Origin of the sequence: Catenulispora pinisilvae (genome assembly GCF_015356865.1) — a bacterium.
Lineage (GTDB): Bacteria > Actinomycetota > Actinomycetes > Streptomycetales > Catenulisporaceae > Catenulispora > Catenulispora pinisilvae.
In genome coordinates, this window is sequence record NZ_JAAFZA010000004.1 from 57,480 (window position 1) to 115,150 (window position 57,671).

The 57,671-nt window shown below is 70.9% G+C and carries 45 protein-coding genes (1 of these 45 only partly in view); 17 read left to right on the plus strand and 28 right to left on the minus strand.

Annotated features, from left to right (window positions below; genetic code table 11):
• Window positions 1-204: 204 nt before the first annotated feature.
• From IZR01_RS02230 to IZR01_RS49955, 4 genes are all read right to left on the minus strand, one after another.
• Entirely contained in the window at window positions 205-2,229 is a 2,025-nt protein-coding gene (locus IZR01_RS02230) for a S53 family peptidase (RefSeq protein ID WP_194922687.1), read from the minus strand.
• Between the two features lie 483 nt (window positions 2,230-2,712).
• Complete coding sequence (locus tag IZR01_RS02235) at window positions 2,713-3,633, minus strand: RNA polymerase sigma-70 factor (RefSeq protein ID WP_194922688.1); 921 nt, start codon at window positions 3,631-3,633, stop codon at window positions 2,713-2,715.
• Window positions 3,634-3,738: 105 nt separating this feature from the next.
• Window positions 3,739-4,224, minus strand: a complete 486-nt coding sequence (locus IZR01_RS49950) for a zinc-binding dehydrogenase (RefSeq protein ID WP_228558812.1) — start codon at window positions 4,222-4,224, stop codon at window positions 3,739-3,741.
• On the minus strand, window positions 4,112-4,768 hold the full coding sequence (locus tag IZR01_RS49955) for a zinc-dependent alcohol dehydrogenase family protein (RefSeq protein WP_228558813.1): 657 nt from the start codon (window positions 4,766-4,768) through the stop codon (window positions 4,112-4,114). The genes IZR01_RS49950 and IZR01_RS49955 overlap by 113 nt, the downstream gene beginning before the upstream one ends.
• A 66-nt stretch (window positions 4,769-4,834) precedes the next feature.
• Between IZR01_RS49955 and IZR01_RS02245 the strand changes: the two genes are divergently transcribed.
• Together IZR01_RS02245 and IZR01_RS02250 are read left to right on the plus strand one after the other, a co-directional pair.
• Window positions 4,835-5,686: a helix-turn-helix domain-containing protein gene (locus IZR01_RS02245; RefSeq protein WP_194922689.1), complete on the plus strand. Its 852-nt coding sequence runs from the start codon at window positions 4,835-4,837 to the stop codon at window positions 5,684-5,686.
• Between the two features lie 178 nt (window positions 5,687-5,864).
• The gene (locus tag IZR01_RS02250) at window positions 5,865-7,388 is read left to right on the plus strand and encodes a sugar porter family MFS transporter (RefSeq protein WP_194922690.1); all 1,524 of its coding nucleotides are present in this window, start codon (window positions 5,865-5,867) and stop codon (window positions 7,386-7,388) included.
• Here IZR01_RS02250 and IZR01_RS02255 read toward each other — a convergent pair.
• The 4 genes from IZR01_RS02255 to IZR01_RS02270 all read right to left on the minus strand — a co-directional run bounded on the left by IZR01_RS02255 (window position 7,354) and on the right by IZR01_RS02270 (window position 12,125).
• Window positions 7,354-8,487, minus strand: a complete 1,134-nt coding sequence (locus tag IZR01_RS02255) for a potassium channel family protein (protein WP_323746880.1) — start codon at window positions 8,485-8,487, stop codon at window positions 7,354-7,356. The two genes, IZR01_RS02250 and IZR01_RS02255, sit on opposite strands and share 35 nt — an antisense overlap.
• A gap of 81 nt (window positions 8,488-8,568) precedes the next feature.
• The gene (zwf, locus tag IZR01_RS02260) at window positions 8,569-10,131 is read right to left on the minus strand and encodes a glucose-6-phosphate dehydrogenase (RefSeq protein WP_228558814.1); all 1,563 of its coding nucleotides are present in this window, start codon (window positions 10,129-10,131) and stop codon (window positions 8,569-8,571) included.
• A gap of 143 nt (window positions 10,132-10,274) precedes the next feature.
• Complete coding sequence (locus IZR01_RS02265; RefSeq protein WP_194922691.1) at window positions 10,275-11,186, minus strand: aldose 1-epimerase family protein; 912 nt, start codon at window positions 11,184-11,186, stop codon at window positions 10,275-10,277.
• A gap of 108 nt (window positions 11,187-11,294) precedes the next feature.
• A complete protein-coding gene (locus IZR01_RS02270) occupies window positions 11,295-12,125 on the minus strand; it encodes an NmrA family NAD(P)-binding protein (RefSeq protein ID WP_194922692.1) in 831 nt (276 codons plus the stop codon).
• A gap of 81 nt (window positions 12,126-12,206) precedes the next feature.
• On the opposite strand from IZR01_RS02270, the gene IZR01_RS02275 reads away from it, so the two are divergent.
• On the plus strand, window positions 12,207-13,184 hold the full coding sequence (locus IZR01_RS02275; RefSeq protein ID WP_194922693.1) for an AraC family transcriptional regulator: 978 nt from the start codon (window positions 12,207-12,209) through the stop codon (window positions 13,182-13,184).
• 35 nt (window positions 13,185-13,219) lie between these two features.
• On the opposite strand, the gene IZR01_RS02280 is transcribed toward IZR01_RS02275, so the two are convergent.
• Both IZR01_RS02280 and IZR01_RS02285 read right to left on the minus strand, forming a co-directional pair.
• On the minus strand, window positions 13,220-14,080 hold the full coding sequence (locus tag IZR01_RS02280) for a hypothetical protein (protein WP_194890980.1): 861 nt from the start codon (window positions 14,078-14,080) through the stop codon (window positions 13,220-13,222).
• Window positions 14,081-14,171: 91 nt separating this feature from the next.
• Window positions 14,172-15,011 (minus strand): TetR/AcrR family transcriptional regulator, encoded by an 840-nt coding sequence (locus tag IZR01_RS02285; RefSeq protein ID WP_194922694.1) that lies wholly within the window; start codon window positions 15,009-15,011, stop codon window positions 14,172-14,174.
• A gap of 131 nt (window positions 15,012-15,142) precedes the next feature.
• On the opposite strand from IZR01_RS02285, the gene IZR01_RS02290 reads away from it, so the two are divergent.
• Entirely contained in the window at window positions 15,143-16,615 is a 1,473-nt protein-coding gene (locus tag IZR01_RS02290; protein ID WP_194922695.1) for a CocE/NonD family hydrolase, read from the plus strand.
• A 12-nt stretch (window positions 16,616-16,627) separates the two neighbouring features.
• Here the strand turns inward: IZR01_RS02290 and IZR01_RS02295 are convergent, their stop codons facing one another.
• Both IZR01_RS02295 and IZR01_RS02300 read right to left on the minus strand, forming a co-directional pair.
• A complete protein-coding gene (locus IZR01_RS02295) occupies window positions 16,628-17,161 on the minus strand; it encodes a P-loop nucleotide/nucleoside kinase family protein (RefSeq protein ID WP_194922696.1) in 534 nt (177 codons plus the stop codon).
• Window positions 17,158-17,766 (minus strand): helix-turn-helix domain-containing protein, encoded by a 609-nt coding sequence (locus tag IZR01_RS02300; RefSeq protein WP_194922697.1) that lies wholly within the window; start codon window positions 17,764-17,766, stop codon window positions 17,158-17,160. The genes IZR01_RS02295 and IZR01_RS02300 overlap by 4 nt, the downstream gene beginning before the upstream one ends.
• A gap of 152 nt (window positions 17,767-17,918) precedes the next feature.
• On the opposite strand from IZR01_RS02300, the gene IZR01_RS02305 reads away from it, so the two are divergent.
• Entirely contained in the window at window positions 17,919-18,611 is a 693-nt protein-coding gene (locus IZR01_RS02305; protein ID WP_194922698.1) for a DUF4097 family beta strand repeat-containing protein, read from the plus strand.
• A gap of 150 nt (window positions 18,612-18,761) precedes the next feature.
• Here the strand turns inward: IZR01_RS02305 and IZR01_RS02310 are convergent, their stop codons facing one another.
• On the minus strand, window positions 18,762-19,292 hold the full coding sequence (locus tag IZR01_RS02310; protein ID WP_323746020.1) for a TetR/AcrR family transcriptional regulator: 531 nt from the start codon (window positions 19,290-19,292) through the stop codon (window positions 18,762-18,764).
• A 99-nt stretch (window positions 19,293-19,391) separates the two neighbouring features.
• On the opposite strand from IZR01_RS02310, the gene IZR01_RS02315 reads away from it, so the two are divergent.
• Window positions 19,392-19,805 (plus strand): organic hydroperoxide resistance protein, encoded by a 414-nt coding sequence (locus IZR01_RS02315; RefSeq protein ID WP_194890974.1) that lies wholly within the window; start codon window positions 19,392-19,394, stop codon window positions 19,803-19,805.
• 86 nt (window positions 19,806-19,891) lie between these two features.
• Here IZR01_RS02315 and IZR01_RS02320 read toward each other — a convergent pair whose 3' ends face one another.
• The gene (locus tag IZR01_RS02320; protein WP_194890973.1) at window positions 19,892-20,296 is read right to left on the minus strand and encodes a hypothetical protein; all 405 of its coding nucleotides are present in this window, start codon (window positions 20,294-20,296) and stop codon (window positions 19,892-19,894) included.
• 280 nt (window positions 20,297-20,576) lie between these two features.
• The gene (locus IZR01_RS02325; protein WP_194890972.1) at window positions 20,577-22,097 is read right to left on the minus strand and encodes an MFS transporter; all 1,521 of its coding nucleotides are present in this window, start codon (window positions 22,095-22,097) and stop codon (window positions 20,577-20,579) included.
• Window positions 22,098-22,214: 117 nt separating this feature from the next.
• On the opposite strand from IZR01_RS02325, the gene IZR01_RS02330 reads away from it, so the two are divergent.
• Together IZR01_RS02330 and IZR01_RS02335 are read left to right on the plus strand one after the other, a co-directional pair.
• Window positions 22,215-22,700 carry a MarR family winged helix-turn-helix transcriptional regulator gene (locus IZR01_RS02330; RefSeq protein WP_194922699.1) on the plus strand — a complete coding sequence of 162 codons (486 nt, stop codon included), beginning with the start codon at window positions 22,215-22,217 and terminating at the stop codon, window positions 22,698-22,700.
• 180 nt (window positions 22,701-22,880) lie between these two features.
• The gene (locus IZR01_RS02335; protein ID WP_194890970.1) at window positions 22,881-23,423 is read left to right on the plus strand and encodes a YbaK/EbsC family protein; all 543 of its coding nucleotides are present in this window, start codon (window positions 22,881-22,883) and stop codon (window positions 23,421-23,423) included.
• Between the two features lie 289 nt (window positions 23,424-23,712).
• Here the strand turns inward: IZR01_RS02335 and IZR01_RS02340 are convergent, their stop codons facing one another.
• Window positions 23,713-23,853 (minus strand): hypothetical protein, encoded by a 141-nt coding sequence (locus IZR01_RS02340; protein ID WP_194891025.1) that lies wholly within the window; start codon window positions 23,851-23,853, stop codon window positions 23,713-23,715.
• Between IZR01_RS02340 and IZR01_RS52935 the strand changes: the two genes are divergently transcribed.
• Window positions 23,847-24,038, plus strand: coding sequence for a TetR family transcriptional regulator C-terminal domain-containing protein (locus IZR01_RS52935; protein WP_323746881.1), 192 nt, complete (start codon window positions 23,847-23,849; stop codon window positions 24,036-24,038). The genes IZR01_RS02340 and IZR01_RS52935 overlap by 7 nt on opposite strands.
• Window positions 24,039-24,051: 13 nt before the next feature.
• Here the strand turns inward: IZR01_RS52935 and IZR01_RS02350 are convergent, their stop codons facing one another.
• The gene (locus IZR01_RS02350; RefSeq protein WP_194922700.1) at window positions 24,052-24,891 is read right to left on the minus strand and encodes a hypothetical protein; all 840 of its coding nucleotides are present in this window, start codon (window positions 24,889-24,891) and stop codon (window positions 24,052-24,054) included.
• 140 nt (window positions 24,892-25,031) lie between these two features.
• Window positions 25,032-25,316, minus strand: coding sequence for a hypothetical protein (locus tag IZR01_RS02355; RefSeq protein WP_194890968.1), 285 nt, complete (start codon window positions 25,314-25,316; stop codon window positions 25,032-25,034).
• A gap of 168 nt (window positions 25,317-25,484) precedes the next feature.
• Between IZR01_RS02355 and IZR01_RS02360 the strand changes: the two genes are divergently transcribed.
• Both IZR01_RS02360 and IZR01_RS02365 read left to right on the plus strand, forming a co-directional pair.
• The gene (locus IZR01_RS02360; protein ID WP_194890967.1) at window positions 25,485-25,940 is read left to right on the plus strand and encodes a DUF6542 domain-containing protein; all 456 of its coding nucleotides are present in this window, start codon (window positions 25,485-25,487) and stop codon (window positions 25,938-25,940) included.
• Window positions 25,933-27,759 (plus strand): LCP family protein, encoded by a 1,827-nt coding sequence (locus tag IZR01_RS02365; protein WP_194922701.1) that lies wholly within the window; start codon window positions 25,933-25,935, stop codon window positions 27,757-27,759. Before IZR01_RS02360 ends, IZR01_RS02365 begins: the two co-directional genes overlap by 8 nt.
• 95 nt (window positions 27,760-27,854) lie before the next feature.
• Here the strand turns inward: IZR01_RS02365 and IZR01_RS02370 are convergent, their stop codons facing one another.
• Complete coding sequence (locus tag IZR01_RS02370; RefSeq protein ID WP_194922702.1) at window positions 27,855-28,571, minus strand: class I SAM-dependent methyltransferase; 717 nt, start codon at window positions 28,569-28,571, stop codon at window positions 27,855-27,857.
• Between the two features lie 99 nt (window positions 28,572-28,670).
• Between IZR01_RS02370 and IZR01_RS02375 the strand changes: the two genes are divergently transcribed.
• The 3 genes from IZR01_RS02375 to IZR01_RS02385 all read left to right on the plus strand — a co-directional run bounded on the left by IZR01_RS02375 (window position 28,671) and on the right by IZR01_RS02385 (window position 31,093).
• Window positions 28,671-29,243 carry a helix-turn-helix domain-containing protein gene (locus tag IZR01_RS02375; protein ID WP_194890964.1) on the plus strand — a complete coding sequence of 191 codons (573 nt, stop codon included), beginning with the start codon at window positions 28,671-28,673 and terminating at the stop codon, window positions 29,241-29,243.
• 112 nt (window positions 29,244-29,355) lie between these two features.
• On the plus strand, window positions 29,356-30,636 hold the full coding sequence (locus IZR01_RS02380) for a serine hydrolase domain-containing protein (RefSeq protein WP_194922703.1): 1,281 nt from the start codon (window positions 29,356-29,358) through the stop codon (window positions 30,634-30,636).
• Between the two features lie 46 nt (window positions 30,637-30,682).
• The gene (locus tag IZR01_RS02385; protein WP_194922704.1) at window positions 30,683-31,093 is read left to right on the plus strand and encodes a cytidine deaminase family protein; all 411 of its coding nucleotides are present in this window, start codon (window positions 30,683-30,685) and stop codon (window positions 31,091-31,093) included.
• 98 nt (window positions 31,094-31,191) lie between these two features.
• On the opposite strand, the gene sigJ is transcribed toward IZR01_RS02385, so the two are convergent.
• Entirely contained in the window at window positions 31,192-32,073 is an 882-nt protein-coding gene (gene sigJ / locus IZR01_RS02390; protein WP_228558815.1) for an RNA polymerase sigma factor SigJ, read from the minus strand.
• A gap of 201 nt (window positions 32,074-32,274) precedes the next feature.
• On the opposite strand from sigJ, the gene IZR01_RS02395 reads away from it, so the two are divergent.
• Window positions 32,275-32,892, plus strand: coding sequence for an LUD domain-containing protein (locus tag IZR01_RS02395; RefSeq protein WP_194922706.1), 618 nt, complete (start codon window positions 32,275-32,277; stop codon window positions 32,890-32,892).
• Between the two features lie 85 nt (window positions 32,893-32,977).
• Here the strand turns inward: IZR01_RS02395 and IZR01_RS02400 are convergent, their stop codons facing one another.
• The 3 genes from IZR01_RS02400 to IZR01_RS02410 are packed head-to-tail and all read right to left on the minus strand — an operon-like array spanning window position 32,978 to window position 34,789.
• Complete coding sequence (locus tag IZR01_RS02400) at window positions 32,978-33,520, minus strand: NUDIX hydrolase (RefSeq protein WP_194922707.1); 543 nt, start codon at window positions 33,518-33,520, stop codon at window positions 32,978-32,980.
• Window positions 33,521-33,523: 3 nt separating this feature from the next.
• Entirely contained in the window at window positions 33,524-34,108 is a 585-nt protein-coding gene (locus IZR01_RS02405) for an NsdA family TPR-like regulatory protein (protein WP_499698299.1), read from the minus strand.
• A 3-nt stretch (window positions 34,109-34,111) separates the two neighbouring features.
• Entirely contained in the window at window positions 34,112-34,789 is a 678-nt protein-coding gene (locus tag IZR01_RS02410; protein WP_194922709.1) for a hypothetical protein, read from the minus strand.
• Between the two features lie 553 nt (window positions 34,790-35,342).
• On the opposite strand from IZR01_RS02410, the gene IZR01_RS02415 reads away from it, so the two are divergent.
• Window positions 35,343-36,146, plus strand: a complete 804-nt coding sequence (locus IZR01_RS02415; protein WP_194922710.1) for an SAM-dependent methyltransferase — start codon at window positions 35,343-35,345, stop codon at window positions 36,144-36,146.
• A gap of 35 nt (window positions 36,147-36,181) precedes the next feature.
• Here the strand turns inward: IZR01_RS02415 and IZR01_RS02420 are convergent, their stop codons facing one another.
• Window positions 36,182-36,835 (minus strand): helix-turn-helix domain-containing protein, encoded by a 654-nt coding sequence (locus IZR01_RS02420; protein ID WP_194922711.1) that lies wholly within the window; start codon window positions 36,833-36,835, stop codon window positions 36,182-36,184.
• Window positions 36,836-36,915: 80 nt separating this feature from the next.
• On the opposite strand from IZR01_RS02420, the gene IZR01_RS02425 reads away from it, so the two are divergent.
• Window positions 36,916-38,496, plus strand: coding sequence for an MFS transporter (locus IZR01_RS02425; RefSeq protein WP_228558817.1), 1,581 nt, complete (start codon window positions 36,916-36,918; stop codon window positions 38,494-38,496).
• A gap of 85 nt (window positions 38,497-38,581) precedes the next feature.
• Here the strand turns inward: IZR01_RS02425 and IZR01_RS02430 are convergent, their stop codons facing one another.
• From IZR01_RS02430 to IZR01_RS02445, 4 genes are all read right to left on the minus strand, one after another.
• Window positions 38,582-38,803 (minus strand): MbtH family protein, encoded by a 222-nt coding sequence (locus tag IZR01_RS02430; protein WP_194922712.1) that lies wholly within the window; start codon window positions 38,801-38,803, stop codon window positions 38,582-38,584.
• Window positions 38,800-53,673, minus strand: coding sequence for a non-ribosomal peptide synthetase (locus tag IZR01_RS02435; RefSeq protein ID WP_194922713.1), 14,874 nt, complete (start codon window positions 53,671-53,673; stop codon window positions 38,800-38,802). The genes IZR01_RS02430 and IZR01_RS02435 overlap by 4 nt, the downstream gene beginning before the upstream one ends.
• A 9-nt stretch (window positions 53,674-53,682) precedes the next feature.
• Window positions 53,683-56,856: a non-ribosomal peptide synthetase gene (locus IZR01_RS02440; RefSeq protein ID WP_194922714.1), complete on the minus strand. Its 3,174-nt coding sequence runs from the start codon at window positions 56,854-56,856 to the stop codon at window positions 53,683-53,685.
• A gap of 72 nt (window positions 56,857-56,928) precedes the next feature.
• On the minus strand, window positions 56,929-57,671 hold the 3' portion of the coding sequence (locus IZR01_RS02445; protein ID WP_194890953.1) for a nucleotide disphospho-sugar-binding domain-containing protein. It continues 424 nt past the right edge of the window; 743 of the gene's 1,167 nt are visible here — the last part of the coding sequence; its start codon lies beyond the right edge, outside the window; the stop codon is at window positions 56,929-56,931.

Genomic DNA, 57,671 nt, shown 5'->3' on the forward strand with positions numbered 1-57,671 from the left:
GCCTCCATTCTCTGCATCAGCATTCTTCGTTGGTGGTCATCGGGGACGATGGACACCGAAATCATGCACCCCGGCCCGTCGGCCGCGCAACCATAACCCCGCCCAGCTGCGGAAACGGACCGGCCGCCCCGCCCCGAAGGGCGACGCGGCCGATCCGTTCTAGAGCGCGGGCTCCAACACCGTCAGGTGATCAGCGCCCGGTGATCAGTGGCCGAACCCGAACGACCGCAGGAACCAGGCGTTCGGCGAACCCACGCCGGTGGCCTCGTCGTACCCGCGAGCGGCCGGCAGGCCCTCGTCGACGCCGTACTGGATCAGCCGGTACTGGCCGGCGATGCCGGGTCCGCTGCTGGCCGGGTACTGGAACACCACCGAGTGGGTCGGGGAGCCCGAGATCTGCTTCGGGCTCTGGACCACGTCGTTGGTCAGGAACGAGCGGGCGTAGATCGCCGGGTTGGCGAAGCCGACCGGGACGCCGTACTGCGCCTGCTGCGCGTCGGCCAGGATGCCCGCCCAGGACGGCGCCGACACCGAGGTGCCGCCGTAGCCGGCCTCGCCGTAGGCACCGTTGGTGGTCTGGCCGACCAGGGTGCTGCTGAAGTACAGGTCGCCGTTCAGCGAGATGTCCGGGATGGTGCGCATCGGCTGGGAGGCCTTGGCGCCGCTCATCAGCGTGGTGGACTCGCTGTTCGGAACCGTCCAGCTCTGGTACCAGGGCTGAGCGATGCTCTCGCTGACGCCGCCGCCACCGCCGAAGGTCTCACCGGCCGGCACCCACGAGGTGGCGCCCGGAGCCGTACGGCCGCTGCGGTTGTCGCCCATCGGGGCCTCGAAGCCGTAGCCGCCCTGCTTGTTCAGCGCCAGCGCGGTGCCGCCGACCGAGGTCACCCACGACGAGCTGGTCGGCCATTCGACCTGCGCGCGCGAGGACGTCGGGTCGCAGTTCAGGCCCTTGGAGATGGAGTAGGCGTCGTTGTTCATGCAGTCGCCGGAGGAGAAGTCGAAGGCGATGCCCTCGGCCGCGCCCTCCATGAAGACCTGGTCGTAGGCCTGCATCTGGGCCTGGGTCATGTCTCCGCCGGTGGAGTACATGATCTCGCCCCAGCTGTTCGACACGATGTCGGCCAGGTGGTTGTCGACGATCTTCGCCTCGGCCGCGATCAGGTCGCTGTCGAAGCAGGAGTTCGCGGCGACCGTGATGACCTTGGCGTCCGGCGCCAGGCCGTGCGCCATGTCGACGTCCAGAGATTCCTCTCCGTAGTCGCCGAAGCCGCAGGCGGCCTGGTTCGTGTACTGCGACGGGTCGTTGACCTCGGAGTACTGCCCCGGGGCGAACGGCTTGTCACCGTGGTTGACCGCGTACTGGTTGGCGTCGGCCTGCATGGTCGGCGAGCCGTACCAGTTCACGATCGCGATCGTGGCGCCCTTGCCGGTCAGGCCGGTGCTGCTGACGCCGTAGGCCTGGCGGAGCTCGGAGGGGACCAGCGAGCACTGCGCCAGGGTGGCCGGGGTGGTGTAGCCGGACGGCACGGCCGGGGTCGTGGACGGCGCCTTCTTCTGGGCGTAGTAGTCCGAGCAGGACGGGTCGTTGTTGGAGACCGGCCCCTTCTTCGCCGTCAGCGGGTCCGTCTGGTGGTTGGTGACCGCGTGCGTCGAGGTCTGCGACAGACCGGTGACGCCCAGGATCACGCTGGACAGCGCGGAGGGGATCTTCGCGTCGCTCTGCGGGGCCCGCAGCGTGCCGTCAGAGGTGCGGTAGTTGTGCAGCTGTGTGCCGAACGCCTTCTGCGCGGCGGCCACGGTACCGGTGACGTCGATCCAGTGGGTGTTGCTGCCGGCGACCGTCAGGCCCGCACCCTTCAACCAGGTGCTGACCTGGTCGATCTGCTTCTGCGAGGCCCCGAAGCGCTGCTGCACCTGAGCGGCGCTCAGGTAGTGCTTGTAGGTCGGGCTGGACGGGTCGCTCACGGCGCGGGCGAAAGCCGCCAGCCCGGCCTGGTCCTGGCCCGTGAGGTACACCCGCACGCTCAGGGTCGCGGCGGTGCCGGTCTGCCCGAGGTCGGCCGAGGCGGTCGCGTAGGCCGGGGTGCTGCCGGCGAGCGTCGCCGAGCCGGAGTCCGCGTTGGACGGGGCCGCGAGCGCGACCCCCGCGGTCACGAACGCCGCGACGGCCGTCATGGTCGTGGCCGTGGCTATTCGTCGGCGGTGCCGTGGTACGGCATTGGTCATGGTGCGTGTTCCCTTCCCGAAAAGAGGGATGAATGTTCCCAATGCCCGAATCAACGCTTCGTGGGCAGTGGGATACGAGCCCGCGTCGGTCATTTCTATAGACGGCCCACGGAGAAACACAAGGGTAAGAAGCACATGAGTTTGATCGGCCCATGCCGAGTTGATCAGAAGTTTACGAAGCGGTCACCGTGGGTTGCCGGACGGGCCCTACGAAACAGCCATGAACTGGGCAATAGACGCAGTTAGCGAGGCCACGCTTCGTAACGGCGCAATCGGAAGACGGCCTTTTCTCGGTGGCCGGTCGGCGCCGATTGAGCGAGGATCCGCAGATGTCCGAAAGTGTTCCGCCGCGTTCGGTTCTGCGGCTCTATCCGAAGATGGCGTCGAAGGGGAAAAGCAACACCCCCGCCTCCGCCGGGAACTGCTCGGCGACCAACCCCAACACCAACAGGTGACACCAACACCGACCGGCGCCAGAGCCGTCTACTCCCCCGGAATCATCTCCTCCGCCGCCCGACTCAGAGCCCAGATATCGGCGACCGGCCCCACGTGCGCGAGCTTGTCCGGGTTGACCAGCGCGTGGATCGCCTGGATCCGGCCCTCGGCGACGTCCAGTGTCAGCACACTGAGCACCTTCCCGTCCGGCGCGTGGCAGATGGCGCCGGGCTGTCCGTTCAGGGAGCGCGGCTCCAGGCTGACGCCGATCCGCTCGAAGCGCGCCAGCACCTGCACCATCAGCCCCGCGACCGTCTCGGCGCCCCATGCCTCCTGCGTGATCAGCGGGGCCTTGCCGCCGTTGTCGCCGACCAGGTGCACGTCGGCCGCCAGCAGTTCGCGCAGGGCCGCGACGTCGCCCTCGCGGAAGGCGTCGAAGAAGCGGCCGGCCAGTTCCTCGCGTTCGCGGTGGTCCGCCTCGAAGCGCGGCCGGCCCTCGCTCATGTGCCGCCGGGCCCGCACCGCGAGCTGCCGGCACGCCGCCTCCGAGCGGCCGACCGCCGAGGCCACCTCGGGGAAGCCGAAGCCGAACACCTCGCGGAGCACGAACACCGCGCGCTCCAGCGGGGACAGGCGTTCCAGCAGGAGCAGCGCGGCCGTGGACAGCGAGTCGGCCAGTTCCGCCGCGCGCTCGGGGTCCTCGTAGGGGTCGGCCAGCAGCGGCTCGGGCATCCACGGCCCGACGTAGGCCTCCCGCCGCACCCGCGCCGAGCGCAGCACGTCGATCGAGATCCGCGTGACCACCGCCGAGAGGTAGGACTTCACCGAGACCGGCTGCGTCGACGTGCCCTGCCAGCGCAGCCAGGTGTCCTGCACCGCGTCCTCGGCTTCGACCACGCTGCCCAGGATCCGGTACGCGATCGAGAACAGCAGCGGTCGCAGGTCCTGGAACTCCTCGTCGCGCGTCATACCGGCCCTTCCCTCGATCCCGACCCACCTCGACAGCCCTGTCATCACCCGAGACGAGACGGCCTCGCCGCCTGTGACATCGGGACTGGAGCGGGCCGGGTGGAATCAACCTCGATGACGATCAACCTCGATGACGACCTTCCCGAAGCTGTCCTCGTCACGGTAGGAGCGATAGGCGGCGATCGCGTCGTCGAACCCGAAGACCCGGTCCACGATCGGCCGGATCCGGTGCACCGCGACCGCCTGGCACAACGCTTCCAGCTCCCCCCGATTGCCGACGAACTCACGGCGGATGGTGGCCAGTGAGCCGTTGAGGTCGTCCTCGGTGATGGTCAGGGCTTCCGGGCGCGCCGACACGACCCAGAGCAGGCAGATCTGCGCGTAGGTGGCCGCGGCTCGCAACGACTGGCCGAAAGTCGCCGGGCCTTGGGTCTCCACCACCAGATCGGCACCCGCGCCGCCGGTCAGCGCGCGGACCTCATTCGACCATTCCGGCGTCGCGACGTAGTCCACCACGTCGTCCACGCCTATATCTCTGAGCCGCTCCGCCTTCGCCGCGCTGGACGTCGTGGCGATCACGCGGCAGCCCATCGCCTTGGCGAGCTGGGGCCGCGAACAGGGAGACGTCGCCGGTTCCCAGGACCAGCACCGTCTGTCCGGCGGTCAGCGTCCCGGGTCGGGTGAGCGCGTTCCAGGCCGACACCCCGGCACAGGGCAGCGCCGCGGCTTCGGCCCAGGTCAGGTGCTCAGGAACCGCGACCGCCGCGGCCTCGTCGAGCAGCGCGTACTCGGTCAGCCAGCCGTCGACGGTGCAGCCGAGCTGGTCGGCCAGCTCCGGCCGGAGCCGGCCGCTGATCCAACGCGGCCAGTACGACGCGGTGACCCGGTCGCCGACGGTGAAGCGGCGGACGGCGCCCCCGACCGCGACGACCTCGCCGGCGCCGTCGCTGAGCGGGACCACGCCGGCCCGGGCCGGGAGCGGATAGCGGCCGGTGGTGATGAACAGGTCGCGGCGGTTGAGCGACGCGGCCCGGGTCGCGACCAGAAGTTGGGTGGGGCCGGGGGTCGGCACGTCTTCGGTGGCGAGCTTGAGATCGTCGAGCGAGCCGGGTCCTGGCAAACGGTAGGTGCGCATGGCTTCAGCCTGCGGCGGCGCGGGCGGTGATCCAATTCCCTGGAGGGAATGGACCAGCGTCGGTCGATGGCGAAGACTTCCGGTGTGAGCACCGCGATCTCCGACCCCTCGCCGGCTTTCGGCACCGAGCTACGGCGTTGGCGGACAACGCGCCGGGTGAGCCAGCTGGAGCTGGCCAACCGGGCCGGCACCACGCAGCGCCACCTGAGCTTCATGGAGCGGGGCCGCTCGCATCCGGGGCGGGCGATCGTGCTGCGGCTGGCCGAATCGCTGCGGCTCACGCTGCGGGAACGCAACGCCCTGCTGTTCTCGGCCGGATACGCGCCGGCTTATGAGGAGACCAGCTACGACGCCCCGGCGCTGGCTCCGGTCCGCGAGGCGATGGAGCGGGTGATCGAGGGACATCTGCCGTATCCGGCGCTGGTGCTTCGACGGCCGGGACGCGTGATCGCCGCCAACCGGGCCTGCTCCGTGTTCTTGGAGGACTGCGCGCCGCACCTGCTCACCCCGCCGATCGATCTGCTGCGGGTCATGCTGCACCCCGACGGGATCGCGCCGCGGGTCGCCAACCTCGCTCAGTGGGGTCGGCACGTCATCGACAATCTGCGGCTGACGGCGATGCAGAGCCCGGACCGGGGGTTGGACGCTCTGGTGGCGGAGCTGGCCGGGTACGTGCCGGAGACGCCGGCCGATCAGGCGTACCTCGGGTTCGCGGTGCCGATGCGGCTGACCGTGCCCGAGGGCGAACTGCGGCTGATGACGGCGCTGACGTCGTTCGCCACGGCGGTCGATGTCACGGTCGCGGAGTCGGTCCTCGAATCCTTCCTTCCGGCGGACGCCGAGAGCGCCGAGATCCTGGCGGCACGGGACCGGCGGGCCGCGGAGCGGGGTGAGACGCGGTTGCTCGGCGGGCTCTGAATCAAGAGCGCGCGCGGATTGGAGGCCGGGCGCGCTGAGCGGCATTGGAGAACCAGCGATCGCCCACCTGGCGGCGCACCATTCGGCCCACCACACATGCCGCCGCGCGCGCGCCCGACCACGATGGCAGAAGGCGAATGCCGCCCCCGCCCCGTGCGCGCCAGATTGCGAGCGACCGATGCAAGGCTTCTCCCGGGAACCCGGTACCACCGGGCCGATCACCGCCATCACGCTGCCCAAACAGGGCGAGCGGCGGGTATGGGGATGGGCGATCATCATCGCGGTCGGCGGGTTCTTGTTCGGCTTCGACACCGGCGTGGTGTCCGGCGCGCTGCTCTACATCGCCAAGGACTTCCACCTCTCGAACTCCGAGAAGAGCAGCGTGGTCAGCGTCCTGCTGATCGGCGCGATGATCGGCGCGCTGGTGGCCGGCCGGATCTCGGACACCCTGGGCCGCAAGAAGACGGTCACGCTGTTCGGTCTGGTGTTCGCCGTGGGCACGCTGATCGCGGTCGTCTCGCAGAACTACGGGACGCTGATCGTCGCGCGGTTCGTCCTGGGCCTGGCGGTCGGCGGTGCCTCGGCCCAGGTCCCGGTCTACCTCGGCGAGATCTCCCCGGCGAACATCCGCGGCCGCATCCTGTCCCTGAACCAGCTGCTGATCACCGTCGGCATCCTCTGCTCCTACCTGATCGACCTGGCGTTCTCCCACAGCGGGAACTGGCGCGCGATGTTCGCCTTCGGCGCGATCCCGGCACTGGTGCTGAGCCTGGGCGTGTGGTTCGTGGTGCCGGAGTCCCCGACCTGGCTGTTCGGCCGGGGCCGGATCGAGCAGTTGCGCCAGGGCCTGCTGAAGGTCACCGACGGCGAACAGGCCGACGAGATCATCGAGGTCTACCGGCAGCGCACTGAGCAGGCCGCGCGGCAGGAGGCGGCGCGCGGCGCGAACGAGAAGGGCTGGCGGATCCTGCTCACCCCGGCCGTGCGGCCGGCGATGATCGTCGGGGTGACGATGGCCGCGCTGCAACAGTTCGGCGGCATCAACACGATCATCTACTACGCCCCGACGATCATCGAGCAGACCGGCCGCAGCGCCAGCAACTCGATCATCTACTCGGTCTACATCGGCATCATCAACTTCGTGATGACGGTCGTGGCCATCAACACCATCGACCGGCTGGGCCGGCGCCAGCTGCTGCTGATCTCGCTGGCCGGGATGGCCGGCTTCGTGGCGCTGCTGGGCTTCAGCTTCATCTGGAACTGGAACTCCAACCTGACGCTGCTGTTCATGGTCGCCTACATCGCGGCCTTCGCCGGCGGCCTCGGGCCGGTGTTCTGGGTGCTGGTCGGCGAGATCTTCCCGAACCGGGCCAAGGCCGACGGCTCCAGCGCGGCGACCACCGTGAACTGGCTGTCGAACTTCATCGTCAGCCAGTCCTTCCTGACCGTGGCCAACGGGATCGGCCAGGGCCAGACGTTCCTGATCTTCGCCGGGGTGTGCGTGGTCGGGCTGATGTTCGTCGGGCGCTATGTGCCGGAGACCAAGAACCGCGATACCGGCGAGGTGCAGACCGCGCTGTTCCGGCGGTTCGGGATGAAGCCCGTGCCCGAAGCGCGCGCTTCGACGTCGGCTTACGACGCGGGGCGCGCCGACGCCGGTCCGGCGGTCAATCCCGCTGATCGTCGCCGGGATCGCCGGTGAACCGCGGCCGCCGCAGCCGCCGCCGGTGCACCTGGGCCGGCGGCTCCGGCGGCGTCGAACGCAGCACCACGAGTTGGTCGCCGGACCGGATGACGCCGAGCCCGGGATCGTCGTAGAGCACCGGCTTGCCGTCCCGGACCACGGCCATCACCGCCTCCCGGACCTGCTGCGGGACCAGCCCGACTTCCGCGGGCGCCGGATCGCGCTCCAGCACCCGCAGGTCCAGGCCGCCGGAGAGCATGTCCTCCATCACGATGCCCACCGTCGGGTTCACCGCGGCCGTCCCGACCAGCTGCCCGGCCACCTCCGAGGAGGTGATGACGACGTCCGCGCCGCCGTCGCGCAGCAGCGGGGCGTTCTCGGTCTGCTTCACCGAGGCGGTGATCGGCACCCGCTTGTGCATCCGGCGCACGGTCAGCACGGCCAGCACCGCGGTGTCGTCGCGGCCGGTGGTCACCATCACCTGCGCGGCCTTGCGGACCTCGGCCCGGTCCAGCACGGCGGTGCGCGTGCCGTCGCCGACCACCCCGACCAGGCCGACCCGGTTCGCGTCCTGGACCGCCTCCCGATCCACGTCGACCACCACCACGTCGCGCGGCCGCCAGCCGCGGAACAGCAGCGCGTCCACCGCCGCCCGGCCCTTGGTGCCGTAACCGATGACCAGGGCGTGAGCGCGCACCTTGTGCCTCCATTTCTGCTCGCGCCACTGCGCCCGGGTGCGCTCGGTGAGCGCCCGCAGCGTGGTGCCGACCAGGATCAGCAGGAAGCTGAGCCGCAGCGGGGTGATGACCAGCGTGTTGACCAGGCGCGCGGTGTCGCTGACCGGGACCACGTCGCCGTAGCCGATGGTGGTCAGGGTGACGGTCGAGTAGTAGAACGCGGTCAGCCAGCCCACCGGCCGGCCGGTGGAGTCGCGGTAGCCGTCCCGGCCGAGCCAGACCACGACCGCGCCCAGCACGACGATCCCCAGGGCCAGCGCCAGCCGCCAGGTGATGGTGGTCAGCGGAGGGTGCACGCGGCGCGGGATCCGCAGCAGGGAGCGGCTTTGGTCGACGGAGCACACCCGGCCGTCGGCGCCGCCGGCGGGGGTGACCGGCACGTGCCGAGTGTAATCGGCGGATAGCCGGACATCAGGGAGCGAACCACCGCGCCCCGGCAGTGGTTCGCTTCCCGGTCTGTCCTACTTGCTCTTCGCCGCGGCGCGGCTCTTCGCTGCGGTCTGTCCCTTCGGCGCGGTCTGTCCCTCCGCCGCGGCCCGGCCCTTTTCGTAGGCCGACAGCTTCGGCTCGGCCGGCGCCTCGGACTGGACCGGCGTGTCGTCCAACAGCTTCTCGGCCGGGTTGTGCCAGCCGTCCGCGCCGGGCAGCTTCGCCGCCTGGTCCGGGCCCCAGCTGCCGGCCTTGTAGACGGTCGGCTCGGCGCCCTCGATGATGTCGCCGACGATGCGCCAGCTCTCCTCGATGGCCGGGAAGAACGCGAAGCCGCTGGAGTCGCCGACGATCGCCGCGTAGAGGATGTTCTCGTAGGGCTTGGCCTGCCCGCCGAGCACCTTCTCGAAGTCGATGCCCATCGGGAACGCCACCGGCAGCTGGCCGCGCTCGCCGCGCCGGGCCATCAGCTCGAACGCGATCCCGGCGCCGGGCTCCAGCCGGATCCGGATCAGGTTCGGCGGGACGTCGTCGGCCAGGCCCCGGAACAGCTCGGACGGCGGCCGCCGCAGCTGCACGCACACCTCGGTCGCGGTCACCGCCAGCGCCTTGCCGCTGCGGATGTAGAACGGGACGCCGGCCCAGCGCCAGTTGTCGATCCACAGCCGCAGCGCGATGTAGGTCTCGGTCTGCGAGCCCTTCTTCACGCCCGGCACGTCGAGATAGCCCTCGTACTGCCCGCGCACGACGTCCGCCGCCTCGACGGTCCGCACCGAGTGCAGCAGCCGCCACTTCTCCAGGGCCTGCGCCTGCGGGTCGGCGATGGTCGGCGGGTCCATCGCGAGCAGGGTCATGACCTGGAACAGGTGGTTCTGGACCACGTCGCGCAGGCAGCCGACGGCGTCGTAGAAGGAGCCGCGGTCGGCGACGTCGAAGTCCTCGGCCAGGGTGATCTGCACGTTGTCGATCGAGGAGCGGTCCCACACCGGCGCCAGCAGGGTGTTGCCGAACCGGAAGGTGCCCAGGCCCTCCACCGATTCATCGCCCAGGAAGTGGTCGACGCGCAGCAGGTGATCGCGGTCGAAGTACCGCTCCAGGTCGGCTTCCAGCTGCCGGGCCGAGGCCAGGTCGTGACCGAACGGCTTCTCCACGACCAGCCGGGCGCCCTTGTTCAGCCCGGCCTCGGCCAGCCCGGCGGCGACCTTGTCGAACAGCGAGGGCGGGATCGCGAGGTAGTGCGCGGCGAAGCCCTTGCCGGCGATCGCCTTACCGATCTTCGCGTAGACCGCCGGGTCGGTGAAGTCGCCGGTGACGATACTCAGGCCGGCGGCGAACTTCTTGAACACCTTCTCGTCGAGCTCGTAGCCGGCGTCGAGCACCGATTGGCGGGCGTGCGCGCGCAGCGCCGCGTCGTCGAAGTCCGAATAGGCCACGCCGACCACCGGGACCTTGAGCAGGCCGCGTTCGGTGAGCTTGTACAGCGCCGGCAGCAGCATCTTCTTGGCCAGGTCGCCGGTGATGCCGTAGAGCACCAGGACGTCGGCGCCCTCCAGGTCGGCGTTGTGGGTCGAGGTCACGGCCGGGGACAACGGCATGAGCGGGCTCCCTTGCTGGTGGTGGCGGCTGGGCTGGTGGCTGTCGGGCGGGTGGCTGATGGGCGGGCGCCGGGGCGGCGGCCGGCCGGATCCGGCGGCTGGTCGTCGGCCGGCCGGGTGGTCGTCAGCCGGCCGGGTGGTCGTCAGCCGGCTGCGATCCCCCACGAACCGCGGTACTGCGCGCCCGGTTCCAGGCGGATCAGATCCACGCCGCTGGCCAGGGCGTTCGGCGGGCCGGTCATCGGCTCGCAGCCCAGACCGCGGCGGCGGCTCTCGGCGGGGACGTTGTCGGCGGTGTAGATCTCCAGCCACGGCTGGGCCCGGTCCGACCAGAACGAGGTGCTGCGCCGGCTGCCGGTCAGGCGGACCCGGGCCAGGCCGTCGGCTCCGCGGTCCAGGCCGGTGAAGGCGATGTCGATCTTCTGGTAGCCGAGGACCCGGCCGGCGCGCAGGTCGTACTCGCTGCCGGCGACGTCCTTCGGGCCGCCGGTCGGGATCATCCGGTCGTCCACCGGCTGGTACTGGGTGCCCGGAAGCTGGATCGTGCAGGTGTCCAGCGGTTCGCCGACGGTGATGTAGGGGTGCATGCCGTGGGCGTAGGGCAGCGCCCGGGTGCCGGGGTTGGTCGCGGTGAGCGTGACCGTCAGGCCGGCGGCGGCGTCCAGGCGGTACTCGGCCTGGAGGTCGAGGCGGAACGGGTAGCCGGTCGAGCCGGGCAGCGCGTAGGCCAGGCGGACGGCGTCGGGGCTTTGTTCCACGAGGGACCACGGAGACCAGCGTGTGAGCCCGTGGATGGCGTTGTCCAGCTCCGGCTCGGACAGGTCGAGCTGGTGGTCGCGGCCGTCGAAGCGGTAGCGGCCCCGGGCCACCCGGTTCGGCCAGGGGATCAGGAGCTGCCCGAACGCCGCCGGCGCGGGTTCGTCGGCGGCGTAGGTGAGGACGAGGGGTTCGCCGTCGTGGGTCAGCTCTCTGAGCCCCGCGCCGGCTTCCGTGATCACCGCGCGGTAGGGGCCGGCGGTGATCACGTGTTGCTCGCCGGTCAGGAAGTCGGGCATGGGTCCTTAGTAACCGGGGCGCGGCGGCGGCGCGCCCCGGGCGGCGCGGGGCTGCCGCCATCCGGTGAAAAACTCGCGGCCCCGGCGGCCCGGCAGCCTCGGCGGCCCTCAGCTCCAGCAGCCGGTGGCCGCCGCCGCGATGACGAAGTCCTCGAAGCGGCGCGGGGCCCGGCCCAACGCCCGTTCGACACCGTCGGTCGGGCCGTCGGGAACGCGGGTGCTGTCGATCGTCATCAGGTGGGTCATGCGCTCGGCCACCTGCTGCGGGACGCCGCGGGAGAGCTGCTGCTCAAGGAAGGCCTCGGGGGTGATCGCGAGGTACTGGAGCGGCTTTCCGGACGCCTTGGCGATCAGGTCGGCCGCCTCGCCGAAGCCGATCGATCGCGGACCCCTGAGCTCGTAGACCTGGCCGCGGTGGCCGTCCGCGGTGAGCGCCGCCGTGGCGACGTCGGCGATGTCCTCGGCGTCGATGAAGGACAGGCGGGCCTCGCCGGCCGGGAAGGCGAGCGTTCCGCCGCGGACCGCCGGGAGCCAGAAGTCCTCGCTGAAGTTCTGCGCGAACCACCCCGGGCGCAGGACGGTCCATTCCAGACCCGATCCGCGGACCGCCTGCTCGGTGGTGTGGAGCGGGTGGGTCTCCCGGTCGGCGCCGGGTGCGGAGAGCAGGACCAGGCGTTGGACCCCCGCCGCCACCGCGGCGTCGACCAGGGCCGCCATCCGGGGCGGGTCCGTGACGCCGGCGACGCTCCCGGGTTCGATGAGGTAGGCGGCGGTGACCCCGGCCAGGGCCGGGGCGTGGGTGGCGGGGTCGTCGAGATCGAGCCGGACGTCACCGCCGGTGCGGCTGGCGGTGCGGACCTCGTGGCCGGCGGCGGTGAGGCGGGAGGCGATGCGGCGGCCGGTCTTGCCGGTACCGCCCAGGATCAGGAAGTTCTTCACCTCTCCAGGTAACCGTGGTCGATCTGGACTCTCCATGGGAGAACGTCGCTGAAACCTTTGCGATCGTCTAGCCTCGGGAGCGTGGACACGCTCAGCGATCTACTCCGCCGCGCCGGAGCCACTGACGCGCGGGTGCGGCAGCTGATCCAGCGGCCGCCGTGGTCGATGACGTATGCCGACGCCCCGGCGCTCACGGTGTTCGCCACCTTCGGCGGCCCGGCGATGCTGCGGCTGGAGGATGTGCCCTCGGTACCGCCGGCCCGACTCGCGGCCGGGGACATCGCCTTAGTCACGCACAGCGCGCGGCACACGATCTCCGACGACCTGGCGACGCCGCCGCAGGTGCTGATCCGCGGCGGTCACAAGCAGCTGCTCGGCGACTCGCGGGCGCATGCCGTTCTGGAGGCTCGCCTGGCCCCGCGTACCTGGGGCGACGGGCTGCCGGGGGCGACCAGGGTGCTGCGTGGCATGTTCCAGCTGCGCGGCGAGGCCGGCCGCCGACTGCTGGCGATGCTCCCGCCGCTGGCCGTCGTCCCGGCCGGGCCGCGCACCGGCGCGGCCCTGGAGCTGCTGGCCGGTGAGGCCGCGCGCGAGGAGCCCGGGCAGGACGCCGTGCTGAACCGCTCGCTGGACCTGGTGCTGGTCCTGGCGCTGCGCTCGTGGTGCGCGAGCATCGGCCCGGCCCGGCCGTCCTGGTACGCCGCGCTCACCGACCCCTCGATCGGCACCGCCCTGGACCAGTTGCACACCGAACCGGCCCGGCCCTGGACGGTCGCCGAGCTCGCGGAGGTGGCGGGGATGTCGCGGGCCGCGTTCGCCGCCCGCTTCGCCCGGCTGGTCGGGCAGCCGCCGATGGCCTACCTGACCGACTGGCGGATGACGATGGCCGCCGACCTGTTGCGCGAGGACGCGGCGACGACGGTCGCCGCGGCGGCTCGGGCGGTCGGGTATCAGGACGCGTTCGCGTTCAGCGTGGCTTTCAAGCGGGCGAAGGGGGTGAGTCCTTCGCGGTGGGGCCGGGAGGAGGACCCGGTCGCCGCCGAGGCGGCGGTTCGCTGACGGTTCTATTCATCCGCTTGGTCTGCGGCTCGGGTCTACTGTGCGAAAGTGGCGGCCAGCTTCAACGTGGCGGCCTGCACGTCGTGCTCGAACACGGTCGACCCCGGATCCTGCGCCTTGGTGGAGTCCGAGGCCCCGTCGGACACGTTCAGGACGGTGAGGCTGTTGCCCCGCAGGATCACCGCCATGTAGTCGTAGGCCTCGACCTTCGCCACCGAGGCCGGCTGGTCCGGCGGGTACATGACGACGCGGATGCCGTAGGCGTCGCTCACACCGTCCAGTGCGGCGGTCGTGATCACGGCCCTTGAGGGTTGGTCAGTCCACTGGAAGCGGGCCGCGCAGTTCGCGACCCAGCTCTTGTGCGTGGCGAGGTCCTGGCCGGCGGCGGCAGCCGAGGTGTAGGTGATCACCGACTCGCTGACCTGAGCGTTGTTCGCCCCCGTCCACATCGAGCTGCGCATGTTCGCCCAGGCGGGGTTGTGCGGGTATCGCGGGTCGGGAGCTTGCGGACGCAGGATCGTGTCGCAGTTGTCCGGGTCCAGGATCTGCTGGCCGGGGGTGTTCTGGTCGGGGCCGGAGGAAGTCCAGGTCCCGCGCGTGGGGCGGGCCAGGTCCGACTGGGTCAGCATCGCGCTCGCCGGGATGTCGGTGCGGACCGGGCCGTGCGAGGTGGCCGAGCTCGATGGGCTGGCGGCCGCCGAGGACGAGGAGGACGACGCCGCCGAGGTCGCCGAGGTCGACGCCGCGAGGGCGGACGGGGACGTGTCCGAGGTCGATCCGGTGACGGCGCCAATCGGCGTGGACGCGGCGCTCTTGGACGGCGAGGACGCGCAGCCGCTCACTCCGATGGCGGACACCGCGAGGATGGCCAGGGCGACGGGCACCTTGACGTTCATGAGTTTCCCTCTCCAGGACGACTTCGGCTTTCAACACAGTGACGTCCGACTGGCAGACAGGTTGCTTCGTTCGGGACGACGGGATGGGCCACTATCCCAACCCGCTGATCAGCTGCGCCAGCATCCGCTCGAAGGCCTGGTCGGGATCGGGCAGTTGCTCGGTGCTCGCCGCTGTGTTCTTCTCGGCCGCTCTAGTCGTCCTAGCCGCGTTAGTTGCCTTGGTCGCCTTGATCGCCTTCGCTTCCTTCGCTTCCTTCGCTTCCTTCGCTTCCTTTGACTCCTTTGACTCCTTTGACTCCTTGGCCTCCTTTGCCGCTGTGTCCGCCATCGCCGCCGCGAGGTGCGGATACGCGCCGGAGGCCGCCGCCGTCGCCAGGTAGCGCGCGTTCGACTCGCTGAACTGCCGTGCGTCGCCGGCGCGTCCCAGCGCCTGGTGCTCCGCCACCTCGCGGCCGATGTACGTGACCACGAAGCCGCTGACCAGCGCCATCGCCTCAGCGCGCTCGCTCGGCGCCAGGCCTGAGGGCTCCAGCAGCGCGAGCCCGTGGTCCAGCGCTTTGAGGGCGTTCGGGCCCAGCGTGCGGCGGCCGGTCAGCGCGACCGGGAGCCAGGGGTGGCCGCGCAGCAGGGTCCGCTGGGCTCGGGCGAAGGCGGCCAGGTCGGCACGCCAGTCGCCGGAGGCCGTGGGCGACTCCTGCTCCCCGGTCACGGCGTCGATCATCAACTCCAGCAGGGCATCGCGCTCGGACACGTACGTGTACAGCGACATCGTGCCGGAGCCGAGGGCGGTCGCCACCGCGCGCATGGTCAGCCCGGACAGGCCTTCGGCATCCGCGACGCCGATCGCCGTGGCGACGACGGCCTCCCGAGTGTGCGCCGGGGGCCGGCCTCGGTGATTTCGACGCTCTGACCACAGCGTTTCGGGATCCACGCCGACTTCCTCTCGAGATCGGTTGCGCAGTCAATCTTGACAGCTCTATTCTCGTACGTGATACGAGAACTACTCTCCGCTCAGGAACAGTGACTCTCCGAAACCAAGTCCGAAATCAAGGAGGCAGTGCCATGAAGCTCCCAGTCAGCACCCGTATAGCCCGCAGAATCCTGCGCGGGATGCCCGCCCCGCGGGTCGGCGTGTCCTATGAGCCCGGGCTCCGCATACCGATGGCCGACGGCGTCGAGCTGCTCGCCGACCACTACTTCCCCGATTCCGGGACGCCGCAGGACTTCCCGACCCTGCTCGTGCGCTCGCCGTACGGCCGTGGCTTGCGGTGGGCGGCGTTGTACGGCGTGGCATTCGCCGAGCAGGGCTTCCACGTGCTGTTACAGAGCACCCGTGGCACGGCCGGATCCGGCGGCGTCTTCCAGCCCTGGCGCGACGACGGGCCCGATGGCCGCTCGACGGTCGCCTGGCTGCGTCGGCAGCCCTGGTTCGACGGCCGGCTCGGGCTGGTCGGTCCCAGCGCGGTGGCGTATGCGCACTGGGCCCTGGCCGCCGACCCGCCGCCTGAACTGAAGGCCATGGTGATGCAGATGCCGTTGCACAATCCGCATGGCCTCTTCCACCGAAGCGGGGTCTTCGCGCTCGACGACGCCCTGATCGCGACCACCATGGTCAAGACGCAGCTTCCCGGTCCGCGCCGATTCCATGGCGCGGCGTCCCATCCCGTCCCCACCGACGGCTATTGGCAGGGGACGGATCTGCTCGACGCGGCCGACCACCTCACCGTCCCGACGCTGGTGCTCAGCGGCTGGGCCGACGTGGCTCTGGACCAGGCGCTCCAGCAGTACGGCCGACTGCCCGCCGGACACCGATCGCTGCTGATCGGGCCCTGGACGCACACCTCGGCGTTGCGGAAGGGAGCCGGAAGGATCTTCGCCGAGTCACTGGCCTGGTTACGCGGGCATCTCACCGGCCCTGCGCCGCCTCAAGAGCGGATACGCGTTGCTGTCGGCCGCACCACCGGATGGCGCGACCTGACGGCCTGGCCGCCGGCGGCCATCCCGCTGTCCTGGTACCCGCACCCCGGCGGCGCTCTGAGCCGCGAACCGCCGCAGAAGGAGGTCGCGGTGGGCGTCGTCCGCTACGACCCTGACGATCCGACCCCGTCCGTCGGCGGCAACAGCCTGGCGCAGAAGTCAGGAGTCCAGAACAACAAGAGTTTGGAGGAGCGTGAAGATGTCCTCGTATTCACCGGTCCGCCGCTGACCGAAGCGACCGAGGTGATCGGCGCGGTGGCTGCCGAGATCCTGGTCGGGCCCGGCGCCGAACCACTCGCCGCGACGCTGTTCGTCCGGCTCTGCGACGTCGACGAACGTGGCCGTTCCTGGAACGTCTGCGACGGCATCACCCGCGTGACCGGACCGCCGCCGCGCGCGATCACCGTCCCGATGTCCTCCACCGCACACCGCTTCCTCCCCGGCCACCGATTACGTGTCCAGATCAGCGGCGGCGCGCACCCCCGCTTCGCCGCCGGCCGCCAGGCCTTCCGCCTCGACGTCCGGTCCGGCTCGGTGATCGTGCTGCCCGCGGTCTGACCTCGCAGGACGTCAGCGCGTGGCGAACTCGACGATCCGGGCCAAGGACGGCTCCCACTCCCGGGTGGTATCCACGGTCAAGGTGGGAACGTCCAGCGCGATCGGCACCCACGAGTCGATCGGCCGTTGCCCCTCGGCGATGCGGCGCAGGAAGGCCGCGTCATCGTGCGCCGAGCGCGCAGACTCGATGGCGGCCCGGTGGGCGATACGGTCACGAGCGAGTTCGGGGTCGACGACGCAGCGCACGACGCGGATGTCGGCCAGGCCGAGCAGCGGCTCGAGCCCCGGACGCCAGAGGCGGTCTTGGAACGCCGCCTCCGCGACCAGGCTCGTCCCCGATCGCAGGTGGTCAGCCAGGGTGCCGAAGAACACGTCGAGCGTCTTCAGATTCAGGTCTTCGGCGGGATCGGCGCCGACCATGCGCTCCTTGATCTCGTCACGACACACCGCCGGCCAGCCGAGCGCATCGGCCAGCGCGTGCGCCAACGTCGTCTTGCCCGCGCCGGGTGGGCCGCTGACGGCGATCAGTCTCGGAAGGAGGTTCACCCCTCAACCTGTTCGTTCTCCCCCGCCGCCTCATCCGGCGGCTCGGGGACGACGTACGTCCGCAAAGCCATCAGCCGCGCCCCCTCCGGTGCCTCGCGAGGATCGGCGTGCCCGTACTTCCACTGGAGCTGCTTGTACTCGTTCAGGAAACCCAACAACTCTTCCTTGCTCATCCAGAACCCGCCACGGAACGCCTGGGCCCAGCCTTCCGGACCCTCGTATTGCGTGAGCACCCGGTAGTACAGGTCGATGTCGTGCTTCGCCTGCTCCCGCGCGCGTTCCGCGAGCGCCGCGAACTCGGCGGGGTCCATCACCCCCGGGTCTGGCGCCTCCAGCTGGATCGGCAGCGCGCGCCACCAGCGCTCGCGGCCGGTCGAGCGTTCCGGGATCTCCTCGACGAAGCGGAGCTCGGCGAGCTTGCGGAGGTGGTAGCTGGTGGTGCCGGTGCTCTCGCCGAGGGCCTTGGCCAGGCTCGTGGAGTTGGCCTCGCGGTGCTGCTGCAGGTAGGCGAGCATGCGGCGGCGCAGCGGGTTGGACAGCACCCGGTAGATGGTGGACCGGTCGCCGTCCGCGGTGCCGATCGGTTCGGGAGGGGTTTGGGGCACGGCGTCACCATACCTCGCATGCCGCGCTATGCCGAGAACTCTGCAAACAGTTTTGCAGAGAGTCTTTGCAAACTGGCTCTGCACTCTCTACGCTGGCAATGAGCGCAGGCGATCGGCGCCGCGTGGGCTTGTCATCGATGGGGGTGGGTGCCGTGCGCACTTCAGGGGGCCGGATCGCCGCACTGGCAGCGGCATGCGCGGCGGCCGCAGTCACGGTCGGCGTGTCAGGGTGCAGCTATCTCAACGACCACCACGTCGAAGTCGACGCCACGATCACCCAGCAGGTCCGGGCACTGCGGATCGACAACGGCGCCGGCCAGGTGGTGGTGCACAGCGGAGACACCGGCGGCGGCGTCATCGTGCACCGCGACATCGACTACCACTCCGACCGGCCGCCGACCCCGGGCCAGGCGGTCATCGACGGCGTACTGGACCTGACCGCCAACTGCGACGACTGCGGGATCGCCTACGACGTGACGGTGCCGCCCTCGCTCGCGGTGACGATCACCGACAACGCGGGCCAGGTCACGGTGGCCGGCATCGCCGGAGCGGTCGACATCACGGCCGCCGCGGGCGAGGTCGAGGGCAAGGCCCTGAGCGCCCCGAGCGTGCGGGTCCAGGCCTCGGCCGGCGCGGTCCACCTGGCCTTCACCGCGCCGCCGAACGAGGTCACCGCGCACAGCAACGCGGGCGAGGTGACCGTGGCCGTGCCGGACGGGAGCTACGCCGTCGACGCGTCCACCAACGCGGGCGCGCGAACCGTGGACGTGCCCAACGATCCGTCGGCGACCCGGCACCTGAAGGTGTCGTCGAACGCGGGCGCGGTCACGGTGACATCGGCCTGAGACCGGCCGACCGCGAAGCAGAACAGGAAACCGGCAGGCGACCTTGATTGGCCGGCGTCAACCTTGGTTGGCCAGCGTCAGTCGGCCGACATCCTCACACCTTCACACCCTCACACGCTCACACCTTCACACCCTCACACCTTCACGCCCTCACACCGCGGCGAGCGCGGTCCGGACGCCGGCCTGGACCGCGTCCTTGTCCCCCAGCCCGCCGGCGACGGCGATGCCGTCTCGCACCAGCAGCAGCAGGTCGGCCTTCTGGTCGGCGTTCGGCCGGTCGGAGGCCTTGAGGCTGTCGCGCATCAGGTCTCGGTACCAGGAGCGGTAGTCGTCGACCACGTGGCGGACCGGGTGGTCGGGGTCGGCGTACTCCGCGGCGGCGTTCAGGAACGGGCAGCCTCGGAAGCCCGGGCCGACGCTGACCTCCGCCAGCTTGGCCAGGATCGCCTCGATGCGCTCGACGCCGGTGCCGGGGGCGCCGCCGAGCAGGACCTTCTGCCGTTCGTACTCGGTCGTCAGGTAGGCCAGGACCAGGTCTTCTTTGGACTTGAAGTGGTGGTAGAAGGTCGCCTTCGCCACCGTGGCCTCGGCGATCACCCGGTCTACGCCGACCGTGTGAATGCCCTCGGCGTAGAAGAGCCGAGTGGCGGTGTCGAGGATGCGGGAACGGGCTGAGCTCACACACTTGACGGTACCAGACAGATCTGTCTACTGTAAGCAGTGAACCAGACAGACAGATCTGTCTGGCTTCCGCCCCACCCGCAGCTTGGAGGCCCTCCCATGAAGCCCGTCTACACCGCCGTCGCCACCTCTGTCGGTCGCGAAGGCCGTTCCTTCACCGACGACGGCAAGCTCGACCTGAACATGGCCTTCCCGGAGTCGCTGGGCGGCAACGGCCAGGGCACCAACCCCGAGCAGCTGTTCGCCGCGGGCTACTCGGCGTGTTTCGCCAGCGCGATGCAGCTGGTCGCCAAGCAGCAGGGGCTGGACGTCTCCGAGGCGTCGGTGACCGCCGAGGTCACGCTGAACAGCCTGGACGGCGGCGCCTTCGGCCTGTCGGTGGTGCTGCGCGCCGAGCTCCCGGAGGAGCTGCACGGCGAGAAGGGCCAGGCCCTGCTGGAGGCCACCCACCAGGTCTGCCCGTACTCCAACGCGACCCGCGGCAACATCCCGGTCGAGATCGTCGTCGAGTAGGGAATCGGTAGGTAGTCGGGCGGGAAGCCCGGCAGGAAGTCGGGCAGGAACCGGACTCGGGCAGTGCCGTGGCGCCAGGTCCAGCGCTACTTCTTCCCGCCGCCCTTGAACGGCTCCTCGCCGGGCTTGTCCGCGCGGAAGCGCAGGGCGGACCAGACCTCGTCGATCGCCACCTGCCCGTTGGGCCGCATGCCGAACTCGACGACGATCGGCCACAGACTGTCGCGGTTGATGTCAGTCCGGTTGGCCTTCGGATAGGCGATCCAGACCACCGGCGGCTTGGTGACGTCGGCTTTGTTCGCGGTCAGCAGGGCGCGGGCGGAGTCGGCGTCGTCGGCGTAGAGGACCGCGACGTCGGCCGTCGCCAGGTCGTCGGTGCGCCCGGCACCCGCCGGCAGCGCACCGATCCCGGCGAAGCGGTCGGGGTGCGAGGTCCAGACCGAGTGGCCCGGCTTGATGACGAGCTTCTCGGCGACGGTCTTGGCGGCCATGGTGCCCTCCGGCGGTTCGTGGATGGTGCGGCGTTTCCCGCTCTCAGCACAACAGACGACAGGCCGCCGCGAAACTCATCGGCGCCGGTCCCCCTGGTTCGGGGACCGGCGCCGATGACTTGGCTAGCTCAAGCCGACAGCCGACTCAGGCCGACGACTGACTCAGATCGGCAGCCAGCTCAGGCAGACAGCCTGCTCAGGCCATCAGGTCCAGTGCTCAGGCCATCGAGTCCGGTGGTCAGACCATCAGGTCCGGTGCTCAGACCATCAGACCTGGTGCTCAGACCATCAGGTCCTGCTCGCGCAGGGTCAGGACGTCGAGCTCGTCCTCCAGCTCCTCGGCCAGCGTGGATTCCACCGGGCTGCGGCGGTTGAACAGCAGACCGCCGGCCAGGATCAGGAGCCCGCCGACCGTGGCCACGGCCACGAACACCAGGACCGGCCGGTAGCTGGCCAGCACCTGCGCATTGCTGTGCGCGGTGCCGCCGCCGTTGGCGGCGATGATCGCGGTCGAGGCCGCCAGCACCACGGTGATGCCGACCTGCAAGGCGGTGTTCAGCAGCCCGGAGACCAGGCCCTGCTCCTCGTCGGCGATGCCGGCGGCGGCCTGCACGTTGATCGCCGGGAACGCCAGCCCGAAGCCCAGGCCGAGGAGCACGATCGAGGGCAGGATCACCCACCAGCTCGGGGTCTGGCCGATCCGCAGGAATTGCAGGTAGCCCAGCGACAGGGCGGCGAAGCCGGCGACGCCGACCCGGGCCGTGCCGTACTTGTTGAGGACGTCGGCGATCTTGAAGCTGGCGAGCAGCACGATCAGACCGGCCGGCAGGAACGCCAGCGCGGTGCGCAGCGCGCTCCACCCGGACAGCGTCTGGAGGTATTGGGTGACGATGAACTGGAACGAGGCGTAGCCGCCGAACATCAGGCCGCCGCCGATCAGGGCCCGGAGCAGTGACGGGGAGCGCAGCACGCCGAGCCGCACCAGCGGGTTGGCCACCCGCAGTTCGGTGACGACGAACCCGGCGGCCAGCGCCACGGCCGCCACGAACGTGCCGATGGTGATCGGCGCGAGCCAGCCCACCTGCGGGGCCCGGACGATGCCGAAGACCAGCAGCAGCACCGAACCGGTGCTGGTCACGGCGCCCAACACGTCGTACCCGCCGCGCTGCTCCTTGGCCACCGGCTGGTCGCGGTGGATCAGCTTGCTGCCGATCACCAGGATCAGCGCCGCCACCGGCGCCGGGACCAGCAGCGTCCAGCGCCAGCCGGCCTCGGTGAGCAGCCCGGAGAGCACCAGGCCGAGCGAGAAGCCGGCGGCGCCGCAGGTGGTGTAGATACTCAGGGCCCGGTTGCGGTCCGGCCCCTCGGCGAAGGTCGTGGTGATGATGGACAGCCCGGCCGGGGCGGTGAACGCGGCGCTGATGCCCTTCACGAACCGGGTCGCGATCAGCAGGCTGCCGTCGTCGACCAGTCCGGACAGCAGCGAGGCGACGGCGAACACGGCCAGCGCGGTCAGGAACACCCGCCGCCGCCCCAGCAGGTCCGCCGCGCGTCCGCCGAGCAGCAGGAACCCGCCGTAGCCGAGGACGTAACCGCTGACGACCCACTGCAATGAAGAGGTGGACAGGTGCAGGGACTCACGGATCGACGGCAGGGCCACGCCGACCATCGAGGTGTCGAGGGCATCGAGGAAGAGGGCGCCGCACAGGACTATCAGGGCGCCCCACACACGGAGCGGCCAGCGTCCCGACGCGGCGGACTCGCCGGGACGCAGGGTGGTTGCGGTGTCGCTGTGGCTCATGCCGTGGAGATTACATGCACGTGCACTTAGTGCGCAAACACTTTGTGCCGTGACACCTTATGCACTGGCACTTTATGTGAGGGAACCTTGTGCGCTCGCACGTGTTACCATGTGCGCATGGAGTCCGAGACCCTCCTTGAGCGAAACCTCGTCGAACAGTGGCGGGAACTCGTCGCGCGCAAGACCCGCGTGTGGAATGCCCTGGAGCTGGAGCTCGACCGACAGCACGGCCTGTCGGCCAGCGAGTTCGAGGTACTGGACACGCTGTCCGAGTACGACTGCGCCGAGCCGCCCCGGGTGCAGGAACTGGCCGCGCACGTGCCGATCACGCAGAGCGCGCTGTCCCGGATGATCGGCCGTCTGGAGAACCAGAACCTGGTCACCCGGACCCTGTGCAGCTCCGACCGCCGAGGCGTCTTCGTGGTGCTGACCGACGAGGGCATGCAGCGGCTGACCGAGGCCCGCCCGACGCACCGCTCGGTGCTGGCCGCCGAGTTGGCCGCCGACCCGAAGGGCACCGAGCCGACAGGCACCGAGCCGACAGGCACCGGGCCGACGGGCACCGATGCGGTGCTGGTCGAGAGCGGGACGCGGGGGAAGTAGCAGCAGGCCGCAGCCCGAGTCGGATCGATCGGCGCGGGCTGCCGATCAGCCGCGGCAGCCGGATCGGCGGAGCAGCGTGCGCGATGCCTCGCGGGCGACTTCCGGCGACCGCCAGCAGCCGGATCGTCGCGCCGCCACCGCCCTTTCCGGCCGACCGAACCCGCGGCGTAGATTCGGTCCATGCCCACCGAAGCCGTAGTCCGCACCCCCGCCCTGGACCGTCCCGAACTGCTCGCCGCGCCGGTCGCGGCCGCGCTGCGTGCGCTGCCCGCGCTCGCGCCGCTGGTCGAGGTGGCGCAGATCGATGCCGAATTGGCCGATACCGAGGCCTTCTGTGCCGCGTACGGCGTGCTGCCCGAGGAGTCCGCGAACTGCGTGATCGTCGCGGCCCGGCGGGGCGAGGAGACCTCCTACGCCGCGTGCATGGTGCTGGCGACCACGAAGGCCGACGTCAACTCGCTGGTGCGCAAGCACCTCGGGGCGCGGAAGGCGTCGTTCGCGCCGATGGACGCGGCGGTGGAGCTCAGCGGCATGGAGTACGGCGGCATCACGCCGATCGGGCTGCCCGAGGGGTGGCCGGTGCTGGTCGACGCGGCGGTGGCCGCGGCGCCGGTGGCCGTGGTCGGATCGGGGATCCGCGGCTCCAAGCTGTGGCTGCCGGGGGCGGCGATCGCCGGGCTGCCCGGTGCCCAGGTGCTCGAAGGGCTCGGCGTCCCGCGCTGAGCCGGGCGGTCGGCGCTGCGGACCCCCGATGCCGCAGCGCCGACCGGATGCCGACCCGAACTGGCCGGGTTCCGGACCGCCCCACGGTCCAGAACCCGTCTAACTATTACGACGCATCCGGGCCGAAAAAGCGTTGCTGTTCAAGCGCGAATCGGCCGGGGCCGGCGCCGACCGCCGCGGCCGTGTCAGTGATCTGAGGCGTTCGCCACACCACGGATCCGGCGCGGAATGTTGCGGCACAGGCCGATGTTTCCCCACGATGGACGGGTCGGGCCCGCCGACCCCGCCATCACCGGGGCCGGTCGGCCCGATTCCGGGTCCGCCGCAGCGCCTCGATCACCACGAAGCTGACGGCCAGCACCACGAAGAACAGCAGGATCGTCATCCCGCCCCCGACCCGCGACGACGGGAAGGCGATCTGGCGTGCCACGTTCAGGCCGCCCACCACCAGCACTCGGACGCCTGGCGGAAGGCCGGGATCAGGCCCTGGAGTCCCGCCGACTGCACGCGCTGCTGGACGGCCTGGTGATCCAGCTGACCGCCGATCCGCCCCGGCTGACCGTGAACGAGGCAAGGGCGATCGTCGCCGGGCACCTGGCGGACCTCGCCGAGTAGCCCGGCGTCCGGCTCACCAGTTGAAGAACTCGAGGATCCCCGCCAGACCTTCGACAGTTGAACGCACGGTCCGGTTCAGCCCGACCCAGTACTTGCCGGTCCACAACGGCGGGAACTTCGGATACAGCGGCTGGAACAACCGGTACTTCGAACGCCCCGAGGCCAGCACCTTAACCCCCGAGTACCAGATCAGGCCCAGGCCGCAGAACACGAGGTGGACGGCCAGCGCGACCGGGGTCAGGAGCCAGGCCAGGACCCAGTAGATGCCGTAGACGACGAAGGCCAGGGCTATGAGGGGGCTGAACACGACGAGGAAAAAGGTCGCGCAGCCGCTGCGCTTCTTCTTCGGCTTCTTGCCCGCCTGCGCCTGGTCCGGACCAAGGCCGGTGCCCGGCGGGAGTTGGTTCGGCTGAAGACCCATCTGCCCCATCTGCCCCGGCTGGCCGGGCTGGCCGGGCTGCTGACCGGGCTGCTGACCGGGCTGACCGTAGGGCTGGCCATAAGGCTGCTGACCGGGACCGGGATACTGCTGCGGCGGGACCTGCGGATACGGCTGCTGCTGGGGATAGCCCTGCGGGGCCCCGTACTGCTGCGGCGGCTGGCCGTAGGGCTGGTAGGGCTGCTGCTGTTGCTGCGGATACGGGTAGGGCTGCTGCTGCTGCGGATACGGGTTCTGATACGGCTGCTGTTGTTGCTGCGGCGGCGGACCCTGATACCCCTGCTGCTGCGGCGGATACGGGTAGGGCTGCTGCTGCGGCTGTGCCGGCGGCGGCGGCGGCGGCGGCGGCGGCGGCGGCGAGTAAGGGTACGGCGGCTGCTGGTTCGGCTGACCGTGGTTCGGCTGCTCGCTCATCGGTTCCCTCCCCGTACGGCTGACAAGCAGCTGACAGAGTACCGTCAGCTCTTCAGACGTCCAGGGGTGACCACGACCCGCGGCGCCGACCGGTTGAACGACCGGCGCCGCGTCGGATCCGAAGCGCTACCGCACCGCCGCTACTTCTTCTGGAGAGGCTTCGCCAGGTCGGCGTCGGCCTGCCGGAAGTTCTGCGCGGCGTTCGTCAGCATCTCGGACAACGCCTGCAGAGAACCGTCGATCTCCGTGCGGCCGTCCTTCCACCCCGACGAGAACGAGTGCAGCGCGTCCTCGACCTGGGAAGCCCCCATCTGTCCGTCGTACTGGTGCGTCCAGTCACGCGCCGCGTTCATCCGGGTCCGGATGGAGTCCAGCTGACCGCCGAAGGTCTCCAGCGCATCGACGTCTACAGCAAGATCTGGCATTGCACGCCCCCCTCGTGTTCAACCCATCACGTCAATAGCGAGTGTATAAAGCCCGGATGGCTGCGGAAAGCCCATATGAACCCCCGCCGGGAAGACTGCAACCATCCCGAACATCCATGCGTCAATTGGTAGGGAGCATCCTCCTACGGATCTGGGGTGGGGAACATCATGGCGGGGCTCGATGAACGCTGGCGTGCGGGGCTGACAGCCCTGATCGCGGTGGGTATACCCGTGGCGGCAGGAATCGTGGCCGGGGCGAATGGCAACGGAGACGGACCGCTGTTCCAGGGCGGCGCGGTGCTCGGCGCCTGTGCGGCGACGATGCTGGCGACCCGGCGCGGCCTGTGGTGGCTGGTGCCGGCGCAGCCGATGGTCGTGGTGCCGTCCGCGGTCGGCGGGGTGCTGCTGGCCGAGCCGAGCGGCACCAACCACACGAAGCTGGGCACGGACTCCGTGACCGCACTGCACCACGCGTTCATCATCACGCTCGTGGCATTGGGCGCCGTGCTGGTCGTGGCCCTGGCCAAGGCCGTCTTCAGCCGTGGCGGGGACCTGCAGCCCGGCCCGGCCGGCTCCGAACCCGCGCCCGAAGGCGCCCGGCCGGTGGGAGCGCATCGTGGCTGAGAACGAGAACACCGACGGGCTCGACGGTACCGACGACCTCGACGGCATCCAGAACGCCGACAACGCCCAGGGCCCCGAGCCCGTCGAGAACACCGAGTCCGTCGAGAGCGCCGAGCCCGACCACGCCGCGAAGAAGGCCGGTACCGCCGCGCGCCGGACGTCCCCGGCGGTCATCGCCGCGCGCGGGGTCTTCGCGGTCGCCGGGGCGGCCGTCCTGGCCGGCTCGGGCATCGCCTGGTACGGCGTGCACAAACTGGACACCGGCGTGCAGTCGGTGGACACCAGCAAGGTGGAAGTCGCGCACGGCAAGCCGGCGCCGGTGCACAGCGGCCTGGACAAATCCGTCAACATCCTGCTGATCGGCCTGGACTCGCGCTACGCGATGAACGGCGACCCGCTGCCGGACGACGTCGTCCACGACGAACTCCACGCCGGTTCCGCCTCCGACCTGCTCGGCGGCGAGAACGCCAACAGCGAGATCATCCTGCACGTCCCGGCCGGCAACGGGACGCCGACCGCGGTCTCGATCCCGCGCGACGACTGGGTCGACGCCCAGGACGGCTACGGCAACGACATGGGCACGATGAAGGTGAAGGAGGCCTACGGCAACGCCTACTACTACGCGACCCAGAAGGCCTCCGCCTCCGGCATCTCCGACACCCACGCCCTGGCCAAGATCGGCCACGCCGCCGGGGTCAAGGCGCAGATCGGCACCCTGGAGAATCTGCTGAACATCCCCATCGACCACTTCGCCGAAGTGAACCTGATGGGCTTCTACGACGTGGCCGGGGACGTCGGCCCGGTCCAGGTCTGCCTGAAGCGCCCGACCCAGGACGAGAACTCCGGCGCGAACTTCCCGGCCGGGGTGTTCACGCTCGACACCCCGACCAAGGCGCTGGCCTTCGTCCGCGAGCGCGAGGACCTGCCGAACGGCGACCTGGACCGGACGCACCGGCAGCAGGCCTACATCACCGCGGTCCTGAAGCGGCTCAAGGACCAGGGGTTTCTCAGCGACCTGTCGAAGATGGACAGCCTGATCGGCACCGCCGAGAAGGACGTGATCATCGACAGCGGCTGGAACCTGCTCGACTTCGCCGGCAACGCCTCGGCGCTGTCCGACGGCAGCACCTCGTTCCGCACCGCGCCGATCATCACCGACTCGTCGTGGAAGTGGATCGGGAAGAACCACGAGGTCGGCAACGAGATCGACATCCCGACGGTGCAGGCCTTCGTGAAGAGCGCGTTCGCCGACAGCGACGCCACCTCCTCGACCGCCACGACACCGACGACGCCGAGCAGTACCGCCTCCACCCCGACCCCGGCGCCGACCGGCTCCTCCAGCCAGCAGCACCTCACCGGCACGGCGGTGGTGGAGAACGCCTCCGGCGTCAACGGCGCGGCCGCCAAGGAGGTCTCGACGCTGAGCGCCCTCGGCCTCACCGCCAGCGTCGGCGACAACATCCGCCCCTCGCACCAGCAGACCACGGTGTTGTACGGGTCCGGCGCGAGCGCCGCCGCACAGGCCGTCGGGACCCAGCTCGGCGGCGTGACCGCGACCGCCGACAGCTCGGTGAAGGCCGGCTCGATCCTGGTCGTCATCGGGACGGACAAGGGCGACTCGCTCGCCGCCGGGGGCTTGTCGAGCACGCCCTCGACGCCGGGCTCGACCTCCGGCAACTCAACCTCTGGCAGCTCTACGGGCGGCAGCTCGACGCCTTCGGGATCGTCGACGGCCACCAGTTCCGGGAACGGGGAGAACGGCGGGACGATCACCGGCAACGGGCCGGACTCCGTCAACGGGATCCCCTGCATCAACTGATTCAGTCGGCGTTGAAGTGGCGCGCCTCGACGATCCATAAACAGGATCGTCGGGACGCGCTTTCGCGTGACCGCTACCCGAGTACCGCTCGATCCTCACGCAATGCGCCGCACCACGATGACGTTCTCGACGACCATCGCGCTCTGTCCCTCGGGTCCGGTGGCCTCGCGTTCGGGCGCGTCACACCGCTCGACCCGCCATCCCGCGCCGAGTTCCAGCGAGGCCAGCACCTCCTCAGGCGTCGGGAACCGGATGTCCTGGCCCGCCTGCCATGACCACGGCGGCACCGAAGCGTGCTCGACCACGATCAGCAGCCCGTTCGGCGCCACCGCGTGCGCGGCCCGGCGCAGCACCTCGGTACGCGGGATCTCGATGGGGGTCTGGAAGTAGGTGGCGCTGACCAGGTCGAACTCGCCCTCGGGAAAGCTCTCGGCCAGATCGTGGCGCACCGGATGGACCCGCCCGGCCAGGCTGGCCGCCCACGCGCTCTCGGCGACCCGGTCCAGGGCGGCCTGGGCCACGTCGGCCGCGGTGACGTCCCAGCCGGCCCCGGCCAGCCAGAGCGCGTCGCCGCCGTGGCCGCAGCCCAGGTCCAGCGCCGTGCCGGGGGTCTGGGCGAAAGCGGTCACCAGGCCTTCGAGCACGACGTTCACCCTGGTGCCCCAGCGCGGGTCGGCGCGGGAGTAGAAGTCCTCCCAGAAGGTCGCCGAGTCAGCGGCAGTATCAGTGGCGGTATCAGTGGCGGCGGTATCAGTATCAGTGGCGGTATCAGTGGCGGCGGTATCAGTGGCAGTGTCGAAGTGCGGCTGCATGCGGGAATCCTCTGCTCGCGGGTGGTCGCTCCGTCATCGACGGTGCGCCGCGCGCCGCCGGAGTTGCAAGATTCCGTGCCGTTTCAGCAACCTGGAGTCATGGCCCCCTCGAAGCAGCACGTCCTGGACGCCGTCGGCCCGCGCCTGCGCGAACTGCGCCGGCGCCGCGGGATGACCCTCGCGGACCTCGCCGAACGCACCGGCATCAACGAGAGCACCCTGTCCCGGCTCGAAGGCGGTTCCCGCAAGCCGACCCTGGAACTGCTGCTCCCGCTGGCCGAGGTCTACGCCGTCCCGCTCGACGACCTGGTCGGCGCGCCCCGCACCGGCGACCCGCGGATCCACCCGCGTCCGGTGAACCGCCACGGCATGACCCACATCCCGCTCAGCCACCCCGGCGGCGTCATGGCCCACAAGCTGCTCATCCCGCCCCGCCCCGGCGTCGAGCCCGACCCGAAGACGCACGAGGGCTTCGAATGGCTCTACGTGATCGCCGGCCGGCTGCGGCTTCTGCTGGGCGACCAGAATCTGGTGCTCAAGGCGGGCGAGGCCGCCGAGTTCGACACGCAGGTGCCGCACTGGCTCGGGGCGGACGGCGACCAGACCGTCGAACTCCTCATCCTGTTCGGGAAGCAGGGCGAACGCGCGCATCTAAAGGTCCGGACCACCTGATTCGCCCCTGCGTCGATCCGCGATTTCACGCCCTGGCTCACATAGGCTTCTATCAGGCACCACATCAGAAGCTTGATAGGGCTGGTGCTCCGAGCGACGAGGCAGGGATCCCATGACGCGGCTTGGCACCCGGCACAAGGTCATCGTCGCCGTCGTCACCGGCCTGCTCGGCGCCACGTTGTGCACCGCCGGCAGCGCGCAGGCGATGGATTCGCGTTCCTGGACCGGCGGATCGGATGTCGGGAACCTGCGATCGGCACTGGACCGGGTGGTCGCGGACGGTGCGCCGGGCGTCTTCGCCCGGATCGAGGACTCGGCGGACGGCCGCGTCACGCCGACCACCGTTTCCGTCGGGCTCGGCGACATCTCGGCCAAGACCCCCGTGGATCCGCGAGGCCGCTTCCGGATCGGCAGCATCACGAAGAGCTTCACCGCGGTCATGGTGCTCAAGCTGGTCGCCGAGGGCCGGGTGCGCCTGGACGCCTCGGCGGCTGACTACCTGCCTGCCGGACTGCTGCCGACCGGCTCGACGATCACCGTCCGGGACCTGCTCGACCACCGCAGCGGGCTGCACGACTACAGCAATGCACTGATCGCCGGTGACACCGTCCGCACCTACCAGCGATTCCGTTACCAGACCTACGACCCGGCGGCGCTGGTGGCGATGGCGGTCAAACACGGCCCCGACTTCCGCGCGGGCGCGTCCTACGAGTACTCGAACACCAACTTCGTCGTCCTGGGCCTGTTGCTGGAGCACGTCACCGGCGCGAAGTACGCCGACCTGCTGGACCGGGAGCTCATCAAGCCGCTCGGGCTGGAACAGACCAGCTTCGTCGTGCCCGAGACCGACATCTCCGGCCCACACGCGGTCGGCTACCTCACCCAGGACGACCCGGCCAAGGGCCTGTCCGACGCCACCGCCCAGACCGGATCCTGGATCTGGGCCGCCGGCGCCGCCATCTCCAGCACCGGCGACCTCGACAAGTATCTACGGGCCCTGACCACCGGCCGCGTCCTGCCGCCGCCGGAACTCGCGGAGATGGAGGCCACCACCCCGGTCGACTCCACCGGGACCTCGCTCTACGGGTTGGGGATGCGCGAGTACAAGCTGCCGTGCGGCGTGGCCGTCTACGGGCACGACGGCATCGTCGAGGGCTACGAGACGTACGCGTACTCGACCAAGGACGGCAGCCGGCAGGTGACGATCTCGGCGAACGTGTCGAACAACAACGACGTCTTCACCGCTTTGCGGGCGGCGCTGAGCCCGGCGTTCTGCGGCGTGGCCAAGGCATCGCAGGCCTCGACGCACTCGAATGCCCCAACGCGCTCGAATGCCTCGACGCACTCAAATGCCCCGACGCGCTCGAATGCCTCGAAGACCTCGCAACATTGAGGTAAATCGCTGGCCCGCGAAAGTCGATATTGGTAGCTTCCGCAAGATGATCAGCGCTTCTCATGACGAGCTCATCGCCGCGGCCCAGGCAGTCGTGAATCCGCACCGGGTGGGAGACCGCCTGTTCGGCAACGTCGGGGCGGCATTGATCACCGAGGGCGGGAACCTCTACCGCGGCGTGTGCATCGACACCGGTTCGGGGACCGGGTTCTGCGCCGAGCACGCCGCCATCGCGGCCATGGTCACCGCCCGCGAGTATCGGATCGCGCGGATCGTGGCGGTATGGCGCGGGGACGATGGGACTTGGTACGTGCTGCCGCCGTGCGGGCGGTGCCGGGAGTTCATTCGGCAGGTGGACTGGGGCAACATCGACACCGACGTGGTTCTGGGGCGGGCACGGAGCGCGGCGCTGCGGGAGTTCCTGCCCGCGCATGAGTGGCCTGATCCGCTGGACTGAACCGCCAGCCTGATCCGCTGGACTGAGGTGCACGCGACTGATTCACGCTCGGCGGCAGCCGCGCTTGACTCGGACTCGCACTCTGCCGCAGCCGCACTTCAGCCGAGCCGCCACGGCCGGATCTTCTCCGGGTTCGCCACCGCCCAGATGTGCCGGATCCGCCCGCCCGCGATGTCGAACGCGAACACGCTCACGGTGCGGCCGTCCTGCACCGCGACCAGGCCGGGCCGGCCGTTGACCGTGTATTCCAGGAACGCGGCGCGGTCGCGGACCCGGCTGGCGAGTTCGGCGTAGGCGTGCGCCACTCGCACGCCGCCCACGATCGGGTCCAGGTGCGCGTTGACCAGGCCGCCGCCGTCGGCGGTCGCGGTGGCGTCCGGGTCGAGCAGGCCGATCAGCGCGTCGATGTCCTGGGCCGCCCACGCCGCCTTGAAGTCGCGCACGATCGCCGCCTGCTCGGTGCTCGGTCCGTCCGGCGCCCGCGCGGCGCGGATACGGCGGCGGGCAGACGCGGCCAGTTGGCGGCAGGCGGCCGGGGTGCGGCCGACGATCTCGGCGATCTCCGGGAAGCGGAAGCGGTAGACGTCGTGCAGGACGAAGGCCACCCGCTCGGCCGGGGTCATCGCGTCGAGCACGACCAGGAACGCCATGGTCACCGACTCGTCGAGGGTGACGCGGTCGGCCGGATCGAGCCCGCCGGCACCCGGCTGCCCGGTGATCCACTCCCCGGGCTCGGGCAACGGCTCCGGAATCCACTCGCCCACATACGATTCCCGCCTCACCCGCGCCGACGCGAGCTGATTCAGGCAGATGCGGCTGGCGACCGTCATCAGCCAGGCGCCGGGCGACTCGATCGCCTGCTGCTCCTGCGCGGACAAGGCGTACCAGCGGAGGTAGGTCTCCTGGACGACGTCCTCGGCGTCGGCGAGGGATCCGAGGAGCCGGTAGCCGAGGTTGGTCAGCTGACGCCGCTCGCTCATGAGCGCACTCAGGCCGGGATCGGCTTCTCCAGAGCCCGGGTCCGGGACCGGGTCCGGATCAGGCTTTGGCTCGGATGGCGCCGTCATAGTGTCCCCGTCTCCTCGCTCGCGTCTATGCCCCCACCCATTACGACAAGACAGCCCTCCCCACTGTGAGGCCGACACGCCTCACATTCTGCAGAGCTGCCTTGTCGTACAGGTATGAACGACTCCACGTTTGCCATCCCAGCCTCTACAGAACAACTGGAACGAGCCGCGGCCGCGCTACAAGCCCACGGCTTCGCCGTCGAAATCCTCGACGACGTCGCCACCGCCCGCATCCGCCTGAAGAGCCTGATCCCCGCCGGTGCCAGCGTCTTCACCGGCGCCAGCGAGACCCTGCGCCAATCCGGCATAGACGACGACATCAACAACGGAAGCCGATACGACGCCATCCGGCCGCGGGTCCTGACCGCCGACCGCGCCACCGAGGCGGACGCGATCCGCAGGATGACCGCGACCCCCGACTACGTCGTGAACAGCGTCGCCGCAGTCACCGAGACCGGCTCGCTAGTCCTGGCGTCAGGGACCGGAAGCCAACTACCGGCCAGCGCCGGCGGCGCCGCACACGCGATCTGGATCGTCGGCGCGCAGAAAGTGGTACCCGACCTGACTACAGCGCTGCGCCGGGTAGAGGAACACAGTCTCCCTCTAGAGAGCAAGCGCACTATGGCGGCGTATGGATCGCCCTCTATCGTGAGCCGCCTGCTTGTCCTCAATAGGGAACTGATTCCGGGGCGTGGCACAGTACTGCTCCTGCGCGAGGCCATCGGGTTCTGATCCACCCTCTGGCATCAGGGTACGATTCCGGCCATGGATGAGGGTTGGGCTGGTCTGTTCTGGTGATCAAGCGGTGGCTAAATGACTACACCGCTGATCGCGTGCCCACGGCTAGATAGAACGACAATGCCGTCAGAGACGGGCCGTCGGGCACTTGACCATCCGCGATCAGCTTCGCGGCATCCTCCGGCGTGAACCACTCAATACGCGTCGATTCGCTCGGATCGGAGGGCGGCCCCACATAAGTGCACTCTGTGGCGTGGTACGCCGTGAACCTCATCGTTGACAGCCCACTCAGCGCGTTATAGCTGATCAGCTCAGAGACTCTGGAGGCACGCCAGCCGGTCTCCTCCTCGATCTCACGTCGGATAGCGTCACCCGGCGCTTCACCAGGATCCGCCCACCCGGCTGGCACCTCCCAACCCCACTCATCCGTGATAAACCGATGCCGCCACATGAGCAAGATACGGCTCTCCGCGTCAGTAGCGACGGCCGTCGTCGATGGACGCGGCATCGTCAAAACATGGTGTTCGATTCGACCGACACCGGGGATCTCGACGTCTTCCAGCCAGACGTTGACCCAGTCACTCTCGTAGACGGGCCGGCGTCCGTGACTGTGCCAACGCAACTATCAGCCCTCCAGCGCCGCAGGTGACGAGAGCTGTGCCCGCACGTGCTCTCCAAATGCTTGTACCGATCCTAGTTCGGTCCACGGCTGAAGCTCATGCCGCAGCGCACGAGCCCGAATGGCGATCGGTTGAACTATCGAATCGCAGGCTACGTTCAGGGCGGTGCCGGCCACTGTGCAGGCTTCCTCGATCTCGCCCGCGGCAATGAGGCAAGAAGCAAGATCCATGGTCAGCAAGGCTCGGCCCTTGAGGTCCCTGGGCGCACGGTTGTCCAGCGCCACAGCCAGAATCTGACTCGCGGCGGCAGGATATCCGATCAGCAGATTGCAAGTACCTGCGATTCCGCTCAGCCGGGCTTCGTCGAAGAAGTCAATGCCTCCTGCTTTATCAGCGCCTTCAAAGCTTGACGAAGCCTCGTCGAGGCTCCTCAAAGCAGCGCCCGAATCACCGTGTGTCGCATAAGCCCTGGCTAGCTGTGCGGTCACCCACGCGTGGCGACGCCGATTAGTTCCGCCCTGAGTGAGTCGAGCCGCTTCCTCGAGGTACTCAACGGCTGTAGCGGAGTCACCCTCGAAGAACTGGCCGATACTCTACATAGTGAGGACCCAGGCGATGAGTCCGTCATCTTCGGCTTCTTCACCAGCGACGCGACCCACTTCGTAGAAGCTCGCAGATCGAAAGCGGTCACCAAGGTCAAGGTAGATATGCCCCGCGAGGCCAGCAAGAATCCCTGCCAGTTGGACGCTGCGGCGCTTGATCCTCAACGAGGATGGCAAGGACAGGATTTCGCGAACCCTGCTCGACAAGCCTAGAACCTGCGGCATGAGTTGTTCTGGCGGTGTCGATGGGTACAGACCCGCGAGCTTCATAGCTGCGCGCTCCATCTGATCGAGCGCGGTCGGGCTGACCGACGACCGTGTAAGCGCGTCTGCGAGCCGCCACGGCTGGGGTTCGTTCTCCATACCGCCTTGCTGATCGACAGCTGGCGTCTCCCATGGTCTGGCCGCAAGACCGAGCATGTCGCCGGGGATGCCTAAGCCATCAGCGATCGCCTCAATCAGTTCGATCTTCTTGATCTCGTAGCGTTTGCCGTTGATCAGCTCTCCGACGCGATTGCCACCCAGTCCTGTCATGCGCCCCATGCCGCTATTGCTGAGGCCAACCCACTTCCGGACAAGCCTAAAGACTTCAGCCATTTCACGGTCACGACATGCCTTGATGAACTCGGGGCGCCCTGTTAGCTCTCTTGGGATTCGGTACTCGTCCACCTGCTGCGTCCCTGCCTGTGGCGGCTATGCGTCGAAGGGGTCTGACTGTCTGTGGATGGGTCTCAGGGTAGTTCCATTGGGACACCCTTGCGGGAGTTACGCAGCCGGGGGTAGCGCGGCGAACCTCGAAGGCATGAGTAGTTCCGGAGAGATCGCGGTTGAGCTTCCGGCAGGTTCGCCTGCTGGCGCTATGGCACGCATCGCGTGTGAGGTTCCTGACCGGGTGTGGTTGGCACCGGTACAGGAGGCTGCGAACCCGGCGGCTTGGCGTCCGGCTCTCGGTCGCACGATCACGCCTGAATACGTGGTGTTCTTCTATACGCTTGCGTCTCCGGGCCGGGCGTCGGAGTACGCCAAGTTCCCGCGTGACGTGTGGTTGGCGTGGTGCCGCACACCACCGAGGTTTCCGAGCCCTGCGCCAGCGACGGTGGAGGCGCGGCCGTGAGCCTGTGATCTGATCGCCCTGACGCTCCGGGGACGACGGCGCGTCAGCCCTGCGCGAGGCGGTCGGCTAGCGATCCGCCCTCTGGCGCGTCAGGGTACGATTCCGGCCATGGATGAGGGATGGATACCGCCTGAGGTGGACACCTCTATAGCTCACCCGGCGCGGATGTACGACTACTTCCTCTCCGGCAAGGACAACTACCCGGTCGACCGGGCCGCGGCCGCGAAGGTCCTGGAGTTCTATCCCGAGGCGTTCGCCATGGCGCAGGCCAATCGCGCGTTCCTTGGGCGCGCTGTGCGGTATCTGGCCGGGGAGGGTATCCGGCAGTTCCTGGACATCGGCACCGGCATTCCCGGGCCTGGCGGGACCGGGGAGGTCGCGCACTCGGTGGCGCCGGGTTCGCATGTGGTCTGTGTCGACAACGATCCGATCGTGCTGGCGCACTCGCGGGCGTTGCTGGTGCAGCCGGATCTGGCGCCGACCACGGTCGTGCAGGCCGATCTGCGGCGGCCCGAGGAGATCCTGGACCACCCCGGGGTGCGCGCCGCGCTGGACTTCGACCAGCCGGTCGCGCTGATGCTGGTGGCCGTGCTGCATTTCGTGACGGATGACGAGGATCCGCGCGGGATCATCGCGCGGCTGCTGAAGGCGCTGCCTTCCGGGAGCTACCTCACGGTCTCGCATGTCACCGACGACTTCGACTCCGAGCGGGCCCGGGCGGCCGCGGCGGCGTACGACAAGGCCTCGGCGCCGATCGTGCTGCGCCCTGAGGCTGCCGTCTCCGGGTTCTTCGACGGCCTGGAGTTGGTCGAGCCCGGGGTGGCGCATCTGCCGTGGTGGCGGCCGGAGGGTGCGCCGCCGGAGGGGTCCGAGCGGATCTGGTACTACTGCGGGGTCGCGCGCAAGCCCTGAATGAGTTGCAACGAACTACAACGAGTTACAACGAATTACTTAGTCACGGCCCGGATGTGGGCCCGCTCGCCCTGCCGGCCGATCAGGCTCAGATACTCGACCGGTCCGGCGGCGGTGGCGCCGAACCAATGCGGAGTCCGGGTGTCGAACTCCGCGACCTCCCCTGCTTTCAGCAGGAGGTCGTGTTCTCCGAGCACCAGCCGCAGCGTCCCGTTCAGGACGTAGACCCAGTCGAAACCTTCGTGCGTCCGCAGGTCCGGCTCCTCATCGTCACTGCCGGCCGGCCGCACGAACTTGTACGCCTGGATCCCGCCCGGCCTGCGGGTCAGCGGCAGGATCACCGAGCCGTCCCCGCACGGGATGGGACGCAGGTGCAGGCGCGGGTCGCCGGTCGGCGGCGCGTCGACGAGTTCGTCGAGTGTGACGCCGTGCGCGCGGGCCAGCGGTAGCAGCTGCTCCAGCGTCGGGCGGCGCAGGCCGGCTTCCAACCGGGACAGGGTGCTGGCCGAGATTCCGGTCTGTTTCGCCAGGTCGATGAGGGTGACGTCGCTGCGCTGGCGGAGCCGCTTCAGGCGCGGGCCGACGGCGTCCAGGGTGCGGTCGATGTCTTCGTTGTCGTTGTCGATGTCGTTGTCGATGTCTTTGTGGCCGTGGTCGATGTCTTCGTGGTCGTCCTGCATGCCCGCCATTTTGCCATTCGGCAAAGATGTTTGCCTTTCGGCCGCGGCGCTGCGCACCTTGGGGACGTACCGCCGTCGAAAGGAATCCCATGCCAACCACGATCCGGCAACGCCGGACGATCCTGGCCGCGGTCTGCATCGCGCTCATGGCGGTCATCGCCTCGGTGTCCGGGCTGAACGTCGCACAGCCGGAGCTGTCGACCGCGTTCGGCGCCTCGCAGACCCAGGTCCTGTGGATCATCAACGTCTACACCATCACCCTGGCCGCGCTGCTGCTTCCGCTCGGCGCCCTCGGCGACCGCCGGGGCCGCAAGCCGATGCTGCTCGCCGGCCTGGCCACCTTCGGCGTGGCCAGCGCGGCGGCCGGTCTGGCCACCTCCCCGGAAGTCCTGCTCGGAGCCCGCTTCCTGAGCGGTGTCGGGGCGGCGATGATCATGCCGGTCACGCTCGCCGTCATCACCTCGACCTTCCCGGAGGACGAGCGGGCCAAGGCGATCGGCGTCTGGAGCGGCGTGGCCGGAGGCGGCGGCATCCTCGGCATGTTCCTGTCCGCGGCCCTCGTCGACCTGGCCAGCTGGCGCTGGCTGTTCGTGCTGCCGGTGGCGCTCGTGCTGGTGGCCGGCGCCATGACGCTGCGCTCCGTCCCCAACTCGCGCCAGGCGTCGGCGCACCGCTTCGACCTGGTCGGCGCCCTGTCGTCGATGGTCGCGGTGGTCGGCCTGGTCTACTTCCTCCAGGAAGGCCCGGCGAGCGGTTGGACCACCCCCGCGACGCTGGCGAGCGCGTTGGTCGGCGTCTTCGCCGCCGCCGGATTCGTGGCCTGGGAGATGCGGACCACCGCACCCCTGCTCGACGTCCGCCTCTTCCGCCAGCGCGGCCTGGCCCGCGGCTCGGTGTCGCTCCTGGTCGTCTTCGGCGTCCTGGCCGGCATCTTCGTGGTCCTGTTCCCGTTCTTCGAGGCCGTCCTCGGCTGGTCCGGCCTGCGCTCCACGCTGGCCCTCATGCCGATGGCCCTGCTGATGATGGTGGCCTCCGGCCTGGCCCCGCGCCTGGCCGCCGGCATCGGCCGGCACGCGACGATGGCCACCGGCATCGCGCTGGCCGGCGCGGGCCTGGTCCTGATGGCCACCTCGGTCAGCGTCTCCGGCGGCTACCTGTCGATCCTGCCCGGCATGCTCGCCATGGGCCTCGGCCTGGGCCTGACGATGACCCCTGCCACCGAGGCCATCACCAGCGCACTCCCCCAGGAACAGCAAGGAGTCGGCTCGGCCCTGAACGACGTCACCCGCGAATTCGGCACCGCCCTCGGCGTCGCCCTCCTCGGCGCCCTGGTCACCACCGGCTACCGCAACGCCATCAGCCCGCGCCTGCACACCCTCCCAGCGCACGTCGCCGAGACCGCCCGCCAAGGCATCGCCAACGCCCTCATCGCCGCCCACGAAGCCGGGCCGCAGGCACAAGCCCTGACCCACGCCGCCCGCGCCTCCTTCGTCACCGGCTGGCAGCACGCCATGTGGGCCGGAACGGCGGTGATGGCGGCGCTGCTCGTGTTCGTCCTCGTACTCGGTGCGCGGCGGGAGGCTCCGCAGGACGCGGGGAGCGAGAGTTCCGCGAGTGATACGAGCGATACGAGCGATACGAGCGAAGACTTGGTTGGCGAGCTGCGCTGAACGGCTACGGGCAAAAGGCCACACCGATTCGGTGGAGCGCCCGAGCCGAGCGCCCCACCGCCGAATGGCGTCAGTGGCCTGGAGGTCAGTGGCCTGACACACCGTCCATCTGCGTCGCCAGGCTGGCAGGACGCATGTCCGTCCAGACCTCGGCGATGTGGTCCAGGCATTCCTGGCGCGTTGTAGGGCCGAGGGTCGTACGCCAGCCTGCCGGGACGGGGATGGCTGCGGGCCAGAGTGAGTGCTGGCCTTCGTCGTTGACGAGGTCCAGGTATTGGGCCGTCTCGTCTTCGAAGGGGTTCGTCATTTCTCCTCCTGCGTGGTGGCGGTCGGGTGGGATTGGGCGAAGCGGGTGGCCAGGGTTGGGCCGATGAGGGCCAGGGCGGCCGGGTCGGTCATGGTGTCGTGGGTGAAGGGGACGGCGTGTTCTTCGACGTCTCCGGTGATGTGGGGGCTCCACAGGCTCGGTCGCAGGGCACTGCCTTCGGGTTTGTCGGTGGCGCGGAAGTGGAGCAGGGAGCCGTGGAACAGGCCGGGTGTGTGGTGCCGCGCCGCTCGCACGTTGCGGTTGTAGGCGCGGGTCAAGCGGGTGGCCAGGTCGGTGGCGTGGTCAGGGTCGAGGAAACGGCCGCCTTCGCGCAGGGCCAGGTCGCGGACCGCGTCCGGGTCGACGGGTTCCGGGACGTGGATCGGGTAGGCGTCCAGGACCGCCAGGAGCGCCACCTCTTCGCCGCGTTCCTGGAGGCGCACCGCGATCTCGTGGGCGATCAGGCCGCCGACCGACCAGCCCACCAGGTGGTAGGGGCCGTGCGGGGCGAGGTCGAGGATGCGGAGCAGGTAGTCCTGCGCCATCTCGGCGACCGACTGTGCCTCGTCCGAAGCCTCGTTTTGAGCGTCGTCCGAAGCGTCGCTGTCCGGAGCGTTGTCCGCGACGGCCCGGGACTGGAGCCCGTAGATCGGCCGGTCCGGCTCGACATACCCGCTCAGCCCGGCGAACGACCACGCCAGCCCGCCCGCCGGATGCACACAGAACAGCGGCGGCAGGTCGCCCGCGGCGCGGATCGGGTACACGACGTCGAAATCGCCGCCCGCTCCGGCCGCGTCGTCGAGCACGGCGGCGAGCCCGGCGACAGTCGGTGCCCCGAACAGGTCGCGCAGCCCGACCGTGACGCCGAGGTCGGCGCGGATCCGGCTGATGAGCCGGGCCGCGAGCAGTGAGTGGCCACCGCGCGCGAAGAAGTCGTCGTCGATGCTCACGGAGGGGACGTCCAGCGTCTCGGCGAACAGCGCGCACAGCGCCTTCTCCCGCTCGTCGCGCGGCTCACGGCCCGCCACCTCGCGACCGTCCCCCGCACCGTCGGTGCCGGGATCCGGCAGCGCGGCGCGGTCGACCTTGCCGTTCGGGGTCAACGGCAGCGCGGGCAGCACCGCCAGCGAGGTCGGGACCAGGTAGCCGGGCAGCTTCGCGGCCAGGGCCCGGCGCAGAGCCGACGGGTCGAGCTCGGCGCCGTCCTGCGGGACCGCGTAACCCACGAGCGCGTCGCCCCGGACGACGACCTCCGCCTGCCCCACGCCGGGCAGCGCCGCCAACTCCGCCGCCACGCCGCCCGGCTCGACCCGGAAACCGCGGACCTTGGCCTGGTCGTCGGTGCGCCCGAGGAAGTGGAGTCGACCGTCACGGCCCAACCGGACCAGGTCGCGGGTCCGGTACATCCGCGTACCCGGTGCCCCGTAAGGGTCCGCGACGAACCGCTCGGCGGTGAGCCCCGCGCGCGCCAGGTAGCCGCGCGCCAATGACAGGCCACTGACATAGAGCTCCCCGGGCACACCCGGCGGCACCGGACGCAGTGAGGCGTCGAGGATCCGCAGCCCGACCCCGGCGATGCCCGACCCGATGGTCGGCGCGTCATCCGGAGCCAGCGGCTCGCTCATGGTCGCGCAGACTGTGGTCTCGGTCGGCCCGTAGGCGTTGAGCAGCCGCACCCGGCCGGCGAGCCGCCGCACCGCGGCCCGCGGCAGCGCGTCGCCCGCCAGCGCCAACGTGGTGAGCCCGCTCAGGCTGGCGTCGGACATCAGAGGAAGCGCGGCCGGCGGCAGTGTCAGGTGGCTGACAGAGTGCGTCCGCAGCAGAGCTTCAAGGGGAGCGCCCGGCAGCAGGTCCTCCTGCGGGGCCACGACCAGAGCCGCACCGCTGAGCAGCGCCATGCACAGCTCGGAGAACGCGGCGTCGAAGCTCGGCGAGGCGAATTGCAGAACCCTGCTTTCGCTGGTGACCGCGAAGTTCGCGATCTGGCTCTCCGCGAGAGCCGGTATGCCGCTGTGCGTGACGACGACCCCGTTGGGGCGCCCCGTGGATCCGGATGTGTAGATCACGTACGCCGGATGGGCCGCGACCAGCGGCGCCAGCCGGTCCCGGTCGGCAAGATCGCTGTCGACCAGATCGCCGTCAGCCAGATCACTTTCGCCTCGGGCCTCAAGGCCCACCATCATGTCCGAGTCCACGACCAGCATCGGCTGGGCATCGTCGACCATGAGCCGGATCCGCTCGGCGGGGTACGACGGATCGATCGGCAGGAACGCGGCGCCGGCCTTGAGCACCGCCAGCGTCGCCACGACCAGATCCACGGACCGGGGCAACGCCAGGGCGATCAGCCGCTCGGGTCCCGCGCCCGCAGCGACCAGCTTCCGGGCCACACGGTTGGCACGGCAGTTGAGCTCGGCATAGGTCAGCTCGACCGGACCGCTGATCACCGCGACGTTCTGCGCAGTGCGCCGCACCTGCTCCTCGAACAGCTCCGGGAACACCCGCGCCGCAGGCGCGCCGGAGCCGCCGAGTGCCCGTTCCACGACCGCGGCCTCAGCGGGCAGGACCAGGTCCGCGCCCCCGATCGGCGCGTCGGGATCGGCGGCGACCTGTCGCAGTAGGCTGACGAAGCGTCCGGCCAGCGCCTCGGCCGTCTCGGCGTCGAACAGGTCGGCGCTGTACCGGAGCACGCCGCCCAACCCGTGGGCCCCGGCGGCGTCCCGGTCCTCCATCAGATCGAATTCGAGGTCGAACTTCGCCGCCCGCACCTCGACCCCGACCGCCTCGGCCGTGACCCCGGCCAGGGCCGGGACCGGGCCCTCACCCGTCCGCAGCGCGAGCATGACCTGGAACAACGGGTGCCGGGCGGCGGCCCGCTCCGGATTGACGCTCTCCACCAGGAGCTCGAACGGCACATCCTGGTGCGCGTAGGCGGCCAGCGCGGTCCGCCGGGCCCGCTCGACCAACTCCGCGAAGCCCGGGTCGCCCGAGGCGTCCAGGCGCAGCACCAGCGTTCCGGCGAAGAACCCGATCAGCTCGTCCAACTGCTCGTCGGTCCGACCGGACACGGGAGTGCCGACCGGGATGTCAGCTCCGGCCCCGAGCCGGCTGAGCAGCGCGGCCACCCCCGCGCTGAGCACCATGAAGGTGCTGGCGCCGTGGCGGCGGCCGATCTCGGCCAGCCCGGTGTGCGTCCGCTCGTCGACGGCGAACGGGACCGCGCCGCCACGATGGCTCGGCACCGCCGGTCGCGACCGGTCCGTCGGCAGGGCCAGCTCGGCGGGCAGGCCGGCCAACTCCCCGCGCCAGAACCGCAGTTGCCGGGCCAACGGGCTGGACGCGTCGTGTTCGTCCCCGAGGCGGTCGCGCTGCCAGAGGGCGTAGTCGGCGTACTGCACCGGCAGCGGTGTGAACCGCGGCTCGCGTGCGGCCGTCCGCGCCGGGTAGGCGGATACCAGATCGCGCCACAGGACCGCCGTGGAACCGCCGTCGGTGGCCGCATGGTGCAGCACGAACAGCAGCAGGTGCTCATCTGGCCCGAGACCGACCAGGACCACCCGGATCGGGATCTCCCGCGTCAGGTCGAACCCGGCCGCGGCGTACGCGACCAGCTCGCGTTCCAGAGCGGTGTCATCGAACCCTGATCCGTCCACGAAGACGAACGGCACCACCGCATCCGAGGGATCGAGCACTTCCTGTCGGGGTTCGCCGTCCGTAGCAGGCAACACCGTGCGCAAGACCTCGTGCCGGTGGACCACGTCGTGCACCGCCTGCCGCAGCGCGTCCCGGTCCAGCGGCCCGGAGAGCCGGACGGCGACCGGGACGTTGTACGTGGCCGACGCACCCTCCAACCGATTCAGGAACCACAGCCGCTGTTGAGCGTGCGACAGCGGGACCGCCGCCGGTCGCGGCATCCGAGTCAGCGGCGCCCGCGCCCCGCCCGACGCCCCGTCTGTTGTCCCGTCTGACATCCCGACCGTCCCGGCCGCCCCGATCAACCGGGCCAGTTCCTCGACAGTCGGCGCCTCGAACACCGCCCGCAGCGGAAGCTCGACGTCGTAGCGGGCCCGGACCCGGTTCGTGAGCTTGACCGCCATCAGCGAGTGCCCGCCGATGTCGAAGAAGCTCTCGTCGACACCGACCTCGCCGGTGCCCGCCAACTCGGCGAACACCGCGCACAACTCCTCCTCCAACGGCGTCCGCGGCGCGCGCCGGGGCCGGTGTTCCAAGGCGTTGTCCGGGACCGGCAGGGCTTTGCGATCGAGCTTCCCGCTCGGGGTCAGCGGCAGCGCCGCCAGCGGCACGATGACCGCGGGCACAAGGTACTCGGGCAGTGCGGCGGCCAGTTCCCGGCGCAGGCCCGCGAAGTCCGCGAGACCTGCAAGGTCCCCGAGGCCTGCGAAGTCCGCGAGGCCTACGAGGTCCGGCGGCTCGGTCCCGCCGGCCACCACGTATCCGACGAGTTGCTGGTCGCCGCCGATCGTCCGGCGCACCGCGGCCGCCGCCTCGGCGACGCCGCCGGCCCGCCGAAGCGCGTCCTCGACCTCGCCCAGCTCCACCCGGAACCCGCGGATCTTCACCTGGTCGTCGACCCGCCCCAGGTAGTCGATCTGCCCGTCTGCGGTCCAGCGAACCAGGTCGCCGGTCCGGTACATCCTGTCCCCGGGCCCGGCGAACAGGTCCGCGACGAAGCGCTCAGCGGACAGGGCAGGCTGGTTGAGGTAGCCGCGGGCGACTCCGGCGCCGCCGAGGTAGAGCTCCCCCGCGACCCCGGGCGGCACCGGTTGCAAGCGCTCGTCGAGGACGTAGGTACGGGCATGCGCGAGCGGTCGGCCGATCAGCGGCTTGCCCTCGGCCCCGTCGCCGTACCACGCGGTCGCGTAGACGGTGGCCTCGGTCGGACCGTAGATGTTGGCGACCGCACAACCGGGAACCGCCTGGCGTATCTGGTCCACGACCTCGGCCGACAGCGCCTCACCGGCGAGCACCATCCGGTCGGCCGTCAGCGCCGGGGCGGGCCCGGCATCGCGCAACAACACCGAGACCACCGAGGGCACGCCGCTGACCAGGCTCCCGGCGAACGGCCGCTCAGCCACCGCGAGCAGGTCCGGGACCACCTCGATGCTGCCGCCGGCGGCGAGCGGGGCGAACAGTTCGAACACTGACACGTCGAAGCTGAGCGAGGTGGCGGCCAGCACCCGCTCCAGGCCCTCGTGCCCGAACGTGTCCACGGCCCACCCGACGAGCGCGGCCATGTTGCGCCGCGAGACCACGACGCCCTTGGGGCGGCCGGTGGAACCCGAGGTGTGGATGGCGTACGCGGCATGGTCGGGGTACGCCGGGGCTGGCAGTTCGCCGGCGGCCAACGGCTCGGCGGACAGGGCGGCGATGCCCTGCGCCTCAGCGGGATCGTCCAGGACGAGCAGCGGGACGGTGCCGCCTCGGGGCAGCTTGTCGACCGCCGCGCGGGTGGTCACCAAGAGCATCGGCGCAGCGTCGTCGAGCACGAAAACGTTGCGCTCTGCCGGGTAGCCGGGGTCGATCGGCAGGTAGGCGGCTCCGGTCTGGTGTACGGCGAGCAGCACCGCGACCATCTCCGCCGAGCGCGGCACGGCGACCGCCACGAACCGCTCCGGTCCGGCGCCGAGACTGAGGAGGCGGCGGGCGAGGCGGTTGGCCCGCGCGCCGAGACGGTCGTAGGTCCATTCCGAGTCATCACAGTGCACTGCGACAGCCGTGGGCCGCTGAACGACGTTGGCCTGGAAGAGCGCCAGCGGATCATTGGCAGCGACCGGACCACGATCATCGACCGGGCCGTGATAGGCGTGCTCCCCGACCGGCGGCGCGGCAGCCCCGCCGCCCCACTGCCGCAAGATGGTCTCGCGCTCGGCCGGCTCCAGCAGGTCGACCGCCCCGATCCGCACCCCGGGATCGGCGACGACCGCCGCCAGCAGGCGTACCAGCCGCCGGGTCAGAAGCTCGACGCTGCCGGCGTCGAACAGGTCGGCGCGGAACACCACCCGGCCTTGCACACCGCCGTTCCCCCGGCGCTCCCGGACCTCGACGTCGAGGTCGAACTTGGCCCGGTCCGGCGCCGTCGGCAACGGCTCGGCGACCAGGCCCGGCAACCCGATCTCGGCCTCGGCGTTGTTCTGCAAGGTGAGCATCACCTGGAACAGCGGGTGCCGGCCGAGCGAGCGCGGCGGGTTCAGCGCCTCCACCAGCCGCTCGAAGGGCACGTCCTGGTGCGCGTAGGCGGCCAGGCTGCTCTGCGCGACCCGGGCCAGCAGTTCGGTGAACGCCGGATCGCCGCCGGTGTCGACCCGGTGCACCAGGGTGTTGACGAAGAACCCGACGAGATCGTCGAGCGCCGTGTCCCCGCGCCCGGCGATCGGCCCGCCGAGCGGGACGTCCGTTCCGGCGCCGAGCCGCGTGAGGACCGCGGCGAGCGCGGCCTGGAAGACCATGTAGAGGCTGACGCCGTGCCGACCCGCGAGTTCCTTCAGCCCCGCGTGGAGTTCCGGGGTGAGCTCGAAGCCGAGCACCGCACCGGCGTTGCCGGCGGCCGACCGCGGTCGATCCGTCGGCAGGGCTATCTCGCCGGGCAGGCCGGCCAGCGCCTGCCGCCAGTAGTCGAGCTGGCGGGCGATCTCGCTGTGCGGATCGTCCTCGGAGCCCAGCACGTCCCGCTGCCAGAGCGTGTAGTCCGCGTACTGCACCGGCAGTGGGGTGAACTCCGGCGCGCGACCGGCGCTGCGCGCGGTGTACGCGGCCACCAGGTCGCGGGCCAGCGGCGCCATCGACCAGCCGTCCGCGGCGATGTGGTGGACCACGACCAGCAGCACGTGCACGGCGGGATCCGTGGTGAACAGCACCGCGCGGATCGGCGCCCGCGCGTCGAGCTCGAACCCCGCGCCCGCCGACTCGGCCACGGCGGCGGCCAGGCCGGACTCCGGCACCGCCACGACCGGGAGTTCGACGGTCGCCTCGGGGCGGACGTCCTGGACCGGTTCGCCGTCGTTGTCGGGGAACACGGTGCGCAGACTCTCGTGCCGGCCGACGACATCCCGCAGCGCGGCGAGCAGCGCCGCCCGGTCCAGGGTGCCGGTCAACCGCAACGCCATCGGGATGTTGTAGGCGCCGTTCGGACCTTCGAGCCGGTCGAGGAACCACAGCCGTCGTTGCGCGAAGGACAACGGGAGTAGCGCGGGACGCTCGACGGGGGCCAGGGCCGGACGCCTGGCCTGGTCGGCGGAGGCGACGACGCGAGCCAGATCGCTGACCCGCGGCGCCTCGAAGACCGCCCGGACCGTCAGTTCCACACCGAAGGCCGAGCGGACGGCGTTGACCAGCCGGATCGCCAGCAGGGAGTGTCCGCCGAGGACGAAGAAGTCGTCGTCGGCGCCGACCCGCGGCAGCCCGAGGACCTGGGCGAACAACGTGCACAGGAGCGCTTCCCGGTCGTCTGCCGGGGCGCGGCCGGAGGCCTCGCCGAGGAAGTCCGGGAACGGCAGTGCGGCGCGGTCCAGCTTGCCGTTCGCGGTCACCGGCAGCGCGTCCAGGACCACGAACATGGACGGCACCATGTAGTCCGGCAGCCGCCCGGCCAGATGGTCGCGCAACAGGGTGCTGATCTCCGCGGACTCCCGGAACGTCACCGGACTGTTGATGAGCTCGGCCGTCGGGACCGCCGCTGCCGGCGCGGACGGCCGCGTCGAGATCGGCATCCCGGCCGGGAACCGGGCGGCGTTCACCAGCAGGTAGTCGAAGGTGCCGAGATCGGCGTCCTCGGCGGACCAAGTGGCCAGGACCCGATATCCATGCCGCGCGCCCAGTTCCTCCACGGCCGTGGGATCGACTCCGCTCGGGGCGTCCAGCGCCGCCCGGATCTGCTCGATCGGGCCTGCCGCCTGGAGGATCCGGGCGGCCGACGCCTCCGGAAGGACCCGCGCGTTCGGTACCCCGACCAGCCGCAGCGCGTCCGGCAGCCGGGTGGCCAGGTGCCGGGCCGCCGGCGCCAACGCCTCCGCGTGACTCCAATGCAGCACGTCGGCGTCGTCGAATGCAGCCACGGAAGCCGCAGGCTTCTTATGCAGCACCACGTCGTAGCGGTAGCGGCTCAGCTCGTTGTGGAACACCGCGTGCTTGGCCCGGACGTCCACACCGCCGACGTCCGCGAGCCGGTCGCGAAGCCGGTGGAAGTACTCGGGCGCGATCAACAGTTCCTTCTCGCGGACGACCCGCCGGTCCACGGCACGCAATACCGCGTCCGGGTCGGCGTCCGGGCCCGAGGTCAGCTCGACGGCCGTGTGGAACGAGCGCAGCAACCCCAGATGCCGGATGTCGCCGAGGAAGACGGCCCCGCCCGGGGCGAGCAGGTCCACGACCCTGCGCAGCACCTTCTCCAGATACTCGCTGTTCGGGAAGTACTGCACGACGGAGTTGACGACCACCGTGTCGAAGAAGCCTTCCGGCAGCCCGGACACGTCATCAGCGCCCTGCTGCCGCAACACCACCCCGGCCAGCTCCGGCCGGTCCGCGATCCGGCGGCCCAGCGCCTCGATCGCCTCCGCGGAGAAGTCCGTGCCCCAGTACTCCTGGCAGTCGGCGGCCAGCTGGGACAGGATCAGTCCGCTGCCGACCCCGATCTCCAGGACGCGGCGCGGCGCCAGCTCGCGGATCCGGTCCACGATCGCGGCCCGCCACTCGCGCATCTGCTCCAGCGCGATCGGCTCGCCGTCGTAACTGCTGGCCCACCCGGAGAAGTCCTCGCCGAACGGGACGTCCTGCTCGGCGGCGTACATCGCGTCGTAGATCTGCCGCCACTCGGCGACCTGCTCGCGCTTGCCCTCCTCCAGGCGGTCGTGCAGCGCCGACCACTCCGGCACGACGTAGCCGACCAGCCGGGTCTGCCCGGTGTGGTCCTCGCGCGCCAGCACCTCCACCTGCGCCACCGCGCCGTGCCCGGCCAGTTCGGCGGCCACCTCGCCGGGTTCGACCCGGAACCCGCGCACCTTCACCTGGTCGTCGGCCCGGCCGACGAACTCCAGGTGCCGCGCCGCGTTCCAGCGCCCCAGATCGCCGGTGCGATACATGCGGCTCCCGGCCATCCCGGAGGGCGAGGCGACGAACCGTTCGGCGGTCAGGTCGGGGCGGCCGACGTATCCGCGGGCCAGGCCGGTGCCCTCGACGTAGATCTCGCCGACCACCCCCGGCGGCACCGGCCGCAACCGGTCGTCCAGGATGTGCACCCGCGAGTCGGAGAGCGCGTGGCCCAGCGGCACCCGCGCTCCGGCCTCGTACGGCGCCCGCACCTCGAACTGCGCGGCGCACAAAGTGATCTCGGTGGGGCCGTACAGCTGCCGGAACACCACATCCGGGCACTTGCCCAGCAGCGCCTCCACGGCGGCCGGCGGCACGACGTCGCCGCCGGCCAGCACCTCCCGCACCCCGGCCAGGCACTCCGGCGCCTCCTCGGCGACCACCCGGAACAGACCGGCGGTGAAGTGGACGGACGTGATCCGTTCCCGCTCGATCAGCCCGGCCAGGTCGTCCACGCCGAGCCGGCCCGGCGGGGCGAGCACCACGCGGCCGCCCTGGGTGAGCGGGACCCAGAGCTCGTAGTCGGAGATGTCGAACGCGTACGGCGCGTGCATCAGTACCCGCTCATGCCGGCCGGTCTGCCAGCTCGGGTCCTCGACCAGCGAGAGCAGCCCGGCGTGGGTCACCGCGACGCCCTTGGGCGTACCGGTCGAGCCCGACGTGTACATCACGTAGGCCAGCTGCCGGGGATCGATCGCGCCGGACGGGACGGACCCGAGCGGCGCGGCCTCGACATCGGTCTCGAAATCGGCATCGGCATCGGCGCTGTCGACGACCAGCACCTGGCAGTTCCCGGCGAGGTCGGCAACCACGCCACCGGCACCGCCACCGCCACCGCCACCAGCACCAGCACCAGCACCAGCACCAGCACCAGCGAGCAGGAACGCCACGCCCGCGTCGTCCAGGATCCACCTCAGCCGGTCGGCCGGATACGCCTCGTGCAAGGGCACGTAGGCACAGCCCGCCTTCAACGCGGCCAGGATCGCGACCACCAGTTCCGGCGAGCGGTTGAGGAACACCCCGACCGGCGTCCCGGGCCCGGCCCCCGCTGCGATCAGCCGCGCCGCGACAGCGTCGGCCCGCCGGTCCAGCTCGCGGTAAGTCAGAGTACGACTTCCCAGACTCACCGCGCCGGCCTCAGGAGTGGCCCGCACCCAGTGGCCGAACGCGTCCAGGACCGTCCGCTCGGCCGACGCGGCGGGCGGCATCTGCGGCGTCTGCGGCGCGCACAGCCAGGACCGCTCGTCCTCGGTCAGGATGTCGATGCCGTGCACCGGGGCGCCCGGAGCCTCGACGAACGCCGTCAGCAACGCGACCAGCCGGTCCACCAGCCCGGCCGCCGTCCGCGGCTCGAACAGGTCCGCCGCGAACTCCACCGCGCCGCCGATGCCCGCGGGCGAGCCGTCCGCCCCGAAGCTCTCGCGGAAGTTGAAGGCGAGGTCGAACTTGGCCGCGACCGCCGCGTCCGGCTCGACGACGGCTTCCAGACCGGGGAAGTCCACCACGGCCGCGGCGTTGTTCTGCAAGGCGAGGAAGACCTGGAACACCGGATGCCGGGACAGCGAGCGCACCGGGTTCAGCACCTCGACCAGCCGCTCGAACGGCACATCCTGGTGTGCGTAGGCGGCCAGGTTCATTTCCCGGACCCGGCCCAGCAGTTCGGCGACCGTCGGGTCCCCGGAGGTGTCGGTGCGCAGCACCAGGGTGTTGACGAAGAAGCCGATGAGGTCGTCGAGCGCGACGTCGGTACGCCCGGCGACCGGCGTGCCCAGCGGGATGTCGTCGCCGGCGCCGAGCCGGGTCAGCAGCGTGGCGACCGTCGCCTGGAGCACCATGAACAGGCTGACGCCGTGCGCGCGGGCCAGGTCGAGCAGGCGGGCGTGCAGCTCGGCCGGCACCGCCACCGGTGCGGCGCCGCCGCTGGACCCCAAGACCGCCGGCCGGGGCCGGTCGGTCGGCAGATCCAACTCGCGCGGCAGATCGGCCAGCGCGGCCCGCCAGTGCGCCAGTTGCTGCGAGATGGCGCTGTCGGGGTCGTCCTCGGCGCCGAGCAGTTCGCGCTGCCAGAGGGTGTAGTCCGCGTACTGGACCGGCAGCGGCCGCCAATCGGGCTCGCGGCCAGCACGGCGCGCGCCGTAGGCGAAGGCCAGATCGGCGGACAGCGGCAGCATCGACCAGCCGTCGCCGGCGATGTGGTGCATGACCAGCAGCAGTACCGACTCCTCGGCGGACAGCTCGAAGCCCCGCACCCGGATCGGCAGGTCCGCGGACAGATCGAAGCCGCGGCGCGCGACCTCGGTCAGCGTGCTGCGCACCGCCGATTCCTCGCCTGCCGAGAACTCGACCGTGGGCCGCGCGAGCGCGGCGTCGAGGATCCGCTGGACCGGGACGCCGTCGACTTCGACGAACAGCGTCCGCAGTGACTCGTGGCGGCGCACCAGATCGCCGACGGCGGCGGTCAGGGCGTCGCGGTCGAGCCTCCCGCGGATCCGGATCACCCGCGAGACGTTGTAGGCGGTGGCCTCGGGATCCATCTTCTGGAGGAACCACATGCGCTGCTGGGCGTAGGACAGCGGGAGCTCGGCAGGTCGCCGGGACACCCGGTGCACCGCGGTGCGGGCCCGGCCCGCGTCCGAGAGCCGGTCCGCGAGCCCGGCCGGGGTCGCGGCCTCGAACACGGCCCGGATCGGCAGTTCCACCCCGAAGACGGCGCGGACCCGGCTCACCAGCCGGGTGGCCAGCAGCGAGTGCCCGCCGAGCTGGAAGAAGTCATCGTCGGCGCCGACCGCCGGCAGGTCGAGCAGTTCGGCGAAGACCGCGCACAGGACCTCCTCGGCCGGGGTCCGCGGCGCCCGGCCGCCGATCCCGCCGGCGAAGTCCGGTTTCGGCAGGGCCCTGTGGTCCAGCTTCCCGCTGAAGGTGAGCGGGATGGCGTCCAGGACCACGATCGCCGAGGGGACCATGTACTCGGGAAGCACTTCGGCGGAGGTGCGCCTGACGTCCTCCGGCTCCGGCGGCCTGCCCTCGGCGGCCACCACGTAGCCGACGATGCCCCGGCCGCCGGGCAGGTCGTCGCGCAGCACCGCGACCGCCGCGCCGACCGCCGGGTGCTCGGCCAGCACCGCCTGGACCTCGCCGAGCTCGATGCGGAATCCGCGCAGCTTCACCTGCGCGTCCGCCCGGCCGACGTACTCCAACTGACCGTCGGGCCGCCAGAACGCCAGGTCGCCGGTGCGGTACATCCGGGTGCCCGGCGCCCCGAACGGGTTCGCGACGAACCGCTCGCCGGTCAGACCGGGCCGCCTCAGATAGCCGCGGGCCAGCAGCGGCCCGGAGACGTACATCTCGCCGGGCACGCCGACCGGCATCGGCCGCAGCCGTTCGTCGAGGATGTAGATCCCGGTGTTCCAGAACGGCCGGCCGATCGGGACCGGCCCGGCGGGCAGCTCGGCGCCCGGCGGGATGTGGTTCTCCGCGCAGTTCACCGTGGTCTCGGTGGGCCCGTAGGCGTTGATCAGTTCCACCCCGGGGTGCGCGGCGCGCCAGCGCGCCACGGCCTCACCGTGCAGCGCCTCGCCGCCGAGCAAGAGGGTGTCGCTCGGCGAGAAGCCCTCCGGGAGCTCGTCGAGGATGGCGACGTGGCTCGGCGTGGCCTTCAGGAAGCTCGGCGGCACGGTCGGGCCGGCGTCGGCGCCGGTGAGATCGAGCACCCCGACCCGGACGCTGCCGCCGCCGGCCAGCGGCGGATAGATCGAGGTGACCGTGGCGTCGAAGGAGATCGAGGCGTGCAGCAGGGTACTGCCAGTGGTACTCGGCCGGACCGCCGCCGGATACGCGTCCAGAGCCCGGGAGGTGTAGGCGGCCAGCGCGCCGTGCGAGACCCCGACGCCTTTGGGGCGCCCGGTGGAGCCCGAGGTGTAGATGACGTAAGCAAGCTGTGCGGGGTCCGGCGAGACCGCGAGAGCCGACGGCGCCTTCGGATCGGCGAGACGTCGGGCCGTGGCCGGATCGTCCAGGAGCACGGCCGCCGGACCGTCGGCGGGCAGCAGGCCGGTCAGTTCCGCGACCGTGACCACCACGTCGGGCAGCGCGTCCCCGATCAGGTAGGCGACCCGCTCGGCCGGATAGCCGGAGTCCACCGGGACATACGCGGCCCCGGTCTTCAGCACCGCGAGCAGTGCCACGACCAGGTCGGCGGTCCGGGGCAGCAGCACCGCGACGAAGGTCTCGGGTCCGGCACCGTGCTCGGCCAGCAGCGCGGCCAGCCGGGCGGTGCGGGCGTCGACCTGCGCGTAGGTCAGGGACGTGACACCGTCGACGACCGCGACGGCGTCGGGACCGGCCGCGACGTTCGCGCCGAACCGGTCGAGCACGCTGACGTAGGGGACGTCGCGGACTTCGCCGTTCCATTCCCGCAGCACCAGATCCCGCTCGGCGACGTCAGTGAGCTCGATCGCTGACACCGGCAGGGCGGGCTGGCGGACCAGGCCGGAGAGTAACCGCACGAACCGGGTCGCGATCGCCTCGGCGGTGCCGCGGTCGAACAGGTCCGACCGATAGTCCAGCCGGCATTCCAGACCCGCGGGAGCGCCGTCGGCGGTGAACCGCTCGACGGCGTGCACGGCCAGGTCGAAGCGGGCCGCGCCGATCTGCCGCTGCTCGGCGGCGACGCTCAGGCCCGGCAGCTCCAGGATCGGCGTCGTGTTGTTCTGAACGGCCAGCAACACCTGAAACAGCGGGTGCCGGGACACCGACCGCCGGGGATTGACCGCCTCGACCAGGCGCTCGAAGGGGACGTCCTGGTTCGTCATCGCGCCCAGGGCCGCGTCCCGGACCCGGTCCACCAGCGCGCCGAACGCCGGGTCGCCGGCCGTGTCGGCGCGGACCACCAGGGTGTTGACGAAGAACCCGACGAGTTCGGCCAGCGCCTCCTCGGTCCGCCCGGCGACCGGGACGCCGATCGGGATGTCGGTCCCGGCGCCGAGCCGGGTGAGCAGGGCCGAGAGCCCGGCGTGCAACACCATGAACGGGCTGGCGCGGCGCTCGTGGGCCAGCCCGGCCAGCGCCCGGTGGGTGTCGGCGTCGATCTGGAAGGACACGAAACCGCCCTCGCGGGCCGGCCGGGAGCCCCGCGGCCGGTCGAACGGCAGCGTCAGCTGGTCCGGCAGGTCGTCGAGGGCGCCGCCCCAGTAGGCGAGCTGGCGGGACAGCCGGCTGGCCGGATCGTCGTCCGCGCCGAGCAGGTCCCGCTGCCACAAGGCGTAGTCGGCGTACTGGACCGGCAGCGGCTCCCACTGCGGCGCCGGACCCGAGCACCGGGCCTGGTAGGCGACGGTGAGATCGCGGGCCAGCGGCGCCATCGACCAGCCGTCCGCGGCGATGTGGTGGACCACCAGCAGGAGCACGTGCTCGCCCGCGCCGATCTCGAACAGCGTGGCCCGCAACGGAATCTCGCGGGCCAGGTCGAACGGCCGGGCCGCGGTCGCGTCCAGGCTCTGGGCCAGGCCGTCGGCTCGGACCGGCACCACCGGCAGCTCGATCCGCACCTGGTCCTCGGCGAGGACCACCTGCTCCGGTTCGCCGTCCCGGTCCTGGAAGACCGTGCGCAGCACCTCGTGCCGGCCGACGATGTCGGCCAGCGCCGCGCGCAGCGCCGCCCGGTCCAGGCCGCCGGTCAGCCGGACTTCGAGCGGGATGTGGTAGGCGGCGCCGCCCTCCCCCATCTGTTCCAGGAACCACAGCCGGCGCTGCGCGAACGAGAGCGGGATCATGCTTGCTCCTTAAGAAGTCCGGCGGGGGTGGGGCACCAAGGCGGGGCGCGCCGGCTCCGCGCCCGCCGCGGCGAGCGCGGCGGTGAGGCTGTCGTCGAAGAGCCGGGCGATGGTCTGCGCGTCGAACAGCGCGCGCAGGTCGAGCTCGACGTTCAGCGCCGAGCGCACCCGGGCGATCAGCTTGACGGCGGTGAGGGAGTTGGCGCCGAGGGCGAAGTAGTCGTCGTCGATGCCGATGCGCGGCACGCCGAGCAGTTCGGCGGCGACCTCGCACAGCGTGGCCTCGGCGGGGGTGCGCGCCGGGCGGCTCTCGGTCTCGGCGGCGGCTGCCGGCTCCGGCAGCGCGGCGCGGTCCAGCTTGCCGTTCGGGTTCAGCGGCAGGGTGTCGAGGATGACGCCGGCCGAGGGGACCATGTAGGGCGGGAGGTCCGCGCCGAGCCGGACGGCCAGCTCCGGCCAGGTCAGGGTGCTGTCTTCGGCCGGGACGACATAGGCGACCAGCCGCTTGGTGTCGGCGGTGGCGCCGCGGGTGGCCACGACCGCGTGCCGGACGCCGGGCAGCCGCCCGAGGACGGCCTGGACCTCCGCCGGCTCGACCCGGAACCCGCGCACCTTCACCTGGTCGTCGGCGCGGCCCAGGTGTTCCAGGACGCCGTCGGTCCGCCAGCGGCCCAGGTCGCCGGTCCGGTACATCCGCGCGCCGGCCGCGCCGAAGGGGCTGGCGACGAAGCGGTCGGCGGTGAGGTCGGGCCGGGCCAGGTAGCCGCGGGCCAGGCCGGCGCCCTCGACGTAGAGCTCGCCGGCCGCGCCGACCGGCACCGGCCGCAGCCGGTCGTCCAGGACGTACACGCGGGTGTTCGGCAGCGCCCGGCCGACCGGCGGGGCGGAGCTGTCGCCGGGCTCTGAGATCCAGGCGGTGGCGTAGACGGTGACCTCGGTCGGTCCGTACAGGTTCGCGATCCGGCAGCCCGGCACGGCCGCGCGCACCCGGTTCGCGACCGAGCCGCTCAGCGCCTCGCCGGTGAAGCCGATCGTCCCGGCCGTCAGCCGCACACCGGGCCCGCTCAACAACGTCGCCATCACCGAGGGCACCGAACCCGCGTACCCGCCGGACAGCTCGCGGCCGCCCAGGGCGAGCGGGCCGGACAGCAGCTCGACCGTGCCGCCGCAGCGCAGCGGCGCGAAGATCTCCAGCACCGAGGGGTCGAAGCTGAGCGAGGTCACGGCCAGCGTGTGGGCCAGGGTGTCGCGGCCCAGGGCCTCGACGGCCCAGGCGGTGAAGCCGGCCAGCGCCTGCCGGGTGATGACCACGCCCTTGGGACGGCCGGTCGAGCCGGAGGTGAAGATCGCGTATGCCGGGTTCTCCGGCCGCGGCGGCACCGGCCGCTCGCTGTCGGCGAGCCGGTCCGGCGAGCGGCTCTCCAGGTCGCGCCGCACCTCGGGGTCGTCCAGCAACAGGCGCGGAACCGTGGGCGCGGAGGCCAGGACGGATTCCGTCCCGGCCGTGGCGAGCGCGAGCACCGGGTCGGAGAGTTCGAGCATGTACGCGATGCGGTCGGCGGGGTAGGTCACGTCGAGCGGCACATACGCCGCGCCGGTCTTGAGGACCGCGAGCAGGGCGACGAGCAGGTCCGGGGTACGGGGCAGCGCGACGGCGAGGAACCGCTCGGGTCCGGCGCCCTCGGCGACCAGGCGGCGGGCCAGGCGGTTCGCGCGGGCGTCGAGCTCGGCGTAGGTGAGCTGCTCGCCGTCGCAGACCACTGCGACGCGGTCAGGGTGCTGCCGGGCCTGCCCGGCCAGCTGATCGGCGATGTCGGTGGGATCCACCGGCGTCGTCGGCCCGTACCAGTTGCCGAGCAGGTCCGCGCGCTCGGCCGGGAGGAGGAATTCCAGGTCGCCGATCGGCAGCCCGGGGTCGGCCCCGCCGATCGCCGTGAACAGGACCGCGAGCCGGTCCCGGTGCGCCGCGAGCACGTCGGTGGGATACAGCCTCGGATTCGCGTCCAGGCAGACCCGCAGCCCCGGGATGCTGGCGCCGCTGTAGACGGCGAGGTTGAAGTCCTCGACCGGGCCGTTGGACAGGATGTCGACGGTGGCCCTGGCCCCGTGGAAGCCCAGGTCCTCCTGGAAGCGCAGCACGTCCACCGACGGCCCGTAGAGCCGCTGGCCGCCGGTCAGCTTCCGGTCGCGGCGCAGGTCCTCGAACCGGTAGCGCTGATGCGCCAGCGCCTTCTTGATCTCGTCGGCGGTCCCGCGGACGAACTCGGCCAGACTCAGGGCCGGGTCGACGTCCAGCCGCAGCGGCACCACGTTCGCCGCCATGCCCGTGGTGTTCTTCTGCACCGCCCCGAACCGGGCGGCCACCGGCAGGCCGATGACGACTTCCCGGACCCCGCGCATCCGGCTCAGGTACACCGCCATGGCCGCGCAGACCACGACCGAGTGGCTGGTGCGGACCCCGCGGGCCAGCGTCTGGAATCCGTCGCGGACCTCGGCGCCGACCTCCACGGTCTCGCGCAGGAAGGTGTGGGCCGGCAGCGCCGTGCTGTCCGCGAGCCCGTGGACCTCCCCGACCCCGGCGAGCCGGTCGGTCCAGTACTCGCGGTCGGCGTGGAACTGCTCGCCGGCCCGGTACTCCGCGTCCGCGTCCAGCAGGCTCGCGGCCGGTCCCAGCCGCCCCTCCTCCGGCGATCCGCCGGTGGCCAAGGCGGAGTAGATCTGCGCCACACGGCCCGCGACCAGCGAGGAGGAGTAGCCGTCGCAGACGATGTGGTGCGCGCGGTTGAACCAGAAGTAGCGGTCCGGCGCGACGCGGAACACGATGCAGCTGAACAGCCGGCCCTGCTCAAGATCGATCGGCTTGGCCATCTCCTGCCACATCCGGGCCAGGGCGGCGGCCTTCGGGTCCGGTTCGCCGCTGAGGTCCTCCAGGGGGACCGGGATCTCGCCGGGCACGGGGATCTGCGCCGGTCCGGATTCGGTGGCCAGGAAGCGGACGTGCAGTGCCTCGGACTCGACCAAGGCCTGCACCACGGCCTGCCGGAGCAGCTCCGGATCCACGGCACCCTCGATGTCGAGGTACTGGCCGCCGGCGAAGATGGGGTTCGCCCGGTCCAGCTGCTGGGCGAACCACATCCCGGCCTGGGCCGCAGCGAGGGGGACCGGGGTCGTCGTGATGGTCATCGCGGTTCTCTCACCTTCGTGGGTCGGGACTTCCACAACGGGACTTCGCCAACGGGGCCGGCGCGGGGAGCCTCAGCCGACCAGGGCGGCCAGGTTTCCGGCGACGTCGGCGGGGCTGGGCATCGCGTGGATCTCGGCGCGCACCGCCTCGGCGGCGGAGCCGAACCCGGGCTCGTCGAGCACCCGCGACAGGCCGTCGCGCACCGCCGCCGCGCTGATCGTCTCCGGCCGGACTAGAACTGCGAGCCCGCGCTCGGCCAGCACGGCGGCGTTGGCCGGCTGGTCGGCGCCCTGCGGCAGCACCACCTGGGGCACGCCGAGGGCCAGCGCGGTCAGCGAGGTGCCGGCGCCGCCGTGGTGGACGATCGCCGAGCAGGTGGGCAACAGCGCGCTCAGCGGCGTCCAGCCCGCGATCCGCACCGACTCGGGCAGCTCGCCGACGCCTTCGAGATCGGATTCGCCCATGGCCACGACGGTCTCGACGCCCAGGCCCGCGAGCTCCAGCAGGATCTCCCGGACCACGGCCACATAGAGCTGCTTCAGCTCCGAGCCCGCCGGGAGGCTGCCCAGCACGCTGCCCATCGTCACGCACACCCGCGGCCGGTCCGGACGGTCGAGCACCCAGTCGGGAAGCACCCGGCCCTCGTTGTAAGGGACGTAACGCAGCGGCCACTCGGTCTTGGAGTCGTGGCCGCCCAGGCTCGCCGGCCGGATGTCGAGGCAGGCGGTGGGTTCGGCGTAGGGCGCTGAGATACCCAGCCGTTCCCGGGTCGGCACCAGGTACTCCGCGACCGCGGCGCGATACTTCGCCGCCT

Coding starts and splice junctions, on each gene's coding strand:
- IZR01_RS49955 (WP_228558813.1), bottom strand. CDS start 4,768: ATGCGCACCTACCGTTTGCCAGGACCCGGCTCGCTCGACGATCTCAAG.
- IZR01_RS02235 (WP_194922688.1), bottom strand. CDS start 3,633: ATGACGCGCGACGAGGAGTTCCAGGACCTGCGACCGCTGCTGTTCTCG.
- IZR01_RS02395 (WP_194922706.1), top strand. CDS start 32,275: ATGAACGACTCCACGTTTGCCATCCCAGCCTCTACAGAACAACTGGAA.
- IZR01_RS02320 (WP_194890973.1), bottom strand. CDS start 20,296: ATGGCCGCCAAGACCGTCGCCGAGAAGCTCGTCATCAAGCCGGGCCAC.
- zwf (WP_228558814.1), bottom strand. CDS start 10,131: ATGCCGTTGTCCCCGGCCGTGACCTCGACCCACAACGCCGACCTGGAG.
- IZR01_RS02325 (WP_194890972.1), bottom strand. CDS start 22,097: ATGAGCCACAGCGACACCGCAACCACCCTGCGTCCCGGCGAGTCCGCC.
- IZR01_RS02250 (WP_194922690.1), top strand. CDS start 5,865: ATGCAAGGCTTCTCCCGGGAACCCGGTACCACCGGGCCGATCACCGCC.
- IZR01_RS02355 (WP_194890968.1), bottom strand. CDS start 25,316: ATGCCAGATCTTGCTGTAGACGTCGATGCGCTGGAGACCTTCGGCGGT.
- IZR01_RS49950 (WP_228558812.1), bottom strand. CDS start 4,224: ATGGGCTGCCGCGTGATCGCCACGACGTCCAGCGCGGCGAAGGCGGAG.
- IZR01_RS02420 (WP_194922711.1), bottom strand. CDS start 36,835: ATGGCGGGCATGCAGGACGACCACGAAGACATCGACCACGGCCACAAA.
- IZR01_RS02360 (WP_194890967.1), top strand. CDS start 25,485: ATGGCGGGGCTCGATGAACGCTGGCGTGCGGGGCTGACAGCCCTGATC.
- IZR01_RS02385 (WP_194922704.1), top strand. CDS start 30,683: ATGATCAGCGCTTCTCATGACGAGCTCATCGCCGCGGCCCAGGCAGTC.
- IZR01_RS02290 (WP_194922695.1), top strand. CDS start 15,143: ATGAAGCTCCCAGTCAGCACCCGTATAGCCCGCAGAATCCTGCGCGGG.
- IZR01_RS02265 (WP_194922691.1), bottom strand. CDS start 11,186: ATGCCCGACTTCCTGACCGGCGAGCAACACGTGATCACCGCCGGCCCC.
- IZR01_RS02280 (WP_194890980.1), bottom strand. CDS start 14,080: ATGAACGTCAAGGTGCCCGTCGCCCTGGCCATCCTCGCGGTGTCCGCC.
- IZR01_RS02335 (WP_194890970.1), top strand. CDS start 22,881: ATGCCCACCGAAGCCGTAGTCCGCACCCCCGCCCTGGACCGTCCCGAA.
- IZR01_RS02415 (WP_194922710.1), top strand. CDS start 35,343: ATGGATGAGGGATGGATACCGCCTGAGGTGGACACCTCTATAGCTCAC.
- IZR01_RS02440 (WP_194922714.1), bottom strand. CDS start 56,856: ATGACCATCACGACGACCCCGGTCCCCCTCGCTGCGGCCCAGGCCGGG.
- IZR01_RS02230 (WP_194922687.1), bottom strand. CDS start 2,229: ATGACCAATGCCGTACCACGGCACCGCCGACGAATAGCCACGGCCACG.
- IZR01_RS02350 (WP_194922700.1), bottom strand. CDS start 24,891: ATGAGCGAGCAGCCGAACCACGGTCAGCCGAACCAGCAGCCGCCGTAC.
- IZR01_RS02425 (WP_228558817.1), top strand. CDS start 36,916: ATGCCAACCACGATCCGGCAACGCCGGACGATCCTGGCCGCGGTCTGC.
- IZR01_RS02315 (WP_194890974.1), top strand. CDS start 19,392: ATGAAGCCCGTCTACACCGCCGTCGCCACCTCTGTCGGTCGCGAAGGC.
- IZR01_RS02375 (WP_194890964.1), top strand. CDS start 28,671: ATGGCCCCCTCGAAGCAGCACGTCCTGGACGCCGTCGGCCCGCGCCTG.
- IZR01_RS02435 (WP_194922713.1), bottom strand. CDS start 53,673: ATGATCCCGCTCTCGTTCGCGCAGCGCCGGCTGTGGTTCCTGGAACAG.
- IZR01_RS02245 (WP_194922689.1), top strand. CDS start 4,835: ATGGCGAAGACTTCCGGTGTGAGCACCGCGATCTCCGACCCCTCGCCG.
- IZR01_RS02430 (WP_194922712.1), bottom strand. CDS start 38,803: ATGACGAACCCCTTCGAAGACGAGACGGCCCAATACCTGGACCTCGTC.
- IZR01_RS02370 (WP_194922702.1), bottom strand. CDS start 28,571: ATGCAGCCGCACTTCGACACTGCCACTGATACCGCCGCCACTGATACC.
- IZR01_RS02380 (WP_194922703.1), top strand. CDS start 29,356: ATGACGCGGCTTGGCACCCGGCACAAGGTCATCGTCGCCGTCGTCACC.
- IZR01_RS02330 (WP_194922699.1), top strand. CDS start 22,215: ATGGAGTCCGAGACCCTCCTTGAGCGAAACCTCGTCGAACAGTGGCGG.
- sigJ (WP_228558815.1), bottom strand. CDS start 32,073: ATGAGCGAGCGGCGTCAGCTGACCAACCTCGGCTACCGGCTCCTCGGA.